We start from the raw sequence: 45412 nt of genomic DNA, 5'->3' as shown, positions 1-45412 counted from the left end.
TATGTTCAAGTAAGCAAATCCGAAATTATTTTGCTCACTGCTGTTACTGTACCTCTTAGTCACGCAAAGTGCTGTATTATCATAAAAACCGTCCCTCCTGAAGGTAGAATTGTCAGTACAAAGTCTCAGTGGCTTGAAAGTAAATTTTATAAGAACTTACAGCAATTATTACCAGAGAAAATTAATAACAATTTAATCATCCAAAAATTCCATTCCTATCAACCTTACTGTATTGAAATTTCTTATTTTGATAAGTTAACAAATTTACGTATTGATATAACAATTGATAAACCTTATCACTATGAAACTGGTGAGCCTAAAAATTACGAAGTGCTTGTCCAAGAAAATCAGCGCCATCAACTCTTTTTAGAAAAAGGATGGATAGTCATTAGATTTGCTGAGGAGCAAGTAGTCTGTTGGCCACAAAGCTGTTGTCGGGTAATAGCCGAAGTAATCAATCAAATAATAGGTACACCAATTCCCGATGAATTGACAACTGTAGAAACTTTACGACCTATCCAGCAATGGAATGAATTTGAAGCACGACAAATGGCACAGGAACGTTATCGAGATAATTATTTAATCTAGCGATTGCCTTTTTTTCATCCGCAGCCATCGGTGTTTCATCCGCGTTTATCTGCGGTAAAAAAAAAGAACGCTCGCACCCCCAAAGAGAAGGAGGCAATAATGTTTGTGTTAAACCTATCAGCAGAAAATTGGGTTGGCAACCAGGACGAAGGTGACTTAATAGAAAGTCCTACTTGGAGTCAAATAGAACAAGCCATTCGCGAGTTAAATGGGAAAACTAAAACTTTAGTTACCTTGGGTGCAGATGACGAGTGTTATATGAGCATTGGCGGCGGTGAATCCGGGAAATATATTGTTAACGTAACTTTTGATAACGTTAGCTTCCATAATTTAGTATATCCATCAAAACCCGATGCAATAGAAAAGCTAGTTGTCGGCGGACAAGAAGGTAATTATTCCGTCAGGATGTGTGTAAATTTAGAGACGGCCCTGTTGGCAGCTCAAACATTTACAGCATCAGGAGAACTTGAAATATCACTGTCTTGGGAAGAAGAGAAAGAATTAGCGGTGTCATCAAATAAGATTTAACACAACCTAAGTGAAGTGCGATCGCCCTTTCTCCATCCGCGTTCATCCGCGTCAATCCGTCTGCATCTGCGGTTCAAAAAAAGCACCACCTTTTTGATAGTATCTGGCTCTGTGGTAAAATAAAACTAGAGTTTTCTCAGCTCAAGGAGATTTTGAGATGATTGCTACTACTTCAAGTTTAGCCGAACAGAGAACACTGCTAGAAAACATTAGCTGGTCAACCTTTGAAACGTTGCTCAAGGAAATAGGCGATAAGCGAGGTTATCGCATAGCTTACGATGAAGGGAGACTGGAAATTATGGCGCCACTATTTGAACATGAGAACTACAAGAGCAATTTCGGTAATTTCATCCTTGCTTTAGCAGAAGAACTCGACATAGAAATTAAAAGTGCTGGCTCAACTACTCTCAAACTCAAAAATGCCAAAAAAGGCATAGAACCAGATAACTGTTATTATATCCAAAATGAAGCAGCAGTTAGAGGCAGGCAAGAACTAGATTTAGAAACTGCCCCACCGCCAGACTTAGCAATTGAAATAGATATTACCAGCAGTTCAGTTGATAAGTTGGCCATTTACTCCGCACTTCGCGTCCCGGAACTCTGGATATATAATGGGGAAATTTTGAAATTTTATCAGTTGGTAGAGAGAGAATATATTGAGCGGGAATTCAGTGTGGCTTTTCCGTTTGTATCGGTAGCAGAAATGGCGGGGTTTTTCGATCGCACTCAGACGATAGGGGAAATTGCTTTGCTGAAATCTTTTAGAACTTGGGTTAAGGGGAAAATATAAAAGTGTCAATATCGATCGCACGCCAAATTAAAATTCCCCAATAGAGGCAAGCAAGCGCTCGAGTTTTTTGGTATATTTACTTAAAGGTCATTTAACTTACAGAGATGCACCATGACGCCTTCAGAGCAGAAATCAGTACCATCCAGTTTCTTTGATGAAACCTACCGAGGGAGTCCCGATCCTTGGGGATACACATCGAGTTTTTATGAAATCAGTAAATTCCGAGCAACTATCAGAGCTTTGCCAAAAGTCCAATTCAAAAATGCTTTGGAAATTGGATGTGCCATAGGTGTACTGACGCAGAAACTCGCCCCCAAGTGTGACAGATTGCTTTCTGTAGATTGTTCGGAGCTCGGATTAGAAGAAGCACGAAAACGCTGCGCCGATCTCCCACAGGTGCAGTTTGAGAAGATGCAGATACCCCAGCAGTTCCCAACAGAGAAGTTTGATTTAATTCTCTTTTCAGAAGTGGGCTGTTATTTGACAATGGAAGACCTCCTCGAAACCAAGCAAAAAATTATTGACAGCTTACTTCCGGGAGGTTATCTGCTGATGGTTCAATATCGGTTCCCAGTGGAAAGTTTTATCTTGAATGGCGAGATTGTTCACGATACCTTTATCCAAGATTCCACACAGTTTTTGAAACATCTTGGAGACCCACGCAAACGTTTTTTGATGCTAGATTTAGCACGTCACCATAAACGCTATCGGATGGATTTGTTTCAGCGGTTGTAAATGATCCCAGCCAAAATTTTTACCAAGGGTGCATCTACAATTAGCTCGGAAGCACCCTTGGTTTCTCTAACTCGATCGGTCAGTAAGAGCGAGTCTGCGTCAATAATTATAATTAAGTTTGTAGTGAGGAATTCCTCAAAGGTCAGCACCGATCGACCTCCAAAAATATTATTGTGAATGATTGACCGGATTTGATATAAATCAAAGAGCGATCGCCTGGTAAATTGCGAACACAAACAAAGAACGATCGCCTTCAATGACGCAATTCACTCCTCCATTAATACTCCCTAATCTCAGGATGGATAAATTGATAACCAGCCGCCTTAATCTTTTGATTCGACACCCTCGCATTATAAGGTCGCACGCTAGGACTTCCATCCCAAGAAGCTTTCGGCAAATTGTGAGTTTCAAAAATGCGATCGAGTAATTCGCGACTCGACAGCGACACATCCCCGACTAAATTATAAATTCCCTGCAATCGATTTTCCAAAGCAAAAGTTAACCCCCCAACAACATCATCCAGATGCACCCAATTAGTAGCATCTTCCCCCAGACCGGGACGAGTGTTCCCAGCCCAACGTCCAAAAATTTTAACTAATTCTCGCCCTGGCCCATAAATTCCTCCCAAACGGAGAATGCAGACGTGAAGATTTGGACTAGATGCTGCTAATAAAACCCGTTCGGTTTCTGCCATAATTTCACTATTTGGATTAGCTAGTTTGACGGGCGATTCTTCATTTACCAATTCACCTTGGCGATCGCCGTACACAGAATAACTACCCGTATAAATAACCTGCTTGACTGTCGGTATCTGCTTTAAAACCGATACCAAAGTAGTCGCCGTATCTAAATAACTCTCCTGATAAGTATCAGAATTGGGAGCACCTACGCACAGCATTACAGCATCTTGTTCTTGCAGTACAGAGGCGATCGCATCTTTGTCATTTCCCTTGACAACGGCCACCCGCTGCGCGACACCCTCCAACTCAACTACTCGGGTCGCCCTCGTAGTTGTCGCCGTCACAGTACAATCAGATTTGCCGCGTAAATGTTTGGCTGTCGCAGTACCCACATAGCCGCAGCCGACGATCGCAACTTTCATACAAAGTTCTCCATTGTGTCATTTTCTCTAAAATTATTGCCGGTTTCCGCAGCCCTTGAATGCGCGTGCCGAAATCATGGCGAGCTGAATTTTATGATAAAATGCAAAGCGTCGTCAGCGATCGGGGTAGCATCGTGTCCGAGAGAGATATTTTTGCCACATCCTCAGAAAGCGAACTTTTAGCTTTTTACGGTTCTTTGTTTGCGATCGCAGCCGCCGATGGTGCCGTTGATATTGACGAATTAGATTTGTTGTTTAAAACCATAAATTTAGACAAGTTTTCTGACTCCGCAAAGACTCAAATCCAATCCTACACAGCCACTCCCCCTTCACTCAGCGACTGTTTGCAAACACTCAGCCAATCAGCAGAACCGCTGCGTTTGGGAGTCATGTATTTTTTAATAAACATTACTTGGGCAAATAAGACGCTGCATCCTGCTGAAAGCGAGGCGATCCAATCCGCAAAAAAACTGCTGGCGGTTTCCGACTTGCAAATCCAAGCCATGCAGGAATTCATCGCAGACATCAAACAAATACGGGAGGCTGCGCCCAATCAAAATCAGGCATCAGCATCCTTCTATTCTGCTGTTTCCCAGCTTAAAAGTAAGGGCATTCCTCTCGATTTGATCGACCGGAAAGGAACCACAACAAACCTCAGCAACCCCAAAATGAACTATTCAGATGAAAGTTTTTGGACGAAACTTAAAAACTTTGCTTTAACCGCAGGAAGAGAAGTAGTAGAAAAAGCTTTGATTCTCTACTATGCGGCTCAGGATCCAAAGGTGCCTGCTTGGGCAAAAACTGTTATTGTTGGAGCTTTGACCTATTTTATATCTCCGGTCGATGCCATTCCCGATATATTAGTCGGCATGGGATTTACGGACGATTTGGGAGTATTGCTGGCGGCAATAGCTACTGTTTCAGTACACATTAATGCTGATACTAAAGAACAAGCCAAACAAAAAATGAAAGATTGGTTTGGCTCATAATATTATGTCCGGTGGATCGTTTTGTTTCCGCCTGCATCGGAATAATATAATCTGAATAATATAGCAGTTGTCAATCGGATGAAATACAGGACACGGCAGTGCCGTGTCCCTACTTGATTATTGTGGGTTCTCAGTCTTTAATCGGCTTGCCATCTCGATTGACAATACGGCTTTCACCATCCTTAGCCGTGACATTTTCATAAACCCCTTCATCCCGCTTCACGTACTTGCTGAAACCAGAATTTTTATAATCGGTGTCGGATGTCGGCTTCATCAACCTCGGAGCGCTCAGCAGTCGGCGTACCGGAGCATCTGCGGGAGTGTCTCCGGGTTCGCACTTAGCTAACTCGCACAGTTGGCCCCAAGTCGAAACTTCCAGGTTCATGCTGTGCGAAACTTCTAACTTCTGGTTGTTTTTGGGACAAAAATAATCGTATACAGGCATACTAAGAATCTCGTTTGCAACTACTAAAATTACTAATTGCACGGTTATTGATAATAATATAGCTCAACATTACTAAGAATTCAAGCCCAACAATCAAACTTTACTATTTTTAACGGTTGTTGAAACCTAAATCAGCTATATTATTAACCCTGTGTGCTTGCTCCCGGATGCGATCGAAACAAAGCCCAAAAGTACGCTACCCTGAAGTTCTCTGACTCGATCGAACGATCGCACCATCAACGGCTAGCAAATGCCCGCAAGACTTCGCTCAATGCCGTCAAAGGATCGATCGTGATTTTCAGACTGTACGCAAATCACAGATTCTAAGTTTCAATTTTATTTATTTACTCACCAGCGAGGATTTACCGATGAGCGATTTCAAAGTTACGCCAGAAGTAGAGCTGAATACAGCTCAAATGTTGGAGCGATATCAACTGCAAGATGAGACAATTCTGCGGCGTTGGGCAAAACTGCACGGCATCAACAGCACTCGCGGTTTCTTCTATCCCAGTGAAGTAGATTTGATAGATCATGCTCACCACCATCTTTACAATTTGGGAATGAGTATTGCTGACTACCAAAGTCTTTTAGACAGACGCCGCAGCCATTCTCAAACATCAGGCGACCAAAGTAAAACAGTAGCAAGTCAAGTTGCTGACGAAGCATACGATGCCATAGAAACCCTAACCGATCAGTATTCTGAAGCTATTGATTTAATGGGAGAACGTATAGCAGACCATTTCATAGATGAACTCGATTTATCTGTGATGCGCCACCTGTCTAAAAAAGTGAAAGACCGCCGCAGTCTCAACGGTCAAACTAAAAAGCCTAACCGTTTTCTCCAAGTGATTAAAGCCGTGTTGCAACCGAGCAGCGAAAATACGCTTCTGGTTCCCAAAAAAGATGACGACTCTAGTTTAGAATTAGAACAGCATCACCGCCTCGGCTAGCTGCATATTTAGTTGAAAGACTAAGCGCGAATTATAGCGGTAAGGTGCGCCTAGCGCACCCTACATAATTAAGTTCTGCGTCCAGGACTGTGAAGCCAATAAATTTACTGTTTTCAAGAACTCTAAATTACCTGTAAATTATAAATTTAAGACTGGATGCAGATGTATTTTGCGCGGTTATTACCTAAAATATATGTTTAATCTCAGCCGTAAATCTAGCCAAAGGTAGAGAAATGATTAAATCCTGGATGGTAATTGGAGGTGTCGCCTTTGTAGTAGCACTAGCAGCTAGCTTGCTCTCACCCAGCGACATCAAATGGTTCAACCGCTTGCAGCGTCCGAGATGGCTAGTATTTGAAAAAGCAATTCCCATAATTTGGACAGTAATTTTTATTTGTGCAGCATGGTCAGCAGTGATTGTTTGGGAAAAAGAACCGGGAACTCAGGAGACTTGGCTGAGAATGGGCTTGTACCTGCTTTTAGAAATAGTAACCATCTCTTACACTTCGGTTATGTGCAAACTTAAGAGCCTAAAAGTCGGCACAATAATCGGCGGAACGGGTGCTATTTTAAGCGTAATACTAGCTTTAAGTGTGTTGCAAGTTTCCGAGTCTGCCGCCCTATTATTGCTGCCTTACATACTTTGGAGTCCGATCGGCACTTACACCACTTGGGCAATGATGCACCTGAATCCGGCGGATGTTTAGGCTCTGAAATTAGTCATTTTAATGGGATGGCAAGCATCGGGAAAAAGCACTGTTTTTCGGTAGTCTCTAGCTGCAACGCAGGTTTGAGTCAGCAAAGACTTGATGCCAAATAATTGTACAGTTGCACAACTGGAAGCTTATGATATCGGTAGCCCAAGCTGCATGAACCAAGTGTGCTTGTCTATGTAACCGCGTTGAAAATGGATTTTGCCCTCAACAACATGAAAGAAGCCACAGCCTTGCAGGGTAAAACTTTTGCCAGTTGGTAGGTTGCCACCAAACTCACCTAGAAATGTGCCGCCACCAGTCCACTCGACGATCGCCCACTCGCCATCCTCAAACAGATTCTCAACGTGCGTGTAATTGTCTGGAAAAGCTTGGAAGAAGGTAACAAAACTCTCAAGCAATGCCTCGCGCCCGTTTAGAGGATCGCCAAAGGCAACTTGATGGTTCTCTGCATCGTCGTGATAAAGCTCGATCAGGGCGTGAGGGTCACGAGCGTTATAAGCAGAAACCCAGTCTTCGAGAACTTGCTTGGGCGTTTTCATTTTTGGTTCCCTAATACAGATCGGCAAAGATATTAGTTAGCAGCTTCTCACCGTCAAATTTAGCGACTCGGAGGGCTGCTCGGAGGCTCGGTTTCCGGGGGTTCGGGAGGGGGAGATTCAGCATCGGGAGATTCAGGATCGGGAGAATTCAGCGACTCCTCCCAAACTTTGATTTGCGATCGAGCTTGCTCAAAAGCCCGAGTACCCGAAGGAATTTTCTTCAAAGTTGCGATCGCCCCAGCCAGATCCGACGACGACTGTTCCACACCAAGCGCCAAAATCCGCTGGCTCCACTCATCAATCGCCTCGCTCGCCTGCCACCGGAGCGAACTCGACTCCGGCACCTGAAGAGCCAGGGAAATTGCCGTTTGCAAAGCGTCAGCAGTCCCCGCTCGGGCCGCCTGACGGGCGCTCTGCAAACCTTGCTCGCCCTGAAATTGAGCCTCCCAAGTCCGAATGTTCGATCGAGCTTCCTCATAAAGCACCCGTCCCGATCGAATCCGGCGGGCCATCTCAATTGCCCCCGCCAAATTGCCCACCGCCGCTAGCTGCTGAGCTCTATCCAAAAACGGCTGGTCAACAAGCCGCTGTCTCCTCTCGATCCAAGCTTGAATTTTGGTTTGAGCTTCCACGTAAAGCGCCCTACCTTGACCGATCCGAGAAGCTTGAGCAACGGCGGCCTCTAGAGCATTCGGATCGCCCGTACTCGCCAAATCGTTCGCTCTTTGTAAATACGGACTGTCTTCGAGCAGCTCGATTTGACGGCTCAAGCGGCTAATTTGACTGCGAGCTTCAGAAGCGCGGGGATTTGAATCCGGGACTGTTTGCAATTGCCCGATCGCAGCCCTCAAATCATTTACCCGTCCCGGCGCCGCCAGCCTGCTTGCCAAATCCAAAACTTTCACATCAGCCATTTCTTGCTGCCAGCGGCCGACTAAATCTTGAGCTTGTTTGTACAAAGGGCGGCTCGAATTCAACTTTTGAGCGATCTCGATCGCCTTGGACAAACCCTCAACAGAGCCACTCAAAGCCTGACCAGTAGCATTCGCCAACTGGTTAAAATCCTCAACTTGTTCCCTTAAATTTGCAGTGTCGGGAATCTTGTTCGCAATCGCGAGCGCCTGCTCCCAATCCCCTGAGAGCAAGCGTTTTTGGGCTATATCCAGAATTTTCTTGCTAAATTCCGCGATCGCCTTATTGGCAGCTTGATACAAATAACTGTTTTGACCAATTCCCTGAGCCAGCTTAATCCCCATCACCAGATTGTCGAGCCCTCCCTCTGCCGCTGTATTCCGGGCTTTTACCAACTTATTGCCCTCAGTCCGAGTCGCTTGAATCAGCTTAGTCAATTCCTCGTACTTAGTCGATTCCCAGAAAGTATTGCCCAAATCCAACAGCAAAGTAGCTTGGCGGAAAGCCAGCGTCCACTCTTCCTTACGCAAGTGGTCTTCGGCCGTGCGGTAAATTTTCTCTGCATCGATCCATATCGACTGCCACTTTTCAATCTGCTTTTCCACCGTCGGGTAAGCGGGAACGTCTTGAGGAACCTTGCGAGCAATCGCAATCGCCTGATCCAGCTTTCCTTCTTGGAAACTAGCATTTCCCAGCCTGAGAATATCCTCCGACCACCGCTCGATTTGACCGTTAATTCTCGGCCGCAGCGGATGGTCTTGTGGCAAAGCATTAACTAATTCGATCGCCCTGAGCAAATCATCCGCCGTCCGCTTGCTTGCTGCTTCTTGAGCGCAAAAAAAGCGATCGTTAGCAGAAGCCGTCGGCCAAAAAATCTTTGAGCAATTCGACTGCGAGGTCAGGTTGAGTAAAGACGCAATTGCCACAAACCCCATACCCACCGATAGCATCAAACTCAGCGCCAGCCAAAACTGCCACTTATGCGACCAGTTCCGCCAAAACGGATTGTGTTCCTCCGGCGGCTGCGAGTTTTCCCCAGACAAATTCGGCGGTAGTTCCAGATGCCCTCCCGGCAGTTTTCCCGAAGTAACCAACTCTCGGAGCTCTTTAAGTCGTTCAGCCCGGTTTTTCCTTGCTGGTAAGCGCACCAGCGACGAAGTATCCTTTGTTGACTCCAAGGATTCTGATGCAGACCAACGGCCTGATGTTTTGCGATCTTGACTCATATCCTCACCACAAACAACAACCAGCCTGTCTTTATTATTTCAAAACAGCGATCGCTGCTATTGACTGCTCTATAGAATGTATTCATCACTTTTAAATACTCCAGCAGGCGAAAGACTACAAGAGGATCTCGCCAAACCCCAAAAATCAAAATTTTGTGATTAGGTAATTGATAAAGGGTAATTGGCAATTGGTCAAGGCCTTTATCCCCAACTCGCACTCCTGATTGCCAATTACCAATTATTATCTCAAGAACCGGAGTTCGATCGCAAATCGCCGATCAGTTCCGCAAGTTGGTCGCTATTAGCTTTGTAAACCTCGTTGCAGAAATGGCACGTAGCCTCAGCCCCCCCATCTTTTTCAATCATGTCTTGGAGTTCCGCTTCGCCCAACATTTTCAGAGCTCCCAAAACTCGATCGAACGAACAGCCGCAGTCAAAGCGCACCATCTGAGTTTCCGGGAAAATTTCCAGACCCATATCTCCCAATAACTCTTCTAGAATCTCGTGCAGCGTTTTGCCGGATCGCAGCAGCGGCGTAAAGCCCGACAGTGCAGCAACTCTAGATTCTAAAGTTTGCATCAGTTTTTCGTCCGTTGCCGCCTTCGGCAGAACCTGCAACAGCACACCCCCAGACGCTTGTACCCCGCCCGCCCCCACAAACACCCCCAAAACCAGAGCCGAAGGCGTTTGCTCCGAGGTTGCCAAATAATGAGTCAGATCGTCCCCTATTTCGCCGGAAACCAATTCTACCGTACTTGAATAAGGGAAGCCGTATCCAACGTCCCGCACCACGTACAAATAACCGTCACCTATTGCCCCGCCGACATCGAGTTTGCCTTTAGCATTGGGCGGCAATTCCACTTCGGGATTATCCACATAACCTCGAACTGTTCCATCAAGTCCCGCATCCACCAGAAGCCCGCCCAGCGGCCCATCTCCTTTGATGCGAATGTTGACTCTCGATTCGGGCCGTTTCATGCTGGAGGCGAGTAACAGCCCCGCCGACATCGTGCGGCCGAGGGCGGCTGTAGCCACGTAGGAGAGATTGTGCCGCTGTCTTGCTTCTTCGGTGAGGCGGGTGGAAATGACGCCTACAGCGCGAATTCCGCCCTCTGCGGCTGTAGCGCGAATTAATTGATCGGCCATGAAAAACCTTACTTTGTCTTTTAGTACCTGCTTGAACTATTTTAGAAGGTTGTCGCAAGAGATAGCAGCAGTTGACTTGGTGGGTATGGGAGGACGATCGAACTTCAGAACTCGCCTCTGTTTTCTATAAAACCTTGATTTACCTACTATTTATTAACAAGTATTATGAGTTTTTCTTCCACTTAAATATTTATTTAATATGCTCGTGTAACGAGTGCATTTATTTTCCATAATCCACCCGGTTGTCAGTCATTTTATAACAACTAATGACTGACAACTAATGACTAAAGCTTATCTTGCCGCTAACCAGACGATTACCAAACCTTTACCTTTGTCGGCTAGAGTGAGCAATGTAGGTCTCAGACCAATGTTTTTTAGCTGGAAATAAGCGATATGCCACCAACATCCAAAGCACTTTTAGCGGAAATCCAGCATAACACAGGAGCGACTCGCAACTTGCATTTTTATGCCAAGGGCGAAACCATTCCTATGATGTCGCAAGGCCTTTGGCGAGTCTGTCAGGGTCTAGCACAACTGAGCACGCTTTATCCAAGCGGGGAAGAAGGACTTTTGGGTTGGGTTGGGCCTTCGATGTGCTTCGGTTTGTGGTTGACAAATTTGCAGACTTACCGAGCTACGGCGACATCAGATATTTATTTGATGTGGTATTCTATGGTGGAAATCGAAGCTTCTCCTCAATTGGCTCACGAGTTGCTGCCTCAAATGGTACGGCGGCTGCGACAAATGGAAGCAATTTTAGCGATCGCCGGACAGCGCCGAGTAGATGACCGTTTGTATCAGCTACTGCTATTATTGCAACAGGACTTCGGTCAGCCAGTGGTTGAGGGAACTCGTTTGAATATCCGTTTGACACATCAAGATATTGCTAATGCTATTTGCACGACGCGGGTAACAGTAACTCGAATGCTGGGAAAATTGCAGCAGCAAGGGTTAATCAGTCGAGATGGCGATCGGCATTTAATACTTAACAAAGATGTTTTTGCGTCCACCTCCGATTTGTTTGGCTGCAACCCTCAAGCAGTGTAGCAAGCGCAGAAAAAAATCTTATTCTGCTTCGCCAATCAGCGTAAACGCTGCCCAATCTTGCGGAGTTGGGTGCATCTTCATTGTCATCAGCATCGCTTGCCGCAAAGCTTGAGCTTTATTCGGGTTTTTCTGTAATTGGCGATAGAATTCTGCCATTAATTCCGCTGTCGGCTCATCGGGCACTAACCACAGAGAAACGATTATACTGGAAACACCAGCACTAATTAAAGCACGAGATAATCCAAGCACACCATCACCTGTGAGTTTTCCTCTGCCAGTATTGCAAGCACTTAATACCACTAATTCAGCATTTAATTTTAAATCCAAGATTTCGCTCGAAGTCAGCAATCCATCATCATTTCCTGATGGAGCAAGGGCGATCGCTCCAGGTAAATCTCGCCTCTTCACTTCATTGAGTAATCCGTGAGTTGCCAGATGAATAATTCGGGCTTTTAGCATCTGTTGAACAATCGATGCTTTAGTGGCTTGAGAGCCTGTAATCGGTTTAGTATTCAGAAGTTGGGCAATTGTAATTGCTTCCTGTTCGCTGCCCGGTAAGGGAGCTAATTGGCGCGGCGGGTTGCCAATTTTGGGCATAATTGGATTGCCGATGACGAGGTTATTTTGCAGAGAAAGTTGTCGGACTTTTTGCCGCGATCGGCGGGTTAAATCCAAAATTTGAATTGCGGGAGCAGTGAGGATGGTATGTTTTTCAATCAAATATTGACCTGTCGGATCTTGTAAGGCGACAAAGGGAACTAAAAACAGGGATTTATGGGGAATGAAGATGACAGGAGCATTCGGGTCAGTAGGTAAAAGATCGGCAATAGGTTGAATCAGTAGTTGATAACTTTGCTGTAATTTGGGGTAGATTATGCGAGAATTAGCAGGGGTAGAAGCAGGGGGATTAGCTGTTTGTTTATTGGCAGTGTCCCCCGCTGATACACCCAGAGCCTCGCGAGTGCCGCGAATCATCTCAGCTAAGGCTGTATCTTGCTCGTTTAATCCTCTCCTCCCAGTAGCAGCAGATACTCTTGTCCCTTCGGTGGCTTCGGGTAGATTGATGTCGAGAGATTTGAGGTCAACTGAGCGAAAGGTAATTTCACCAGTCGGCTTGATGACCCAAATATAAAGGGCTTCATTCCAAATAGTTGAATACTCGACGAGGGTAGCGTTTTGCTCTTTAGCGATTTTTTGAATTTGCTGGATATTGGGGGGGTTGATAGTAGTTGGGACAGAGGCAGATGGGGCAAGGCGAGATGCCAATAACTCGACAAAAGCTCTGGCTCTACCTCGTTCGGCAATTTCTAAAGCGTCATTAGTTTTTTTCCGAGCGATGAAGACTTGCTGTAAAATTAGGTAGGGGTTAGTTTGCGTTTCAAAGATTGACACTTTATTGGCATCGTCTAATCCAGCACGGAGAGATTCCAAAACTTTAATACTATCAAGTAGGTTTTTTTCTGCTGCTGGGAGATCGCCCGATTTGTAGAGAGCCAATCCTAGATTGTTCAGAGCGCCCCCCTCGCTGTCGCGGTCTTTAATTTCGCGCGCGACCGCCAACTGCTGCTGAGTGTACTCGATCGCTTTGGCGTAGTCGCCGAGGTTACGGTAAGCATTTCCCAGATTTCCCAGAGCTATCCCCTCGCTTTGGCGGTCTTTAATTTCTCGCGCGATCGCCAAGTGCTGCTGAGCGTACTCGATCGCTTTGGCGTAGTCGCCGAGGTTGCGGTAAGCAATTCCCAGATTTCCCAGAGATTTCCCCTCGCTTCGGCGGTCTTTAATTTCGCGCGCGATCGCCAACGACTGCTGTTGGTACTCGATCGCTTTGGCGTAGTTGCCGAGGTTATCGTAAGCACTTCCCAGATTTCCCAGAGCGTTCCCCTCGCTGTCGCGGTCTTTAATTTCTCGCGCGATCGCCAAATGCTGCTGAGCGTACTCGATGGCTTTGGCGTAGTCGCCGAGGTTACGGTAAGCAAGTCCCAGATTTCCCAGAGCGGCCCCCTCGCTTTGGCGGTCTTTAATTTCTCGCGCGATCGCTAACTGCTGCTGAGCGTACTCGATCGCTTTGGCGTAGTCGCCGAGGGAAAAGTAAGCATTTCCCAGATTTCCCAGAGCTTTCCCCTCGCTTTGGCGGTCTTTAATTTCGCGCGCGATCGCCAACCACTGCTGAGTGTACTCGATCGCTTTGGCGTAGTCGTCGAGGGAAAGGTAAGCAATTCCCAGACTTCCCAGAGCGGCCCCCTCGCTTTGGCGGTCTTTAATTTCTCGCGCAATCGCCAACCACTGCTGAGCGTACTCGATACCTTTGGCGTAGTCGCCGAGGTTAAGGTAAGCAATTCCCAGACTTCCCAGAGCCGCCCCCTCGCTTTGGCGGTCTTTTATTTCTCTATAAATTATTAGTGCCTGTTGCCAAGACTGCAAAGCAGCTTGAAATTGACTAATCTGATACTGCTGAATCCCTTGCTTGAACAGTCGGTCTGCTTCGGCTTTCCGCTGAGCTTGAGTTTGAGCCAAGGCCTGAGAATTGAGGATTTTAAATTGAGAATTAGGGATAAACCGAAACTCACCTACAGTCAGCGTCGGTAAGATTGAGATGAGTCCCGACAATCCAATTTTTTGCAGTTTCATAACTTTTGACAGGCCTCTGGTTTGAATATCCGCTTGACACATCAAAATATTGCTAACACTTATTAAAGCTCAAATGCCACTCCATGAGAATTGTTCGTCTTGATTTTCCGCTCGATATCTACAGCAATATCTTTGCAGCCCGAAACGATATAATTAAGCGGTGCATCTATTTATGACCAAACTCAATGGCTAACTCAACTCAAGAAACACCGCAACCAGACAAAAAAGAATTAACTGACATCACAGCTAAACCTCAAGAACAACAAGAAGAACCGCCCAATAAGGGTGACGGGCGGAAATAGTCGATCGCCCGGAATGACGGGGCCACAGAAGGTAAAGAAACCGGGTTTTTTGACTCTTATTGAAGGTTTTAAGCAAATATTTTGGTTAAAAAACCCGGTTTCTAGCTACCCGCGCCTCAAAGAAATAACTTGACAAATTATTCGGTTTGTGTAGTGCCGTTGTTCGATCGTAAGTTCGGCTTTCCCGGCTTTCCACGGAGGCCGTTTAAAGAAACCACATCAGCCTCAGAACTCTCCCTCGCCACCCGAATCAGCAACCCCGACAACAACAAACTTGCCAACATCGAAGAACCCCCGTAACTAAAAAACGGCAGCGGCAAACCCGTAGTCGGCAAAACCCCCGTCGCCACCCCAATATTCAGCAGCGACTGTCCCACCATCACCACCATCACCCCAATCGCCACCAACTGACTCTCACTATTTCGAGCCTTCATCGCTACCCTCAACGCCACAGTAGAGTAAGCCGCCAACATCAGCAACAGCGAGAAACCTCCCACCAAACCAAACTCCTCAGCAAACACAGCAAAAATAAAATCGCTGTACTGAATCGGCAGATAAAATAACTTTTGCTGCGACATCCCCAAACCCACACCCCAAATGCCCCCTGAACCCACAGCCAGAAGACTTTGAATCAACTGATAACCGTCTTGCATCGGATCTGCCCAAGGATTGAGGAAAGACATAATCCGGCGGCGCTGGTATTCCCTAAAACTAATACTTAAAACTGCCAAAAGCATTCCCCCAATAGCCGTTGCGCCCAACTGCAAATAAGGCAAGCCAGCCGCTAAAGCCACTAACCACAAAGTCATCCCGCACAAAGCCGTGGTACTTAAATTCGGCTGCAACAAAATTCCCAACAGCATTGCACCGAAAATTAACAGCCAAGTAAAGCGAACTTTATTCGTCAACCGGGGCCAGTTGCCGAAAATGCGGGCGCTTTGAAGAACGAAAAACGGCTTGATCAACTCAGAAGGTTGAATAATTGGAACCGGGCCCAGAGATATCCAGCGAGTCGCCCCGTTGATAGTGGTTCCCACCCCCGGAACTAAGGTCAACCAGAGCAATCCCAGCAGCAACAGGACTCCTAACTGAGCTGTTTTCAGCAGGTAGCGCAGGGGGGAATACACCATCAAGTTAAAACCTGCCAGCCCGATCGCCACTGCGATTAGCTGTCGTTTAAAATAATAAAGGCCGTCTCCAAATTCATAATTTGCAATGGGATAGGAAGCCGAAAACAATGCTGTCAGCCCGACAAACAGCCACAGAAAAGTCAGCCACCTCAGCCACCGAGCCTCAGCGGCCCATTGAGACGCGCTGGGGTCAAAAAAGGGAATGAAGCGTCGAATGTCATTAGCCATAGGATTTTAGAACGATCTCAATAAACTCTAACAAAGATGGCTAAAGTACCAGATTGGTTAATTTACGCATTAATCTGTTCGCTATTATATGGTTTGTGGGGATTTTTTGGCAATTTAGCGACTAAATATATTGACTACAAAACTGCTTTTGTTTATGAAGCAATTGGCGCTATTTTAACTACTTTATTTATTATTATCCAAACTAATAATTTTAGTTTTGAGGGAGATGTTAGGGGAATTTTGTTTGCCTTGTTAGTTGGCGTTTGCGGCACTGTGGCGTCATTAGTATTTTTTATAGCCCTTGGCAAAGGTGAAGTTGCCAATGTAGTGAGTGTTACGTCTATCTATCCGCTGATTACTATATTATTATCGTCTTTATTCTTGAAAGAGGCTATTACATTACCACAAATGCTTGCTGTTTTGTTAGCGATAATCGCAGTGATACTTTCTGCTTATTGAAATATTTGTCAATCATTAGATTAACAACGCTGGACATTATTCCTTCTGCTATAACTATAACAAACAAAAAAGAGGTCATCGCGACCTCTTACCCCTCTACTAATCCAGCTTCGGCTCTTAAAGTAAACCTGTATTAGCTCCGGGCTTACCGGTAGCCAGTTGCACTTTAATAATTTTGCCGCCCATTTTCATAATTCTTTGCTGTTCCCGGAACCAGTTGTCGTAAGGAACAAGCTTAGTAAAATAGGTATTTTGCAATTCGCGCTGAGTGCGGATGCGAGTTTGACTGGGGACGCAAGCAGTCACCTTAAACATTCTCATGGGAAACAAACTCCTGAGTAGGTTTACAGATTATTAGATGGATTTTTTAAAGATTGAAGGCAGGGAGTTAGGAGTCAAAACTAGCTCGTTAAAACTCGTCGGGCTTTCTCGACCAGCCTTTGACGGTCTAGCAATCACTCTCAACTTCCCTGACCTCTTTTCAAAGCCAAAGGTAACAAGTCCAAAGTTAAAAGTTAAAAGAGGCAAGAAATAAATATTTTTCTTTCTTCCTTCTTCTTCCTTTTTCCTTCTTCCTTCTTCCTGAGTCTTAGCTCAAGCCAGAGCAGATGTAGTCGAAATAGACGCCCATTTCTTTACCAGCGTCAGAACCGACCAAACCGGCGGTGACTTCTTTCATTGCTTGGATTGCTTGTACGGTAGAACCGATGGGCACGCCCAAGGAGTTGTAGGTTTCTTTCAAACCGTTGAGCACGCGCTCATCGAGGATGGAAGGGTCGCCAGCTAGCATGGCGTAGGTGGCGTAGCGGAGGTAGTAGTCCAAGTCGCGGATGCAAGCTGCATAACGACGAGTGGTGTACATATTGCCGCCGGGACGAGTTACGTCAGAGTACAACAGAGACTTAGCAACTGCTTCTTTGACGATTGTGGCTGCATTGGCGCTGATGGAGGTAGCTGCACGGACGCGCAGTTCGCCAGAAGCGAAGTAGTTCTTGAGCTTGTCTAGAGCGCTGATGTCGAGGTACTTACCTTGAACGTCAGAGGAATTGATAACGGCGGTAATTGCGTCTTGCATGGTTGTCTTGTTTCCTTGAAAGTGGCTGAGTCAGTCCAATTTTGGAGCTAGAATTTAGAATTTGGGATTTGGGATTTGAGATTTTTAAGTGGCCCTTTATCTGCAAAAGCTTTTAGCTTGTTAGCAGTAAGGCGCTTTTTTTCAATCTAAAATCGAAAACCTAAAATCGAAATTCCTTACTGCATCGCACCGATAACGTAGTCGAAGTAAGAGGAAGCTTCGGAAGCGTCTTCTCCAGACAGCAGCGAACTTGCTGCACTTTTCATAGCGCGAACGCCTTCGGCGACGGCTTCAATCGGGGTGCCGAGAGATTTGTACATTTCGCGGACGCCGACGATACCGATTTCTTCGATCGGAGTAATGTCGCCAGCTACGATTCCGTAGGTGATCAAACGCAGGTAGTAGTCGAGGTCGCGCAAGCAAGTTGCGGTCATTTCTTCGCCGTAAGCGTTGCCGCCTGGAGAAACAACATCAGGGCGCTTTTGGAAAAGTTGGTCGCCTGCTGCCTTGACGATGCGTTCGCGGGATTCGCTCAAAATTTGGGCGATGCGGACGCGGCGTTCACCAGAGGTGACAAAGCTCTTGATCCGATCTAATTCACCTGGGCTCAAGTAGCGAGCTTCGGCGTCTGCGTTGACGATTGATTTGGTGACGATACTCATCTTGTGTGTACCCGCTGGATATTTTGCTATACGAACTGCTCCCCGCTGAGCGAGCGACGGTGGGCGCTTGCATCCCGTACCTTTCATTCTCAGGCAGGAGCTTTGACAGGGAAGGCCGGACTTTCCACAGCCAGCAACTGTTAAAGTTGTGGGCGGGAGGCGACCTTCGATGTTTGACGGCGCTGGTTCTTCACGCCGGTGCGCTTGTGAGTGCCCGCACTAAGCCTGTCGCTTAGAATACCACAAATGACTGATGCGATCTTTAATTTTTGATTTAGATTGCAGCAGGCCACTAAGTGGCGATCGAGTGACTGTCGGGCAGTTAGTAAGGATATTGCTTCTCTGACACAACTACCTCTCGCAAGTATTTTGAGGCATTATGTTCACATTCTGAGTGTTACTGTAATAGTTTGTAACATTCATTTTCATATTTGGGCCCTCGCTTGGGTGTTCAGCGTTAAAATTTCACCGATTTAAAATTTGCTAAAATGCTTTCGCAGCAAGGGTTACAGGCGATAGATCATTAAGGGGGATTTGTGGCGGGCGACGGCGCAACGCTCAAAGACTTTTCCCTCTGAGGGAAGGGAGACAGGCGGGAGACAGGGGAGAGATGTGCGATCGTCTCACATCTTGTATCATTTTCGATAAGTCTTGGACGGGCGGGCTAGAAGAGCCTAACCCCTACTCCCCACAAGAAAACTCAACTCTTTGTGTTTGTCGAACAGGCCCGAAAGCCTGTTCTCGATCGCGATGCCAGATATAAGATCGTCGGAAATCGTAACTTTCGAGCTTGTAGCTAGATTTGACACTCACTTTTAATCTGGTGTGCCGTGAAAAGAAATCTATCAGCCCTTAAAAAAGCTTTGCAGTTTGGAATTAGCGGTGCTGTCGGCGGTTTCGCCGGCAATCTCATCACCGAACCTTTCATGCAGCGACTCACTGGTTCGGCATCTTTTCCTGACAGTGTATTTTCCACAGGTCGCTGGTTTGGATTGGTAGGCGGTGGGATTGCTACTGCTATCATGTTCGGCTATTTTTACTATATAAAAGGCAAGCCTCAAATTAAACAGGCTTTTAAAAATGGCGGATTGTTTGGTTTAATTGCAGGAGCCATTTCTGGGGCGATCGCCGAAGGCATTTATAGCGGGATTGGCGATGGCAAAAACGAATTATTGCGAGTAATTTGCTGGGGAATAGCTGGCAGTTTGTTAGGACTGGGACTTGCACAGCGGATTCCTAATTTGGGAGCGCTTCGCGGCACGGGAGGCGGCGGTGTTGGGGGTGTTTTGGGCGGCTGTTTGTTTATTCTGTTTGCTTACAATTTATCCGGTACAGCAGGCCGTTTAGCTGGCTGTGCTGCGATCGGTTTTTGGATTGGAATTATGCTCGTTGTAGCTGAAACTTTGTTCAACAAAGCTTGGCTGGTAATTAGTTACGATACCGGAGCAAATCGCACTCTGACTCTGGGTTCCGAACCGGTGACTTTTGGTAGCGATGAAAATTTGTCTATTATCTGCATTCCTAATGTTTCGCCCTTGGCCATGCGGTTTCAATTGGAAGCAGGTCAAATTGTTTGCGAGAATGTGGATAGCGGGGCGGTTAGTTATTTGCGATCGGGCGACCAAAAGAGAATCGGCAACTGTACAATTACAGTAGGAAACTCTGACTTGCCTGCTCCAAATTCGGCTCAGGTTCCGCCTAGTATTAGATCACAAAAATCCGCAGCGGATTCTTTTACCAGCAGCCAATTTTCCCTGAAATTAGGCAGTCGAGTTATTCCTCTGAGTGCGGGAACTCAACTATTCACCTCTGACATACCGAGTTTAACAGCCGGAGCATCTAACGGTCTGGTAGCTATAGTCACTTCTCGATCGAGAAACGAGCTTTCGTTAGGATTGACCAATTTGTGCGATCGCGCTTGGTGGGCTACAGACATTCAAGGCGATATAAAAATGGTAGAACCTGAAAGTACCCTGACTTTGGCGTTGGGAACTCAAATCGAATTCGGCGAAATTGACGGCGAAATTGTGTAAGTAAGTAGGTAGGTACAAACTCATCGAATAACATCATTTACAATAAGCTTTTCATGGGCGGGCCGGATGCCAACCCCACAAAAAAAATTACTCTTTGTGGAACGGGCATCTTGCCCGTTCTTAACAATGACCCGTTCTTAACAATGATTCAAGCAGAACTGCCACTAACTCCATTAATTACCGCCGCACCAATCAAATGAGCTAAACGCAAAGCTTCAGGAACTTTACCAGTGTCTGTCAAACGCTGGAGAACCAGCGCAATTACTTCGGGTTGTTCGCCGCAAACTTGAAAAAAGAAAGGTTCAAAAGCGTGAATTTTTCCGGCGCGGCGCAACAATTCTAAACGGTATTCCGAGTCTGGTAAATGACCGAGTGCTTTTTCAACAGCAGCTAAATCTGGTTGGCGGCGCATGACAGCAACGCAAGGAACTTGCAGCCGCGAAGCTAACTCGGGAAGGTCAATAATATTGAAGCCGCCGAAAGCAATTCCGTCTAGCAAAACCAGATGCAATTGCGGCAAAAATTTGCCTCCGATGAGTAGTCCAGAAATAGCATCCGTGGCATCTAATCCGTCGGGGAAAACTTGTCCCCACACCATTCCTTCAAATCGAGTTCCCCCGCAGACTACGCCCGCGATCGACACCAAACTGCCGCTTGTACGAGAAAACGGAGCGTCGTCAAAGCCAATAACCTTAATTGTGCGATCGAGTCTGAGCAAATCTGCCAGTTTCAACTTGTGGAGTTCCCTAAGCTAAAGTTTTTGACATTAATTTGACTTCTAGATATACAGTAGATTCCACATTTATGAAGTACACTCGCCTATCGTGAGCTTCCCCGTAGGGACACGGCACTGCCGTGTCCTACACTTCTCTGCCAGTTTCAACTTGTGGAGTTCCCTCAACTAAAGTTTTTGAGATTAATTTGACTTCTAGCTATAGTATCATATACGTTAAAGACCTCATTACTAAAAATATTTTAGACAATTGGCAAAAAAATACGTAGCAGCGATCGACCAAGGAACTACCAGCACCCGGTTTATCGTATTCGATCGCCGGGGACAGATAATTTGCAGCAACCAACAAGAACACCAGCAAATCTATCCGCAACCGGGATGGGTGGAACACAATCCCGAGGAAATTTGGCAGCGCACCCAAAGCGTCATTAAAAATGCCCTCGAAATCGGCAATATCGACCCGAAAGATATTGCTGCTCTCGGTATTACCAACCAGCGCGAAACTGCAATTGTTTGGGACAGAAACACTGGCAAACCTTACGGCAATGCGATTGTTTGGCAAGATACCCGCACTCGCTTTATTTGCGAAAAATTAGGTGAATTTGAGGGCAAAGATCGATTTCAAGAACGATGCGGTTTGCCGCTGGCTACTTATTTCAGCGGCCCGAAAATCAAGTGGATGTTGGACAATATTTCAGGATTGCGGGAAGCTGCAAATCGAGGGGATGCGATTTTTGGCAATGTCGATACTTTTCTGATTTGGCACCTGACTGGCGGCGCGCACATTACTGATGTTACCAACGCCAGCCGCACGATGCTGATGGATTTGCAAACCCTCGATTGGGATGCCGAAACTTTGGAAATCATGGCAATTCCCCGCCAGATGCTGCCAGAAATTCGCCCTTCGAGTCAAGTTTTTGGAACTGCAAAAGGATTGTTAGATGGTGTTCCAATTGCTGCTGCTTTGGGCGATCAGCAAGCCGCCCTCGTCGGGCAAACTTGTTTCAGTCCGGGGGAGGCGAAAAATACTTACGGTACGGGCTGTTTTATGCTGCTGAATACCGGTGAGACGATCGTCCGTTCAAAGCAAGGGTTGCTGACAACAGTCGCCTACAAGATGGGGGAATCGCCCGCTGTGTATGCTTTGGAAGGCAGTATTGCGATCGCCGGAGCTCTAGTGCAGTGGCTGCGGGACAATTTGGGCATCATCAACACATCTGCAGAAGTAGAAACATTAGCAAATACAGTCGAAGATAGCGGGGGAGTTTACGTTGTCCCGGCCTTTTCTGGACTCTACGCACCCTATTGGAAAGACAGCGCGCGGGGAGTAATTGCAGGTTTAACTCGCTACGCGACTAAGGCACACATTGCCCGCGCAGTATTGGAAGCGACAGCGTGGCAAACGCGGGAAATATTGGACGCTATGAATCAGGATTCAGCAGTGCAGCTTTTGTCTTTAAAAGTAGACGGAGGTATGGTGGGAAATCACACGCTGATGCAGTTTCAGAGCGATGTTTTGGGAGTGCCAGTGGTGCGGCCTGTGGTAGCAGAAACTACTGCACTCGGTGCGGCTTATGCGGCCGGTTTGGCGGTGGGTTTTTGGAGTCAGCTAGCCGAATTGCGGGACAATTGGGCGGTGGATTTTATTTGGGAACCGAAAATGCCGATCGCACTTCGCGAGCAAAAATATCGCTTTTGGAAAAAAGCAGTTTCCCGCACATTCGATTGGGAAGAATGAATCGCTGAGTCAACCCGAAAATGCGTATTTAGTGATATCATTAAATCAAGCAGTATTTTTCAGATTGTAAATAGATGATTTCCATAAATAAATTAAAAAAAATCTTCACCGCCGTTTTATTGATACTGACACTGGCATTTGTAGAAATCGCCACTAATTCCCAAATGGCGATCGCAGATACAGCTACAAATCCCGCAACCGCAGCCGAAGTCTTCACCGCCAACTGTGCAGGCTGTCACATCAACGGCAGCAACATTATCAGGCGCGGCAAAAACTTGAAACAAAAAGCCTTAAAAAAATACGGCATGGATTCCATCGCCAACATTTCCAACTTAGTAACCAACGGCAAAGGTATTATGCCCGCTTACAAAGATCGTTTGTCGGAACAACAAATTATCGATGTTTCAGCTTACGTGCTATCCCAAGCCGAAACCGATTGGAAATAGCACCTCGGTAGATTATTTAGGACTTACGCAATCGTGCCTCATCAACCCGGTTTCTTCCTGTTTTCATAGTTACTCAACCAATATTTTTCGGATAAGCCGGGTTTCTAGACTACCATAAATAATCTATCAGAACTTGCGAGAAAAGTGGTTTAACGCGATATTTATAGAGGTGACGTGCTCAGCGCACACCCTAATTTTTTTAGGCTTTATTGTCTGGCAAAATAATTGTAAATTATCGGAGTATTGCAAATTGAAAAAACATTTTTGTTGGCGTAGAACTTTAACTATTATTAGCTTGTGCTTGTATCTGATATTAGCAGTTAGCCCGTCCGCTTTCGCCTCGATTCACAAATATCCAGAAACTGCAGAGACAGTAATGTTCCGATCCGTACAAAGCCTGCGCGATACAGACGATAAAGCATGGCAGGTTGTTTTGTACAAGCGAGTCAAGTCGGGAGTAGTAAAGTCTTTAAATCTGAGATTAGTAGGATTTCCGGGAATAGAAATGCAGCATCCTGTTCCGCTGCAAGTTGCGGCAGGCAAGCGCGAAGTTGACACGGCAAAAGATATTTGGAGCGAGTCGGATTTGCCGATTAATGTCGGAGAATACGATTTCAAATCAATAATTTCGCAATTGGCAAGTAATCGACCTTTGCGGTTGAATTTGCCTGTGAAAAATCAAAATGAAACTGAATTGCTAGTTCCTCCTTTTGCTGTCAGAGAATGGCGGTTGTTGTTAGAGAGAAACTAAATATACCAATTTAATCGCACGTTACATTTAAAATTGCTACAGTTTGATGTATGTATCAAAAGTAACTATGTTTAAGTATGCCTTAAGGTAGATTTAACGGATTTGAAGAGTAATTATGAAACAAACTAAAAGCTGAGTTAGTCTGGTGACAGAACTCCAATGTTTTAACGTGCACTTCTTCAGGGTGAATCTAGTATGACTTTAATCAGTAAAATTGTCCGAAAAGCTTTGGCGACAGGTTACTTAACGGTTGAGGCAGAAGAACAGTTGCGACAGCAGTTGCAGATGACCAAGTACGGTTTAGAAGATTTTGACGCTTTTATTAATTTGCAAAAAGAGGTGATGGAAGGTAGGGTGAAACAGCAAGCTTTGGAATTGTTGCGATCGCGCAAATGTTCTGCGACGGCTTGAATCCAGTTCGATCGACCTTTTGGATCGATGGGATAAAAAAGTTACAGCATCTTCTATATTTTATCCCTAACAGGGCTTACCCATTAAGACCGAAGAAACCGGGTTTTTTACCTAATCTCTGGCTGAAAACGCAGAATTTTCGTAAAAACACCCGGTTTCTGACCGCCCGTGCGTCCAGGACTACCTAATTAGAAATTTCCGGCGCGATCGAACTTGACAAAAATACCAAAATCAGCAATAGTTATAGATTGTCTGTCTAAATCCTGCTCGGATCAGGTCGAGACATTCCAAAAGCTGAAACAAACAACTCTAGGGCCTGCGAAGGCTTAGTGTGTGTAGCCCCAGGCTTCAATCTGCGGGCGCGGGTGCAAAACACCGCTCAGCTACCTGTACGGCAAACCCAACGACTATCCCATGACTTACGCAATTATTGAGACCGGTGGCAAACAATTTCGGGTAGAACCAGGCCGCTTCTACGACATCGAACTGCTTCACGTTGAAGCTGAATCCAAAGTCACCATAGACAAAGTATTTCTGATCCAGCACGAAGGCGAGGTTCATATCGGCCAGCCTCTACTAGAAAATGCCACTGTAGAAGGAACGGTTCTACGGCATTTCCGGGGCCGCAAAGTCCTCGTCTACAAGATGAAGCCGAAAAAGAAAACTCGGAAGAAAAAAGGGCACCGTCAAGAAACAACTCGCTTTATGATTGACTCGATTAGCGTCAACGGTACAGTCTTAGCCGCCAGAGACTTAACTCAAGCAGTTGTGGAAACTCCCCAAACCGCCGAAACTGATTCAGAATAAAACATAGCAAATACAGTTGAGGATATTATGGCCCACAAGAAAGGTACAGGCAGTACACGTAACGGACGCGACTCTAATTCTCAGCGTCTGGGCGTCAAAAAGTACGGCGGTCAAGTTGTCAAAGCTGGCAACATTTTGATCCGCCAACGCGGCACTAAAGTTCACCCCGGTAATAATGTTGGTATCGGCAGAGATGATACTCTGTTTGCTTTGGTTGACGGTGTGGTGACTTTTGAAAGAAAGGGCAAAACTCGCAAGAAAGTCAGCATTTATCCTGTTGTAGCAGCACCTGTGGCTGAACCCGTGGCTGAAGCTGTCGCTGTTTAGTTCCTCGTTCCTAGGTTCGGCAGATTCCTGACAACTTAGCGTAGAACCGATAGTCCGACAGGGGTTGAAACCCCTGCCTCAAAGCTAAAGTCCTCGCTATGAGGACTGAAGAACTTATTAGTCCTCTTGAGAGGACTTTAGCTATTAGCCAGGGAATTCATTCCCTGGCGGACTAGAGGCTTAATTTGTCACCCATTTGTGGCTAGCCTCCTCCGACAATTGTGACAACTTCTAAGATGTCGCCCTCTTGCATCTGTGTAGTTTCCCAAAATTGTTTGTGCAGAATTTCCCCGTTGTACTCCACAGCCACCAAACGGGGGTTTAATCCCAATTGTTCTAGTAATTTTGGTAACGGTGTGTCGATCGCACAATTGCGGGTTTCTCCGTTAACTTGCAGCGCAATTTGATTTATCATCAGTTGTTAGTTATTAATTATATCAAATCCGGTGGCATCGGTATTAATATTACCCACAGTCAGGACACGGCAATGCCGTTTCCCTACAATTATATCCGGGTAGGGAAACGGCATTGCCGTGTCCTCGTCGTTTACTAAGTTTTCCCGTGCAAAGCTTTCTGAGCTTTTAGATTCTGCATCCGAATCAACTGCGAGATGAAAAACTGCGTCACTAAAGTAGGCTGTTCTGCTTCCATAATCGCCCGTACTGCGGCAACCCTTTGAGCTCCAGCATTCAATACTTCATCGAGGTTGTTGATATCAATTCCGCCGATCGCAAACCACGGAATCGGTGACTTAGTAGCAGCATACCGCACATAGTCCAAACCCGCCGCCTGTTTATCAGGTTTAGTAGGAGTGGAATAAACAGGCCCAACTCCAATATAGTCGGCTCCCCCATCAACAGCTCGCTGCATTTCCTCGCCATTGGTAGTCGAACAACCGATGATCCGTCCCGGGCCGAGCAACTTGCGCGCTTCGGCTACAGGCAAATCTTGCTGTCCTAAGTGTACGCCGTCGGCATCCGCTGCGATCGCCAAATCTACGCGATCGTTGACAATCAGCAAAGCATCGTAGCGGTGACAAAGTTCGCACAACTGGCGCGCGTTAGCCAGCTTTGCGCCGTCGTCTGAGCTTTTGTCGCGGTACTGCACCAAAGTCAGTCCGCCTTGCAAAGCAGCTTCCACGACTCCCATCAAGTTGTCTCTCGGCGAAGTTACGAGGTATAACTGCGATCGGAGTAACTGCTGGTAGCGCCGGTAAGCCAGCAAATCGCTTTCGAGAGTATAAACCCGATAGCGCATCTGCTTAAAAGCCGCGCCCATATTCCGATCGTAAATTTTGCCATACTCTTCGAGTACCCGCAGAGCTTCTTCCACCCGAGAGAAATTCGCCTCCAGTAGCTGCTGAATGCTCGAACGCTGCTCTTCCTGCGGGTGAGTCAACTCCGTACCCGGATCGGCCGGCGTATCCCTAGCACTGCGCAATTCTGCGACGTGCCAAGCAGCCAATTCCTGGCGAAGTTGCTTGCACTCGCCAGCCAAATCGGCGCTGTTGAGACCAAACCTGCACCATTCTTCAATAATTCTCAACCCTTCGCGCGATCGATCTAAATTTGCATCTAAGATCCGGCAGAGGGCTGGCTGTGCCGGTAAAGTTCTGTTTTGTTTGTCGGTCATTCTGTTTTGTTTGTCGGTCATTCAGAACCACCCTAATTATAATTAATCGTACCAATCAACCCGCTATATTCTCCCACGCCGTCATTCGATTTGAGATTTTAGATGCAAGGATTTTGGATTGACTTGCGCGAGATAAATTCGGGGGATTGAGGATTTTAGATTTGAGATGCTTTCGATTGATTCCACGGAGCGAGACGGGGGCTTGTACCACCTTGGAAATTCTCGGTCAAGATCGTAGCAAAGCGATCGGCCTAATTTTTACCTCAACCGATTTAATTTAGACAAATTTTTAAGTTTTATTGAATTTGAGAAAAACGAAGCATAATAGATCAAACTTGATGAGAGTGAAATCGTTAAGCTGCGTACCACACTTGGGAGGAGAGCCGTGAGGTTAGCAGAACAACACAAAAGATTAAGGGAGAACAACCCAAACAGGCGGGCGTATTTAAACTTCGATCGCGAAAACCCGACACGAAACACCGGAGGCGAAACTCGGCTTACAGATAAGTTGCGTTTTTTTATGCTGATTTACTCACAACAGACCTGGTGCAAAGAAAATCGATCGCAAAAATCTTGTTTGAGTTCTTGCCTTTTGCTCGTTTTTGCCACCACCGCCCTTTGCAACCATCAACCGTCAGTTATCGCTGCCGGGATACCCGGAGTGCAGCTACTTTCTCAGACCCTAGAGAGCGAGATTAACATACTGTACGTCAGCTCCACGGGCGGCAGCGACACAGGAGGCAACGGCAGCGATCGAGCTCCGTTTAAAACCCTTACCTACGCCTTGAGCGTGGCCCCTCCCAAGACAGCGATTTTGCTAGCGCCCGGTACTTACAGCGAGCAAACCGGCGAAAAATTTCCGTTGATGCTCAGGCCCCGCGTGACAGTTCAGGGAAATCCCAACACTCGCGGTCAGAATATTGTCATCAAAGGCGGAGGATACTTTATCAGTCCGACTTCGGCGGGTCAAAATATTGCGATTTTAGGCGCAGACAGGGCGGGACTCAGCGGGGTGACGGTCACGAATACTAACTCTCGCGGTTACGCTTTGTGGATCGAATCGAGTTCTCCGACGGTTGTCAACAATACTTTTTCTGGCAGCACTCACGACGGAATTTCGGTAGTCGGTACTTCCAGACCGACGATTGGCGGGAATGTTTTCTCGAAAAATGGAGCTAACGGCATCACGATTTTTGGCAGTTCCCAGCCGGAAGTTCGAGATAATGTGTTTGAAAACACGGGATTTGGAGTGAATGTAGCGCAGAACGCTTCGCCTCTGCTGATCGGCAACAAAATTACTCGCAATAAGGACGGCGTGGTGGTGCAAGCTGATGCTAGACCGGTGCTGCGCAACAATTATATCGAGAGTAACCGGCGGGACGGAATTGTGGCGATATCGAGAGCTCTGCCGGATTTGGGAACTGCTGCCGAACCGGGGGGCAATGTCATTCGCAACAACGGTCAGTACGATGTGAACAATGCTGCCAAAGGTCAAGTAATCCCAGCTTACGGCAATCAATTGTCGAGCAGCCGGACGACGGGATCGGTTGATGTGGCGGGAGCTTTTACCCCTGGGCCAATGGGGGGAAGTGCTTTGCAGCTAAGGGCCGATCGACCTCCCAGCATCGGTGGCCCAGACACTTCTCTCCCGGCTTACACTCCCGGGCGGCTAAGTCCCCGAGTTGAAAGAGCGCCACTTCCCCCGCCTGCGCCCGTTTCCAGGCGACCGGTGCAAAATCGCTCGACACCGCCAAGCGCTCAGTTGCAGCAAGAGCTTTCTCCGAGAAATGCCGCTGCTTCATCGTTAGCCCAAGGGGCGATCGCCATTCCCGTGCCCGATCCGAATTATCGATCAATTTCGGAAAGTTCGGTACAGCAACCAATGATTCCTCCCAATTTTGATAGTTCGAGTTCGGTTTCTTCCGAGGGTAGATTGCCGGTTCCGGGTGGCAACATTCCGATAGGAAGGGGCGGTTATGTCCCTGCACCTTTAGGGGGGAATTCTTTGCGCGATTCCCGGGAGAGTGCGCCGTCATTCGATCGAGCCAGAGCTTTGGGTTTCCGGTATCGAGTTGTGGTGGATACCGACAGTTGGCGCGATCGACAAAAAATGCAATCTCTCGTTCCCGGTGCTTTTCGCTCTTTTTCCAGCGGACGACCGGTGATGCAAGCCGGTGCTTTTCGGGAACGCGAAAAAGCTGAGGAATTGCTACAAATGCTCAGCGCTAACGGTTTGAATGCCCGAATTGAGGATATTAAATAGTTATTGGAAATTGGGCATGGGGCATGGGGCATGGGGCATGGGGAATATCCTTTCCGGCTAATCACCGATAATGATTGGGAAGTGCGAGCTTCTAGCTCGCGAGCTAGAAGCTCGCACTGTTAACCAATAACCAATAACCAATAACCAATAACCAATAACCAATAACCAAATTTTAGGGCCTAGCATATCGGATGCCAGACCCTAAAAAGTTTGTAAATTAAGTTGATTCAAATGGGTTTTTAGCTCTGCTGAGTTTCAGCAAACTACAACTAAGGTGGACTTTTTTGCAACTACTCTGCGGACGAGCTAGCTATCAGCGGAGTCTATTCAGACTTCTGTGTTTGACTGTGCGATCGCAACTTTTGATTAATCAAATAGCCTCAAGCTATCTAAGAAATCCCTATCGCAATGTCAACCTTTCCTTGCTAATAAGCTACACGGTTCAGGCGTTGCCTGCGGACTAGAGCCGATCGGGACAAATACTCTAATTCCAAATTTTTTATCCAAGTTTTTTGTGCTTCTTGGTTTTGCCCCTCATGTTTTTAAGTTAACACCAACTGCCCGCATAAAAACACTTTGTTTACCAAACTTGACACTTTTTGATGTGATGAAATACTTCCAAAAGCGATTATTAACAATTTGTACGATCGCCCGATACGGCAACGTGCATACCAGGCACTTTGCGCTTGCTATCAACGCAGCAGAGCTTCCCAAGTTGCGCGGCCGACAATGCCGTCTGCCGGCAGTTGATATTGTCGCTGAGCCGCCTTGACAGCAGCTTGAGTTTGCGGGCCGAACACACCGTCAGCACTCACCCGCAAAAATCCCTTTGCCCGCAGCCGTTCTTGCAAATCTCTGACTGCCGCCCCCCGCATTCGTCTTCTCAAAACCGGAAAATTGGTTGGCTGCGCTTGGGGGTTAATCTCTGAGTTGTCGGCATTTACAGGATCGTTAGCGATGGGGTTTTCGAGCGCGCTAGCTGCCGGAAACAGCCGGTTCCAAGTATCTTGACCGACTATGGCGTCGGGAGGCAGACCTGCTGCTTCTTGGAACTGAGATACAGCTCTAGCGGTGCTTTGCGAGAAAATTCCGTCTACAGTGTCAGGGTAAAAGCCCAATAATTTAAGAGCAGCTTGGAGTTCGATCACTTCCGAGCCGCGGCTGCCCAATTTGAGCGTGGGGCGGGCGCGAGCACCGGTTTGAGCGATCGGGCTGTTGCTGTTACTCTGTTCGGAGGTAGGTAGCTGTGCTGCAACAGGAGTAGGGGCGATCGAGCCTATTGCCAATAAACCGCACAAACTCCAGCCGAAGAGCAAACTGGGAACCTCGCGGGCGTCATTCCAGCTTGCTGTCAAGTTTTGGGACATTGGGAATTCGACCTCTGCAAAACTGGTAGCGATCGTACATCAAATCTGGAAAAAATTGGGAATTTCGGCAACGAGCAATGTACGGGATGTAACGGATGGATGTTAAGCCAACAAGTCAAGCGTGAAGTTCGGCAACGGATTGGCAAGGACGAATTTAACGGATGGGTTTTGAGCGAAGAAGTCAAGCGTGAAGATTTTCTCCCTCTTTCACTCTCCCACTCTCCCACTCTCCCACTCTCCCACTCTCCCACTCTCCCACTCTCCCCCTCTCCCCTTCTCCCACTCTCCCACTCTCCCACTCTCCCACTCTCCCCCTCTCCCCCTCTCCCCCTCCCCTTCCCTTTCCTAAAAAAAATTTATCTCTCTCAAATAGCTGCAATTGGCAAAAAAACTGCTAGATTGCCCTACAGAAAACATTGAACCGCGTTCATTGGGCCCCAGCAACACCATGTCCGAATCCACCCCCACCAGAACCGCCAGCCAAATAGACATCGGCAACGTCAACATCGGGAACTTCCAAGTCGGCAGCATCAGCGGCAACAAATACAACGACCTCAACGCCAACGGCCGACCCGATCCCGGAGAAGTGCCAATTCCCAACTGGCAAATCTACCTCGACCTCAACAACAACGGCCAGCCAGAGTTTAACGAACCTTCCACCCTCACAAACGCGCAAGGCAACTACTTCTTCGGCAACCTGCCGCCGGGCACTTACCAAGTTAGGGAAGTCCAGCAGCCGAACTTTCGCCAAACTACTCCAAATCCCGCACCCATCACGATTACCAGCGGGACAAACGCTGGCAATATCAATTTTGGCAACAACTTCAACGCAGGGACGATCGCAGGCACAAAATTCAACGACATCAACAGCAACAGCCGCCCCGATCCTGGGGAACCACCGCTAGCTAACTGGCAAATTTACCTCGACCTCAACCGCAACAACAGGCTCGACGGCGGCGAACCTTTTACTTTTACCAACGTTCAAGGCAATTACGCTTTTGTCAATATTCCCGCAGATACATATTTGGTGAGAGAAGTCCAGCAACCGGGTTTTCTCCAAACCACGCCCGACCCCGCCCCGGTTAGCGTTACTTCCAATGCCACTGTCAACAACATCAATTTTGGCAATGTCTTTTTTGTCGGCAGCATCAGCGGGCTCAAGTACAACGACCTCAATGCCAACAGCGTCCGAGATGCGACAGACCCGCCTCTGCCCAACTGGCCAATTTACATCGACCTCAACGGCAACGGCAGCTTCGATCCGGGCGAACCCAACACCATCACAAACCCGCAAGGCAACTACACTTTTGCCAATGTTTCTCCCGGCCGGTATTTGGTGAGGGAAGTCCAGCAACCGGGATGGGTACAGACTACGCCAAATCCAGGCCCGATCGACATAACTGGCAATACCAACGCTGTCGGCGTCAATTTCGGCAACAATTTTCCCACAGGCAGCATCAGCGGCTTCAAGTTCAACGACCTCAACGCTAACGGTATCAACGAACCGACGGAACCGAGAGTTGGCAACTGGCCGATTTACCTTGACCTCAACAACAACAACGCCCGAGATCCCAATGAACCTTCGACTTTAACAAACCCCCAAGGTAATTTCTCTTTTATTAACTTGCCCCAAGGCGTTTATTCGGTGAGGGAAGTCCCGCAGCCCGGTTTTCGACAAACCACGCCAAATCCGACTCCCATTACCGTGGGCAACGGCACAAATGCCACTAATCTCAGCTTTGGCAACGTGTTGGTGACGGGCACGATCAGCGGTGTCAAATTTAACGATTTTAACGCCAACGGCCGCCTAGATCCCGGGGAACCGCCGATCGCCAATACTCAGATTTACATCGACCTCAACAACAACAGCAGTTTAGATCCGGGTGAAGCGAGTACCTTCAGCGATGTTCAAGGCAATTACAGTTTCCGCAACGTTCCGGTAGGTAGTTATGTTGTCCGCGAAGTTCCGCCGCCCGGTTTCATTCTCACGACTCCGCCTGCGGTGGTTGTTGTCTCGGCAGAGATTCGGGCCAGCAGCATCGATTTGCTGACGGGAGATGCTGAGGGCAAGTCAGCTTTAGCTTTAGATAGCGACCCGCTGACGGGTGGGGGCAGTTATTTAGATGGGGAAACGGCGGCAAAAATTGAGGCAGATAGTTTGTTGGGGAGTGGGGGTCAAGGCAGTTATCAAATTCGAGATGTTTTGACCGATCGAGAGGTGGCGGATTTAGGTTATATTTCTAACTTTAGGCAACAGAATGTCGGTCTGGACCCGAATTCAGAAAGCAGGGAATTTGTCAAGGCAAATTTATTAATTGATTCGGCGATCGCGCTGTCGGATAGGATAGGGAATGTTAAAGATTTTCAGCTTTTTTAGAGGCGGGCGATATCGCGAAATATTGGCAGCGGTTCCACAAAAACCGAACTGTGACGGCACGATTCCGGACGCTGCCGCTCGTCGCAGCATGCAGTCAGTGAGGTGCAGGCACTTGACTCCGCACTGCGATTCGCCTGACGGGCGATCGACAACAGCAGCAAATATTAAGCTTAAATTGCCAGAGCTATTCAAAACCTGATATAATCTCGTGCGACAAAGCTTGAGAAATTCTGATGTTAAATCAGGAACATTCAAGTGAGTGTAAACGTATGTACGATCGAATAGCAATCGTCAGTCGCTAGCAGCAGCTAGCTGCTGATCGGCAAAATGATACAGTAGCCTGTAGCTTACATAGATTTAGGTGTGAAGGAACAGACAATCATGGCAAATTTAACTAGCGAAGAGCGCATAGCCCAGCAAATATCGGCTGTTCAACCGGTAGCTCCGGTACGGCCGGTTCAGGTGGGGAATGCTGGCCCGGCAATTATAGGACTCAAATTTAACGACCGCGACGCCGATGGCATCAGAGATCCGGGTGAAGAAGGTTTACGGGATGTCTCCATTCTCCTGGAACCAGCAACAAGCTCCAACCGTACATTCAACGCTAATGCCGGGGAGGCTGTAGCCATCACGGATGCTAACGGCGCGTTCTCATTCACAGGTGTTGCTCCGGGTAACTACATACTCACAGAAACAGTACCTGCGGGTTTCCGCGCTACTACTCCCAACCCCCTCGCTGTCACCGTTAGCACTACAAACGCCACCGTTTTCTTTGGCAACACCGCACTTGTGGGCAGCCGGATCGTTGGATGCAAATACCTAGACACAGACAACGACGGCTTTCGAGATGGGAACGAACCGGGCATTAAAAATGTCAGAATATATCTAGATATCAATGGCAACGGTCAATTCGATCCAGCAACGGATCGTGCAACGCTAACAGACAAAAACGGTCGGTGGTCGTTCGACGTAGAACCAGGAACCTACAAGGTTCGGGAAGAACGGCTCAGACCGCCAGCTCCCAACAGCATACTAAGAATTCAGGATACTTCTGTTCCTCCGACAGCCGAACCCTTAGAAGAAGATTTTCCCCAAAGCACCCCCCCCGAAAGCATTCCCCTGCTCGACGTAACGGTACGCGCCGGCGAGACTTTTGCCTGCGCTCAAGTTGGCAACACTCCGCTCTACCAAATCGAAGTTAACAAATTTCAAGACATAGACCGCAACGGCACCCGCAATGTGATCAATGGAGATTTAGAACCTGCGGTTCCCCTGGTACCGTTCATTTTAGATTTGGACGAGGACGGTCGTTGGGATGAAGGCGACGAACCCATCGCACTCACCGATGGCGACGGAAAAGTTACCTTCCGCGACTTGTTCGCTGGCAATTATTCAGTATTGGAAATTTTCCCAGACACGCTGTCGCGAAGCTTATTGCCAGCAGGAACAACTCTCCCAGATAGGCTAGTAGTACCGGGAAGAACGGATGTCTTCAGACCTGGCAACATCAACCTTCCAGTAGCAACCACTGCCAACCCTACGGTGGTTTCAGCTCCAGGACCTTCGGCACGATTCCAGGGTACTATCAGCAGAGAGCAACCGCTGTTAGTAGCAGACTCAAACTATACACTGAAACCCAACGATCCTAAATTCGTAGACACCAACCGCGACGGCGTTCGACAAACAACCGAAAGGCTGATTGCAGCAACAGGCGAGCGACCGATTTTTGCCAACACCCCCGTACCTTTCCCAGCACCTAACCCCTCGCCAGCAATTGTCTTTAGCCCTGTGAATCCCAATAACTTGGTAGGAGATAACTTGGGGGTGGGCAACACTCGACCGAACATCACTATATTCAAGTACAGAGACTTGAATGCCAACGGTCGCTTTGAGCCAGAACAAGGCGAAGCAGGTGTCAATGGCGTCCAAGTTTTTATTGACCTCAACAACGACGGTCAGTTTCAGTCAGGAACAGAACCTACGGTCACAACTCGCGACTTACAAACTAACGAACGACCTGATCTTGTGGGAGGAGCGAGTCGTGCGGGTCGAGCACTGTTCCAGAACTTAGCTCCCGGCACTTACACGGTGCGGGAAATTGTACCCCCTACTTTGTCGCCTTCTACACCTGCTGCTGTTACGGTGACTCTCAACACTCAGGATGCTAACGTTACTTTTGCCAACACCCCGAACAGCAACATCACCGGTTGCAAATTTGAGGACTTCAACCAAAACGGCTATCGAGATGGAAACGAACCGTTCATTAACGGTGTTGTCGTTTATCTCGACCTCAACCGCGACGGCGTGCGTCAGGCAAGTGAACCTTTTCAAACTACCAGCGGATTTGGTACTTTTGCGTTCAATAATTTAACTCCCGGTACTTACAGCCTGCGAGAAGAACTTTCTGCTGCTCAACAGAATTTTGTGCAAACGACTCAACCGCTGGATATTGTTCTGGGCCCCAATCAAACTTTTACTTGCGCTTTGATTGGCAACACTCGGCGTTACGATTTGTTGGTTCCAAAATTCCAAGACGACGACCGCGACGGCTTCCAAGATGCAGGGGAACCGCCTCTGGTGGGTATTCCGTTTGTTTTGGATTTGAATCGGAACGGTCGCTACGATCCGGGGGTTGATAGTCCGATAGTCAGAACAGATGCTAATGGGATTGCTCTGTTTCCCGATTTGTTGCCGGATACCTACTCGGTGTTGGAAGTCTTCGATGCGAGCGTTCCGAATCCGTTCCCGATCCCCACTGGACCGAATCCGGTTAACTTTGACGTGCCGGGTCCGAATACAGTGCCTTCGCCTCCAAGACCGGCAAGATCTATTCAGAGTCTCGATCCGCTGACGGAGGGCGGTCGGGTGTCTGCTTCTGCAGTAGCCAGCGATGATTACAGCGAGGTCGTACTTGATCATGCTGGTGTGGCTTATGTTGATAATTTCGCCACCGCTTTGAAAGAGTCGGCGGATGCTTTGATCGGAGCGTTTGTAGAAGCTCAGAAGCGTGACGATGAATCATTGTTCATCGGTCCTTCTTCTACTTCGCTGTTTCAATCTTAAGTTGGGGATCTAATTTGAGACTCAGCAATTAGCAACTAGCTTGTTTAAACTGCACGTCAAATGATGTTTTGGCGTGCTTTTTGCTGTTGTGACAATAATTAGAGGCTCGCGGGGCGGGTTTATGGATTTCTTGAATTACCGGAAATATTTTTCATGAAACCCGCCTCTACAACAAATATATCCCCACGATCTTAGGCGCTGGTTTTACCGACAATCTTTGAGGAAAACTCACAATTTATATCAACCCATCCGCCACAATCATGGGCTCGGCTGACGGGTTTATTTATCTGTTTAATTACTGTCTTTAGTCGTAGAGGACGATCGGCAAAAAGACCGATTCCCCAGTTCCAGAAAACCTTTATTTATAGAGGTAGAACTTAGAGGAATATGTTATGCCAACCGAACAGAAGATTAATCCGGCTCAACATCAAGAACAGCAACCCGGTATTGAATCGCAAATGACCCCGCAACCTCAATCCTTCGCGAAGGGATATCGCGGTAGCGACAAATTGCGGGACAAAGTAGCCTTAATTACCGGCGGAGACAGCGGTATCGGGCGTGCAGTGGCGATCGCCTTTGCGAAAGAAGGCGCTAACGTGGTCATCAGCTATCTCAACGAAAATGATGATGCCAAAAAGACAAAAGAGGCGATCGAACAACAAGGCCGCCGCTGTATTGCGATCGCCGGCGACATCGGCGAAGAAAGCACCTGTAAAAACCTTGTAGAACAAACAGTTAAAGAATTTGGCCATCTCGACATCCTCGTCAACAACGCCGCCGAACAGCATCCCCAAGAAAGCATCGAAAACATCACCGCCGAACAATTAGAGCGCACCTTCCGCACCAACATTTTCTCCATGTTTTACCTCACCAAAGCCGCTCTCAAACACCTCAAAGAGGGAAGTGCAATTATCAACACTACCTCTGTCACCGCCTACAAAGGCAACCAACAATTGTTAGATTACTCCTCCACAAAAGGAGCAATAGTTGCCTTTACTCGCTCCTTGTCTCAAAGTTTAGCTGAGAAAGGAATTCGCGTCAACGGAGTCGCCCCCGGCCCAATTTGGACGCCTCTAATTCCTGCAACTTTCCCTGAAGAAAAAGTGGAGAAATTTGGTGCAGACACGGCCTTGGGACGCGCCGGTCAACCCGATGAAGTTGCCCCCAGTTACGTATTTTTAGCTTCAAAAGATTCGTCTTACATGACCGGTCAAATTTTGCATCCCAACGGCGGTTCTGTGATTAACGGCTAAAATCTTCTTGCTCCCAATGCTCGTAGGGGCGGGTTTTACCGAAAATCTTTGATGAAATTAATAATATAAATAAACCCGCCCTCCACAACTCGGGGGCGGGTTTATTTATATTATTAATTACCCGAAATATCTTTCGTGAAACCCGCCGCTACAAATAATACCAATTTTAAACGAAATAACAGTATTCTTGTTCCCCCCGCAATGCAGCGGGGGGCTAGGGGGGTCGAAGAGTGTTGCACGATTTTAGAGAAATGGTATAATATGTTTATTTTTTAAAATTGTCTTTCAAAAAAACAGTAATCCCGCTACGTGGGTAGCGGGATTGATAGGTTGCAGTTTAACTATTCTCTAGTTTTGCTAGAGTTAAAATTAGCCTACTGCTGAATTAGCTCATGCTAGCCATTTCTTGCTGGATGGTGCTTTTGGCTGCTTTGAATTGAGTAGCCATTTGTTCCATTTGTGCTTCGCTCAAGTTGCGGCGAATTTGAGGGAACATATCGTTTTCTTCTTCTTTTACGTGATCCTGAACCGCTGTTTGGAGCTGTTTGATTTGGGCTTTGAACTCAGGAGAACTCGGGCTCATTGACTTAATCTTGGCGAGCATTTGCTTCATTTCTGCTTGCTCGTCGTAGAGTTCTTGAGTGTTGCTGTAGTAGCTGCGAATTGCTGGGTAAACAATTTGTTCTTCTGCTTCGGCGTGAACGCTGAGATCCTTGTAAAGTTGACCGAAGAATTCTTGCAGTTTTTTCGGATCGTCGGTTTTTTCGATCTCCATAAATAGGGTATCGGCTTTGCGGTGATCCATTGTGATGATTTCGGTGATGTTCATCTCATTTTTGGTGCGAGTAACTGCACCGCCGATGATGCCTGTCATGGCTGCCATTGCATCTTGCACGCGGGCCCAAACGCCTTGGTCGGGGTCTTTGCCGGTCAGTTCGCGCACTCCTAAGACTTCCATAACTCCTTTGAGTTGTTCTTGGTGAGCGCGGTTTTCAAAGTTAACTGTGTTGAGTGGAGTAATGGCGGCTTCGATGTCGGCGCCAACTACTTGGGCGGCTTTGTGAATTAACAAGCCGGCCATTGTTTGTTTGTGTTTGAGCAGTTCGTGCTGGCTGACTTTTTCAAACAATGTGAGTTCAGAACCGTTCATTAGTTTCTGAACTTCTTCGATCATTTTTGTGAATGTTTCTTTGGGTGCGGTTTGAATTCCGTATTGAACGATTACGGTTTCTAATACGCCCAAGTTTTTGCGATCGTCCTCAAGCATATCCCGGAAGCGATCGCACAGTTCGGAGTCGTTGCAGGAATTGATGAACAATTGCTCGTTGGCGATCAGCAGGTTTTGCAGCGCTTTCATGTCTGCTAATTTAGTCGCGATCGCTTGGCGCTTGGTATCTTCTAAGGTAGCTACCATCTGTCGTTTCTCCTCTCAAGGTCTTTAGTGTTCTTACATCTTTTAATTTATTGATATATTCTGATAACATCCTCTTTCTCCCGACTGATTCATTAATATCCCGTGCAACCTATTGACTTTTAAACCAAGAAATGATAGTTAATTAATGCTAAGGTCGTTTTTGAAAAAAGCAGAAATTACCCTTAATAACAACTGCCAACTGACAACTACCAAGCGCCAACTGCCAACAGTCAACTGACAACTGCCAACAGAAGACTGACTTTTGTATCAATTAATCCCGATCGCATAGCTGTAAAGCGCTACGATAGTTGCAGCCGAAGTTAACTAAAGTTTAAGAATAACTAGCTTGTCTCAACTGCTCACTGCTTTAGAGTTCCCAGCCAATGTCTGGAAGCTCAACAACGGGTTAACGGTCATTCACCAGCGGATTTCGACCACACCGGTGGTCGCGCTAGACGTGTGGGTGAGGGCTGGCGCTACGCTGGAGCCGGATTCTTGGTCGGGAATGGCTCATTTTCTAGAACACATGATATTTAAAGGGACGGATTCGATCGCCCCGGGAGAATTTGACCAAGTAATCGAAAATCGCGGCGGTGTCGCGAATGCAGCTACAAGTCACGACTACGCCCATTTTTTCGTCAACGCTGCGGCCGATTATTTAGCAGAAACAGCCCAGCCGCTGGCAGAATTGCTGCTGCGGGCTTCGATTCCCGATCGGGAATTCGATCGCGAGCGAGATGTGGTGCTCGAAGAAATCCGTCAAGCTCAAGACAATCCCGATTGGCTGGGTTTCCAAGCTATGATGGAAACAGTTTACCAGCGACATCCCTACAGGCGATCGGTACTCGGCACGGAAGAACTGCTGATGTCGCGAACTCCCCACGAAATGCGCTGTTTTCACCGATCGCACTATCAGCCGGAAAATATGACTGTGGTGGTAGTCGGGGGAATTGACGAACAACAGGCCAGAGATGTTACGGAGAAAGCATTCGAGCAGTTTTCGGATCGGTGGGATTGTCCCAAATTAACCGCAGAGGCGGAACCGCCACTGATAGAAATTCGCCGTCAGGAATTGAGCATCCCCCGATTAGAACAAGCGCGGCTGATGATGGCCTGGACGGGCCCGGGAGTTGAACACTTGCAAAGTGCTTGCGGCTTGGATTTGCTGTCGGTGTTGCTTGCAGACGGGCGGACTTCGCGTTTAGTCAGGGAACTGCGAGAAGAATTACAATTGGTAGAGGCGATCGACAGCACTTTCTCGCTGCAACGGGAATCGAGTTTATTTACTATCAGTGCAGTCTTGGAAGCGAAGGATGTCGAAGAGGTGGAATCTCGGATTTGCGATCGGCTTTGGCAATTGCAGTCTGAGCCTGTTTCCGAGGTAGAATTGCTCCGCTGTCAGCGTTTGCTGTGCAACGATTTTGCTTTCTCGCTCGAAACGCCGGGACAGCTAGCGGGTCTTTACGGATATTACAATACGATCGCCAGTGCGGAATTAGCGCTTAGCTATCCCACCAGGATTAAAGCATTTGGGCCCTTAGACCTCCAGCGCCTAGCTCAACAATATCTCTCTCCCCGACGCTATACAGCCGTGGTACTCAAACCAATCTAATCGTTAAGCTTGTGAATATAAGGATCGTCAATTAAATAATTGCCCTTTTTTCTTGTGGGATGGGCGTCCCGCCCGTCTATCGGGGACGGGCGGGACGCCCATCCCACAACAAACAGGAAAAGTGGATTTTATTTAATTCTCATTCCTAAATATCTTTTGTACCGGATAGATGTTCGGCATTTGTCCGGGGTTCTTTGTGCTTGTGGCGCACCCTACGGGATAGATGTTGTTATAGCAGGAGGCAGGAGGCAGGAGGCAGAAGGCAGGAGGCAGGAGGCAGACGTAATCAGAGCAAGGGTTTTAGCAATCGATCTCGTCCGGCGCCGCCTTGGCAGTTGCTATACATTTAGATGTTGTGGGTCAGGCCCGGCCCGGTATGACATCATACAAGATGCACGTGGAAAATAGAAAAATGGCGATCGAGTAATTACAAATTACAAATTACAAATTACTAATTACCCATTTTCAATTACCAATACTTCAGCTACGCTCAGTACAAGTTCCCAACTAAATTAACCATGAAAAATGAAATCCAGCGCACGGTTTTAGACAACGGTATTGTTGTCTTAGCAGCAGAAAATCCAGCAGCAGATATTATTGCAGCTAGGATATTCCTGCGGGCCGGCAGTCGCTACGTGCAGCCGGAACAAGCAGGATTGTGTCACTTGCTGTCGGCGGTAATGACTAAGGGAACCGATCGACTGTCTTCGCTGGAAATTGCCGAACGTGTAGAATCGGTGGGAGCGAGGTTGAGTGCCGACTCTACTACAGACTATTTTTTAGTGAGTTTGAAAACGGTTTCTGCGGATTTTGAGGAGATTTTGGAGTTGGCGGCGCAATTGACGCGATCGCCCACTTTCCCGGAAGCTGAAGTCGAACTCGAACGCCGCATTGCCATATCGTCAATTCGATCGCAGCAAGAACAGCCATTTGCGATCGCCTTCGAGCAATTGCGGCACTCGATGTACCAGGAACATCCCTATGCTTTCTCTCCCTTGGGCACGGAAGCTACTATGTCAAAGCTCACCAGAAACGAGCTTGAACAGTTCCACAAAACCTATTTCCGTCCCGATAATGTAGTTATTTCGGTAGCCGGCAGAATCTCGACCGAAGATGCGATCGCCCTGATCGATCGAACTTTTGGGGACTGGAAAGCGCCTTTAACACCCTTACCAACTTTAACCGTCCCCCCTCTATACCCCTCCCCTCAATCGGTCGTTACAGCGCAAGATACGCAACAATCAGTGATTATGCTGGGCTACCTCGCACCCTCTGTTAGAAATCCCGACTACGCAGCGATTAAGTTGCTGAATACTTATTTGGGTAACGGTTTGTCGAGCCGATTGTTTGTGGAATTGCGGGAAAAGCGGGGCTTGGCTTACGACGTTTCCGCGCTCTACGCGACGCGCTTGGACACGGCTCAGTTTGTTGTGTACATGGGTACGGCGCCGGAAAATACAACGACTGCTTTTGAAGGATTGCGTGCAGAAGTCGATCGGCTCGCCAACACCGAACTAAGCGACGAAGAATTGCAAGCTTGCAAGAATAAAATGCTGGGTCAATATGCTTTAGGAAAACAAACTAATTCGCAAATAGCCCAAGTTTTAGGCTGGTACGAAATTTTGGGATTGGGAATTAAATTTGACCAGCAGTTTCAAGAAGAAATTGCACAGGTGACAGCTTCACAAGCGCGGGATGCTGCTAAGAAATATTTTGTAGAACCCTATGTTTCTTTGGTGGGCCCGGAGGCGGCGATTACAGAGTTGGGTGTAGTGGCTGTTTGTTAAGTAGGAAATTGGCGATCGAACTTTTCAAAAGTTCGAGCGATGCGCTCGCAGATAAAAAGACTTTTCGCTTAACAATTATTTGTGCTTTGCGATCGCTTTTAACCTTTCCAAACTTAACAACAAAGCCAACTATTCTTGCTGGCATTATCTAGAACTGAAACCGACCACCTCAACGAACATTTCGCTGCTGGTATAACGTTCAGGTTGAGCGGTTGCAAATAGCACTCCTAGCACCACCAGCGACTTTCAACAATCCCCTCCAACCGAATTGTTAGGTTGCGCCGTTAGCTTAACGATTCCGCGATCCCGCCTTTGCTAAATAGACAGTAGGTGTAGATCGCTAGACATTAGACTTCTTGCAAAAGTCCTTTCGATCAAATTTTCGGACGGGCTCTCCGGCCCATCCCACAAGAGAAAAAACTTTTTGTGGGACGGGCCGGAGAGCCCGTCCCAGCTATTTTTGCAAGAGGTCTATTAGCTTAATCTAACTCAAATCGTTGCCAATCGATCCGATCACACAAGGGTTATGATTGTCATTCATACGCACCCGACCGTTTGCAGAGCCTTGTCGGAATTTTTCGATATCACAGGTTGCGGGGTCAGGTGTCTGCCGATCGATAAATTTCCTTGACCGCTCAGAGATGAGCCAACCCAGAGGCAACTTAACGCCATCACCTGACTTTTTCAGGAACAAGGTTCTGAATTTATATTTGAGTGGATCGTCAATCCCATCATTGACCGTGAAAGTAGACAACTCAACAGCACTGCGGCTGCGGGACTCGCGCGCACGAAACAAGGCACGAACTGGCGATAAAACCTCGTTGAGTCCTACACTCTTGAGTTGAGTTGTAGGCTCGTTCAATTGCCCATCAATTAAGGATAGGTAGACAATTTCAAAAGTTGTTCCGTAACCCTTAAGTCGCTGTAAGCTGCGCCCAATGTCCAAAGCAGTAGGAATACCAGAATTATCAAAATAACCGCCATCAGCCAAATGCAATTTACTTTTGTCCTTACTGCGTTGGTACCACCCTACAGGGGTGAAGTAGGGAAAACGAGCACTGAGGCCAGCCGCTGTACTCAGTTTCAAATCTAGATCGGGTTCATCAATGGCAATATTTTCTTTGTTGGGCAAGTTAATCTGAAAGGGGCTGATCACCAGGCGATCGCCAGTTTCGACAACAGTTGTGTTGAGAACCAGTGCAGGGGCTATGCCCTGGGGCTGCCAGTGTTGGTAAAAAGACTGCCGCAAGGGATTATCTTGATTTGGAAGAGACAGCTTATCCCAAGCTTTTTCAAACGCAACTTCCAGACCTCTTCCCCGATCCCAATCGTATATTGGGAAAAAGATAAATCGTTGAATCAGGTCAGGGAATAGCCCCATCGTTAGGAGGGGCGTAAGCAAGTCACTGCTAAACAGTTTGCTAGCCGTTTGGCTAAGGGATTTACCACTAATTCCACCAAATTTCACCAAACTTGAAAAGGCAGAAGCCCCCAAGCTACCGCCAGAAACACTACTGATTGCAAATATATGCTGAGGAAAACTTGGAAAATATTCTGTTAGCTTTGTGAAGCCTGTCGCTGCATGATAAGCGGCATAGATACCCCCACCTTGAGCCGCAGCGATATAGACAGGATACGGTTTATTTGAGAATTGATCGAGATCGGGGCGATTAGCTAACCATTGCTGAAAACTAGATTCTAAAGCTGGAAGGACTGACTTTTCGGGTTTGCTAAATTGTCGAAAGCGATGATTGTCATTAAAATTAAAATTGCTAGAAACAACAATCAACACGATGAGAATCGTAATCCCAGGTATTTTGGTTTGCAGACCCCAGTCGTAAATTGTTGAAAAAACAACCACCACAATCGTCAATGATATTGCCACCACACTAATTGATCCCAGCAGATCGGGAAGAAATGTCGGAGGCATTATCAACCCTAATGCGAGGGATGCCAGCAGGGAAATTGAACAAGTCCTAACAACTGTAATTCGTGATTTTAGCGTGTGTTGCCAAGAAAACAGCGCCACATTAAAAAATACGAGCAACAGAAAAACAGCAACTAAACCAAAAGACAACTGTGAATCTTTTGCTGCCACGATCATAGGCAAAGATAAAACAATAAAAACAAAGCAGGCAATATTAACAAAGATATTTTCAAATTTTTGCCCAAATAGACCTTCCCCCTTCTTATTAGAGGCAAAGGAACCTAGGAACTTTGAGTCTTTTAAAATTTCAATTCGGTTAATTATTAAATAACCTAAAATTCCTAATAAAACTATATTGCTAAACATCCACACTAGCAAAAAAATTTTGGGAGTAGGATCTGATAAGTTATGCAATGTTTTTTGGGTAGCCCAAGTGCCATAAGCAAGGCTACCCAGTGGTATAGCACCTAGCAAACGAGGTGCATTTTTGTAGAAGCAATCGAATTTTGGCTTGTAGAATTCAGGAAGACGAGCTTCATAGCATTTCTCATGTAAACGTGCCGCGAACCACACACCAAGTGAAAGCAAAACAACAAATACTGTAGAAAAAACTGCCTGAGATACATTCTGATCGAAAGCAATTACACGATAGACCTCAATGGTTTGATCGATCTGGGTAAAAAAATACCAAGCTGCGATTGCAACTGTCAGAGGCACTCTTAAATATATCAAGAACTGCACGATGGGTTTAAGCTGGTTTTCAAAGCAATTAGAAAATTTTTGACTTAATTTATTTCTGTTATTAATTTCAGCCATATATCACTACCCAATGACTTTAAGGGAACATCTCTATCTTGAAATAACTGCAACCTAACGGCTAAATTGAGCGGAAAACGATCGCGTCTGACTCAAACCTCAAATATTGCGAGTTTGTCAGGTCAGATTCAATGATTCGTTAGGCATCGATCGCTTAACAATTATTTATGCTTTGCGCTCACCCATAACTTCAGCTTGACTAAAATCATAGGTGTTTGTCCGCTCCAATGATTTGTTATACCTCGATCGCTTCAATAGTCCGGACTGTTTTAGTTCTTAGGCTGAAAACCTCGATTTTCCGTTCGTAGCGAACTTGCCTTGGAGCCTTGAAACCCTGATTCTATGATTGGCAATCAAAAACTGTCCGAAGTATTGTTAACAATTAAGCTGAGACGCAGCTAGATTGTATAATATAAAAAAATAAGCAATCATTAGTTATAGTGTATGCCAGCCAAAAA

At 47.0% G+C, this 45412-nt stretch carries 39 protein-coding genes and 1 pseudogene; 23 read left to right on the top strand and 17 right to left on the bottom strand.

The window, feature by feature from the left end; genetic code table 11:
- From QUA99_RS22570 to QUA99_RS22555, 4 genes and pseudogenes are all read left to right on the top strand, one after another.
- A pseudogene (locus tag QUA99_RS22570) lies at positions 1-588 on the top strand (hypothetical protein); the annotation flags it as partial.
- Between the two features lie 99 nt (positions 589-687).
- A complete protein-coding gene (locus tag QUA99_RS22565) occupies positions 688-1116 on the top strand; it encodes an Imm1 family immunity protein (protein ID WP_333241072.1) in 429 nt (142 codons plus the stop codon).
- A 157-nt stretch (positions 1117-1273) separates the two neighbouring features.
- Complete coding sequence (locus tag QUA99_RS22560) at positions 1274-1906, top strand: Uma2 family endonuclease (RefSeq protein WP_333241074.1); 633 nt, start codon at positions 1274-1276, stop codon at positions 1904-1906.
- Between the two features lie 111 nt (positions 1907-2017).
- Positions 2018-2641: an SAM-dependent methyltransferase gene (locus QUA99_RS22555; RefSeq protein ID WP_333241075.1), complete on the top strand. Its 624-nt coding sequence runs from the start codon at positions 2018-2020 to the stop codon at positions 2639-2641.
- Here QUA99_RS22555 and QUA99_RS22550 read toward each other — a convergent pair.
- Both QUA99_RS22550 and QUA99_RS22545 read right to left on the bottom strand, forming a co-directional pair.
- A complete protein-coding gene (locus tag QUA99_RS22550) occupies positions 2629-2898 on the bottom strand; it encodes a hypothetical protein (protein ID WP_333241077.1) in 270 nt (89 codons plus the stop codon). The genes QUA99_RS22555 and QUA99_RS22550 overlap by 13 nt on opposite strands.
- A gap of 20 nt (positions 2899-2918) precedes the next feature.
- Positions 2919-3743, bottom strand: coding sequence for an NAD-dependent epimerase/dehydratase family protein (locus QUA99_RS22545; RefSeq protein ID WP_333241079.1), 825 nt, complete (start codon positions 3741-3743; stop codon positions 2919-2921).
- 101 nt (positions 3744-3844) lie between these two features.
- Between QUA99_RS22545 and QUA99_RS22540 the strand changes: the two genes are divergently transcribed.
- Complete coding sequence (locus QUA99_RS22540; RefSeq protein ID WP_333241080.1) at positions 3845-4732, top strand: YkvA family protein; 888 nt, start codon at positions 3845-3847, stop codon at positions 4730-4732.
- 130 nt (positions 4733-4862) lie between these two features.
- Here QUA99_RS22540 and QUA99_RS22535 read toward each other — a convergent pair whose 3' ends face one another.
- Entirely contained in the window at positions 4863-5177 is a 315-nt protein-coding gene (locus QUA99_RS22535; protein ID WP_333241082.1) for a zinc ribbon domain-containing protein, read from the bottom strand.
- A 153-nt stretch (positions 5178-5330) separates the two neighbouring features.
- Here QUA99_RS22535 and QUA99_RS22530 point away from each other — a divergent pair, with 153 nt between their 5' ends.
- From QUA99_RS22530 to QUA99_RS22520, 3 genes are all read left to right on the top strand, one after another.
- Positions 5331-5504 (top strand): hypothetical protein, encoded by a 174-nt coding sequence (locus QUA99_RS22530; RefSeq protein WP_333343534.1) that lies wholly within the window; start codon positions 5331-5333, stop codon positions 5502-5504.
- 41 nt (positions 5505-5545) lie between these two features.
- Positions 5546-6127, top strand: a complete 582-nt coding sequence (locus QUA99_RS22525) for a hypothetical protein (protein ID WP_333241083.1) — start codon at positions 5546-5548, stop codon at positions 6125-6127.
- Between the two features lie 233 nt (positions 6128-6360).
- The gene (locus QUA99_RS22520; RefSeq protein WP_333241085.1) at positions 6361-6834 is read left to right on the top strand and encodes a TspO/MBR family protein; all 474 of its coding nucleotides are present in this window, start codon (positions 6361-6363) and stop codon (positions 6832-6834) included.
- 137 nt (positions 6835-6971) lie between these two features.
- Here the strand turns inward: QUA99_RS22520 and QUA99_RS22515 are convergent, their stop codons facing one another.
- The 3 genes from QUA99_RS22515 to hslO all read right to left on the bottom strand — a co-directional run bounded on the left by QUA99_RS22515 (position 6972) and on the right by hslO (position 10666).
- Positions 6972-7382 carry an ester cyclase gene (locus tag QUA99_RS22515; protein WP_333241088.1) on the bottom strand — a complete coding sequence of 137 codons (411 nt, stop codon included), beginning with the start codon at positions 7380-7382 and terminating at the stop codon, positions 6972-6974.
- A 59-nt stretch (positions 7383-7441) separates the two neighbouring features.
- Positions 7442-9520, bottom strand: a complete 2079-nt coding sequence (locus tag QUA99_RS22510; protein ID WP_333241090.1) for a hypothetical protein — start codon at positions 9518-9520, stop codon at positions 7442-7444.
- Between the two features lie 246 nt (positions 9521-9766).
- On the bottom strand, positions 9767-10666 hold the full coding sequence (gene hslO, locus QUA99_RS22505; protein ID WP_333241092.1) for an Hsp33 family molecular chaperone HslO: 900 nt from the start codon (positions 10664-10666) through the stop codon (positions 9767-9769).
- A 393-nt stretch (positions 10667-11059) separates the two neighbouring features.
- Here hslO and QUA99_RS22500 point away from each other — a divergent pair, with 393 nt between their 5' ends.
- Positions 11060-11713, top strand: coding sequence for a Crp/Fnr family transcriptional regulator (locus tag QUA99_RS22500; protein ID WP_333241093.1), 654 nt, complete (start codon positions 11060-11062; stop codon positions 11711-11713).
- Positions 11714-11731: 18 nt separating this feature from the next.
- Here the strand turns inward: QUA99_RS22500 and QUA99_RS22495 are convergent, their stop codons facing one another.
- Positions 11732-14341, bottom strand: coding sequence for a CHAT domain-containing tetratricopeptide repeat protein (locus QUA99_RS22495; RefSeq protein WP_333460418.1), 2610 nt, complete (start codon positions 14339-14341; stop codon positions 11732-11734).
- Between the two features lie 439 nt (positions 14342-14780).
- Positions 14781-16001: an FtsW/RodA/SpoVE family cell cycle protein gene (locus tag QUA99_RS22490; RefSeq protein WP_333241096.1), complete on the bottom strand. Its 1221-nt coding sequence runs from the start codon at positions 15999-16001 to the stop codon at positions 14781-14783.
- Between the two features lie 36 nt (positions 16002-16037).
- On the opposite strand from QUA99_RS22490, the gene QUA99_RS22485 reads away from it, so the two are divergent.
- Positions 16038-16460, top strand: coding sequence for an EamA family transporter (locus QUA99_RS22485; RefSeq protein WP_333241097.1), 423 nt, complete (start codon positions 16038-16040; stop codon positions 16458-16460).
- A gap of 117 nt (positions 16461-16577) precedes the next feature.
- Here the strand turns inward: QUA99_RS22485 and QUA99_RS22480 are convergent, their stop codons facing one another.
- The 3 genes from QUA99_RS22480 to apcA form a co-directional block, all read right to left on the bottom strand.
- Complete coding sequence (locus QUA99_RS22480; protein WP_007356911.1) at positions 16578-16781, bottom strand: phycobilisome linker polypeptide; 204 nt, start codon at positions 16779-16781, stop codon at positions 16578-16580.
- 268 nt (positions 16782-17049) lie between these two features.
- On the bottom strand, positions 17050-17535 hold the full coding sequence (apcB, locus tag QUA99_RS22475) for an allophycocyanin subunit beta (protein WP_015176902.1): 486 nt from the start codon (positions 17533-17535) through the stop codon (positions 17050-17052).
- A 176-nt stretch (positions 17536-17711) separates the two neighbouring features.
- Positions 17712-18197, bottom strand: coding sequence for an allophycocyanin subunit alpha (gene apcA / locus QUA99_RS22470; protein WP_015176901.1), 486 nt, complete (start codon positions 18195-18197; stop codon positions 17712-17714).
- Between the two features lie 830 nt (positions 18198-19027).
- Between apcA and QUA99_RS22465 the strand changes: the two genes are divergently transcribed.
- Positions 19028-20230: a hypothetical protein gene (locus QUA99_RS22465; RefSeq protein WP_333241099.1), complete on the top strand. Its 1203-nt coding sequence runs from the start codon at positions 19028-19030 to the stop codon at positions 20228-20230.
- 148 nt (positions 20231-20378) lie between these two features.
- On the opposite strand, the gene QUA99_RS22460 is transcribed toward QUA99_RS22465, so the two are convergent.
- A complete protein-coding gene (locus QUA99_RS22460; RefSeq protein ID WP_333241101.1) occupies positions 20379-20963 on the bottom strand; it encodes an endonuclease dU in 585 nt (194 codons plus the stop codon).
- A gap of 250 nt (positions 20964-21213) precedes the next feature.
- Here QUA99_RS22460 and glpK point away from each other — a divergent pair, with 250 nt between their 5' ends.
- From glpK to rpmA, 6 genes are all read left to right on the top strand, one after another.
- Positions 21214-22701, top strand: a complete 1488-nt coding sequence (gene glpK / locus QUA99_RS22455; protein WP_333241102.1) for a glycerol kinase GlpK — start codon at positions 21214-21216, stop codon at positions 22699-22701.
- A gap of 74 nt (positions 22702-22775) precedes the next feature.
- Positions 22776-23147 carry a c-type cytochrome gene (locus QUA99_RS22450; RefSeq protein WP_333241104.1) on the top strand — a complete coding sequence of 124 codons (372 nt, stop codon included), beginning with the start codon at positions 22776-22778 and terminating at the stop codon, positions 23145-23147.
- A gap of 169 nt (positions 23148-23316) precedes the next feature.
- Complete coding sequence (locus QUA99_RS22445) at positions 23317-23898, top strand: DUF3122 domain-containing protein (RefSeq protein WP_333241105.1); 582 nt, start codon at positions 23317-23319, stop codon at positions 23896-23898.
- Positions 23899-24093: 195 nt separating this feature from the next.
- Entirely contained in the window at positions 24094-24309 is a 216-nt protein-coding gene (locus QUA99_RS22440; protein WP_333145179.1) for a hypothetical protein, read from the top strand.
- A 414-nt stretch (positions 24310-24723) separates the two neighbouring features.
- Positions 24724-25116 (top strand): 50S ribosomal protein L21, encoded by a 393-nt coding sequence (gene rplU / locus QUA99_RS22435; protein WP_333036112.1) that lies wholly within the window; start codon positions 24724-24726, stop codon positions 25114-25116.
- 27 nt (positions 25117-25143) lie between these two features.
- Positions 25144-25443, top strand: a complete 300-nt coding sequence (gene rpmA / locus QUA99_RS22430) for a 50S ribosomal protein L27 (RefSeq protein WP_333076164.1) — start codon at positions 25144-25146, stop codon at positions 25441-25443.
- A gap of 202 nt (positions 25444-25645) precedes the next feature.
- On the opposite strand, the gene thiS is transcribed toward rpmA, so the two are convergent.
- Entirely contained in the window at positions 25646-25858 is a 213-nt protein-coding gene (thiS, locus tag QUA99_RS22425) for a sulfur carrier protein ThiS (RefSeq protein ID WP_015176890.1), read from the bottom strand.
- 134 nt (positions 25859-25992) lie between these two features.
- Positions 25993-27075, bottom strand: a complete 1083-nt coding sequence (locus QUA99_RS22420) for a thiamine phosphate synthase (protein ID WP_333241123.1) — start codon at positions 27073-27075, stop codon at positions 25993-25995.
- Between the two features lie 520 nt (positions 27076-27595).
- Here QUA99_RS22420 and QUA99_RS22415 point away from each other — a divergent pair.
- The gene (locus tag QUA99_RS22415; RefSeq protein ID WP_333241107.1) at positions 27596-29338 is read left to right on the top strand and encodes a DUF1565 domain-containing protein; all 1743 of its coding nucleotides are present in this window, start codon (positions 27596-27598) and stop codon (positions 29336-29338) included.
- Positions 29339-30030: 692 nt separating this feature from the next.
- On the opposite strand, the gene QUA99_RS22410 is transcribed toward QUA99_RS22415, so the two are convergent.
- Positions 30031-30705, bottom strand: a complete 675-nt coding sequence (locus QUA99_RS22410; RefSeq protein ID WP_333241108.1) for a peptidoglycan-binding protein — start codon at positions 30703-30705, stop codon at positions 30031-30033.
- 448 nt (positions 30706-31153) lie between these two features.
- Here QUA99_RS22410 and QUA99_RS22405 point away from each other — a divergent pair, with 448 nt between their 5' ends.
- The 3 genes from QUA99_RS22405 to QUA99_RS22395 all read left to right on the top strand — a co-directional run bounded on the left by QUA99_RS22405 (position 31154) and on the right by QUA99_RS22395 (position 37398).
- Positions 31154-33082 carry an SdrD B-like domain-containing protein gene (locus QUA99_RS22405; RefSeq protein ID WP_333241111.1) on the top strand — a complete coding sequence of 643 codons (1929 nt, stop codon included), beginning with the start codon at positions 31154-31156 and terminating at the stop codon, positions 33080-33082.
- A gap of 381 nt (positions 33083-33463) precedes the next feature.
- Positions 33464-36145, top strand: a complete 2682-nt coding sequence (locus tag QUA99_RS22400) for an SdrD B-like domain-containing protein (RefSeq protein ID WP_333241113.1) — start codon at positions 33464-33466, stop codon at positions 36143-36145.
- A 392-nt stretch (positions 36146-36537) separates the two neighbouring features.
- Positions 36538-37398 (top strand): SDR family oxidoreductase, encoded by an 861-nt coding sequence (locus QUA99_RS22395; protein WP_333241114.1) that lies wholly within the window; start codon positions 36538-36540, stop codon positions 37396-37398.
- Between the two features lie 385 nt (positions 37399-37783).
- On the opposite strand, the gene QUA99_RS22390 is transcribed toward QUA99_RS22395, so the two are convergent.
- Positions 37784-38812, bottom strand: coding sequence for a hemerythrin domain-containing protein (locus QUA99_RS22390; RefSeq protein WP_333241116.1), 1029 nt, complete (start codon positions 38810-38812; stop codon positions 37784-37786).
- Between the two features lie 346 nt (positions 38813-39158).
- Between QUA99_RS22390 and QUA99_RS22385 the strand changes: the two genes are divergently transcribed.
- Both QUA99_RS22385 and QUA99_RS22380 read left to right on the top strand, forming a co-directional pair.
- The gene (locus QUA99_RS22385) at positions 39159-40424 is read left to right on the top strand and encodes a pitrilysin family protein (RefSeq protein ID WP_333241118.1); all 1266 of its coding nucleotides are present in this window, start codon (positions 39159-39161) and stop codon (positions 40422-40424) included.
- A 518-nt stretch (positions 40425-40942) separates the two neighbouring features.
- Positions 40943-42211, top strand: coding sequence for a pitrilysin family protein (locus QUA99_RS22380; RefSeq protein WP_333241120.1), 1269 nt, complete (start codon positions 40943-40945; stop codon positions 42209-42211).
- A gap of 484 nt (positions 42212-42695) precedes the next feature.
- Here QUA99_RS22380 and QUA99_RS22375 read toward each other — a convergent pair whose 3' ends face one another.
- Positions 42696-44954 carry a patatin-like phospholipase family protein gene (locus tag QUA99_RS22375; RefSeq protein WP_333241121.1) on the bottom strand — a complete coding sequence of 753 codons (2259 nt, stop codon included), beginning with the start codon at positions 44952-44954 and terminating at the stop codon, positions 42696-42698.
- Positions 44955-45412: the final 458 nt, after the last annotated feature.

The organism is Microcoleus sp. F10-B2 (genome assembly GCF_036704965.1).
Taxonomy (GTDB): domain Bacteria; phylum Cyanobacteriota; class Cyanobacteriia; order Cyanobacteriales; family Microcoleaceae; genus Microcoleus.
Note: the sequence above shows the minus strand (reverse complement) of the source record. Positions and strands in the feature narration are given on the sequence as shown.

What these genes read in the sequence shown, in the direction of transcription:
- QUA99_RS22565 (WP_333241072.1), top strand. Translation starts at nt 688, where the DNA reads ATGTTTGTGTTAAACCTATCAGCAGAAAATTGGGTTGGCAACCAGGAC.
- QUA99_RS22560 (WP_333241074.1), top strand. Translation starts at nt 1,274, where the DNA reads ATGATTGCTACTACTTCAAGTTTAGCCGAACAGAGAACACTGCTAGAA.
- QUA99_RS22555 (WP_333241075.1), top strand. Translation starts at nt 2,018, where the DNA reads ATGACGCCTTCAGAGCAGAAATCAGTACCATCCAGTTTCTTTGATGAA.
- QUA99_RS22545 (WP_333241079.1), bottom strand. Translation starts at nt 3,743, where the DNA reads ATGAAAGTTGCGATCGTCGGCTGCGGCTATGTGGGTACTGCGACAGCC.
- QUA99_RS22540 (WP_333241080.1), top strand. Translation starts at nt 3,845, where the DNA reads ATGCAAAGCGTCGTCAGCGATCGGGGTAGCATCGTGTCCGAGAGAGAT.
- QUA99_RS22535 (WP_333241082.1), bottom strand. Translation starts at nt 5,177, where the DNA reads ATGCCTGTATACGATTATTTTTGTCCCAAAAACAACCAGAAGTTAGAA.
- QUA99_RS22525 (WP_333241083.1), top strand. Translation starts at nt 5,546, where the DNA reads ATGAGCGATTTCAAAGTTACGCCAGAAGTAGAGCTGAATACAGCTCAA.
- QUA99_RS22520 (WP_333241085.1), top strand. Translation starts at nt 6,361, where the DNA reads ATGATTAAATCCTGGATGGTAATTGGAGGTGTCGCCTTTGTAGTAGCA.
- QUA99_RS22515 (WP_333241088.1), bottom strand. Translation starts at nt 7,382, where the DNA reads ATGAAAACGCCCAAGCAAGTTCTCGAAGACTGGGTTTCTGCTTATAAC.
- QUA99_RS22510 (WP_333241090.1), bottom strand. Translation starts at nt 9,520, where the DNA reads ATGAGTCAAGATCGCAAAACATCAGGCCGTTGGTCTGCATCAGAATCC.
- hslO (WP_333241092.1), bottom strand. Translation starts at nt 10,666, where the DNA reads ATGGCCGATCAATTAATTCGCGCTACAGCCGCAGAGGGCGGAATTCGC.
- QUA99_RS22500 (WP_333241093.1), top strand. Translation starts at nt 11,060, where the DNA reads ATGCCACCAACATCCAAAGCACTTTTAGCGGAAATCCAGCATAACACA.
- QUA99_RS22495 (WP_333460418.1), bottom strand. Translation starts at nt 14,341, where the DNA reads ATGAAACTGCAAAAAATTGGATTGTCGGGACTCATCTCAATCTTACCG.
- QUA99_RS22490 (WP_333241096.1), bottom strand. Translation starts at nt 16,001, where the DNA reads ATGGCTAATGACATTCGACGCTTCATTCCCTTTTTTGACCCCAGCGCG.
- QUA99_RS22485 (WP_333241097.1), top strand. Translation starts at nt 16,038, where the DNA reads ATGGCTAAAGTACCAGATTGGTTAATTTACGCATTAATCTGTTCGCTA.
- QUA99_RS22480 (WP_007356911.1), bottom strand. Translation starts at nt 16,781, where the DNA reads ATGAGAATGTTTAAGGTGACTGCTTGCGTCCCCAGTCAAACTCGCATC.
- apcB (WP_015176902.1), bottom strand. Translation starts at nt 17,535, where the DNA reads ATGCAAGACGCAATTACCGCCGTTATCAATTCCTCTGACGTTCAAGGT.
- apcA (WP_015176901.1), bottom strand. Translation starts at nt 18,197, where the DNA reads ATGAGTATCGTCACCAAATCAATCGTCAACGCAGACGCCGAAGCTCGC.
- QUA99_RS22450 (WP_333241104.1), top strand. Translation starts at nt 22,776, where the DNA reads ATGATTTCCATAAATAAATTAAAAAAAATCTTCACCGCCGTTTTATTG.
- QUA99_RS22440 (WP_333145179.1), top strand. Translation starts at nt 24,094, where the DNA reads ATGACTTTAATCAGTAAAATTGTCCGAAAAGCTTTGGCGACAGGTTAC.
- rplU (WP_333036112.1), top strand. Translation starts at nt 24,724, where the DNA reads ATGACTTACGCAATTATTGAGACCGGTGGCAAACAATTTCGGGTAGAA.
- rpmA (WP_333076164.1), top strand. Translation starts at nt 25,144, where the DNA reads ATGGCCCACAAGAAAGGTACAGGCAGTACACGTAACGGACGCGACTCT.
- thiS (WP_015176890.1), bottom strand. Translation starts at nt 25,858, where the DNA reads ATGATAAATCAAATTGCGCTGCAAGTTAACGGAGAAACCCGCAATTGT.
- QUA99_RS22420 (WP_333241123.1), bottom strand. Translation starts at nt 27,075, where the DNA reads ATGACCGACAAACAAAACAGAACTTTACCGGCACAGCCAGCCCTCTGC.
- QUA99_RS22415 (WP_333241107.1), top strand. Translation starts at nt 27,596, where the DNA reads ATGCTGATTTACTCACAACAGACCTGGTGCAAAGAAAATCGATCGCAA.
- QUA99_RS22410 (WP_333241108.1), bottom strand. Translation starts at nt 30,705, where the DNA reads ATGTCCCAAAACTTGACAGCAAGCTGGAATGACGCCCGCGAGGTTCCC.
- QUA99_RS22405 (WP_333241111.1), top strand. Translation starts at nt 31,154, where the DNA reads ATGTCCGAATCCACCCCCACCAGAACCGCCAGCCAAATAGACATCGGC.
- QUA99_RS22400 (WP_333241113.1), top strand. Translation starts at nt 33,464, where the DNA reads ATGGCAAATTTAACTAGCGAAGAGCGCATAGCCCAGCAAATATCGGCT.
- QUA99_RS22395 (WP_333241114.1), top strand. Translation starts at nt 36,538, where the DNA reads ATGCCAACCGAACAGAAGATTAATCCGGCTCAACATCAAGAACAGCAA.
- QUA99_RS22390 (WP_333241116.1), bottom strand. Translation starts at nt 38,812, where the DNA reads ATGGTAGCTACCTTAGAAGATACCAAGCGCCAAGCGATCGCGACTAAA.
- QUA99_RS22380 (WP_333241120.1), top strand. Translation starts at nt 40,943, where the DNA reads ATGAAAAATGAAATCCAGCGCACGGTTTTAGACAACGGTATTGTTGTC.
- QUA99_RS22375 (WP_333241121.1), bottom strand. Translation starts at nt 44,954, where the DNA reads ATGGCTGAAATTAATAACAGAAATAAATTAAGTCAAAAATTTTCTAAT.